This is a genomic window from Micromonospora sp. DT68 (assembly GCF_049847245.1).
Lineage (GTDB): Bacteria > Actinomycetota > Actinomycetes > Mycobacteriales > Micromonosporaceae > Micromonospora > Micromonospora profundi.
In genome coordinates, this window is record NZ_JBNCNZ010000003.1 from 113401 (window position 1) to 169869 (window position 56469).

The following is a 56469-nucleotide window of genomic DNA, read 5'->3' on the forward strand; positions in this document are numbered from 1 at the left end:
CGTCTGTCGATGGGCCTATCCTCGCAGGAGGACTGGGGAGGAACCGTAATGGACGAGAACGCCGACCGGGATCAGGTGCCCGGCCAGCAGCCGGTGCCGGAGCGGGACATCGAACCACTCTGGCCCCCGGATCCCGCCGGCCGGGGCACGGATGTGGTGCCACCGTGGGCGGCGGTCGCCGAGAAGCGAGGCGAGCCGTCGACCGCGCCGCCGTCGGCTGTCACACCGCCGGTGGCCGCGCCACCGATCGGCCGCCCACCGGTCCCGGGGCAGCCCGGGGCCACACCTCTGCCGCCGCCGTCGCCGTCGGACTACCCGTCGCTGAGTGGTGCGGTGCCGCCGCCGACCGGCTGGGGAGCCGCCGGTCCGTCCGGTGCGGGGTCGGGCTGGGCGCCGGCGCAGCCGAGTTGGCCACCGGCGGAGCCGCCGACGCCACCGGTGTCGTCGACGCCGTCGTCGGGTTCACCGACGTCCGCCGACACGCCGGTGGGACCCGCGGCCACACATGTCGGCCCGCCGAACGGGACGGCAGCCAACCCGACCGAAGCCGGCACCGCCACGCCGGGTGCGACCGACGCGGCGGGCACCACGTTCGGGGCGACGCAGCCTGGCGGCAGGGCCTCCGTTCCCGCCCCGCCGGTCACGCCGGGCGGCGTCGACCTGGACCAGCCGTTCTCCCTGGACCGTCCCCCGGTGGCCCCCACCGTTGCACCGGAAGCAACGACCGGACCCGCCGTCGCCGGGCCGACAACACCCGCGACAGGCGAACCAGCAGCGAACGGTTCGGCACCTGACGGCGAGCCGGCACCGCAAGTCGGATCAGCATCCGGGAGCGGCGGTGGTGGGAACGGCACCGCCGTCGGGACGGCGCGGCCGGCCACCGAGTCGCCGTGGGCGTACCCGCCGCAGCGGCCTGCCAACTCGACCCCGTCGGCGCACGACGAGGCCACCACCGCGATACCTCCGATTCCTGCCCCGCCCGTCCCGCAGACACCACAGGCCGGTGGTCCGGCCGCCGGAGCTGGGCAGACGTACGCCGGTCAGACCTACTCCGGTCAGGCGTACCCGATTCCCGGCCAGGTCGGCCCGGCACCGGTCCCGCCGCCACCCGACCCGCAGCAGGCGGGCGCTGCGGCTGCTCCTCCGGGCCCGTTCCCGCCGTCACCGGGCTGGTATCCGCCGCCCTGGCAGCAGGGCACGGCCGCGGCTCCACCGCCACCGCAGGCGTACCAGGAGACCGATCCGGTGGCCCGGGTCCCGGCCGCCGGCTACCAGGACGCCACCTGGACGCCGGAGACCACGGCGGCACCGACCGCCGAGGATTTCGCCAGGCGGCGGCAGGTCCGGCCCGCCGACCCGGTGGCCACAATGGGTGTACGAGCGGTGGTCAACAAGATCGGTCTGGTCCGGCTCTCGCCGGGGCGGCACGAGCAGGAGCTCAAGCGGGACATCGAGATGGTGCGCCGCAACTTCGGCGGGTTGCGGCAGGTGACAGTCGTCAACCCGAAGGGCGGCGCCGGTAAGACGGTGGCCATCCTGCTGCTCGCCATGACGTTCGGTCAGAAGCGCGGCGGGTACGTGCTGGCCTGGGACAACAACGAGACCCAAGGCACCCTCGGGATGCGGGCCCAGCAGGATTTCCACTCCCGCACGGTGCGCGACATGCTGCGCGATCTCGGGCAGTTCCAGGGCGCGCACGGGCGGGTTGGTGACCTGTCGCAGTACGTCCGTTCGCAGGGCGAGGGGATGTTCGACGTGCTCGCGTCGGACGAGTCGGCGACCGGTGGCGAGATGCTCACGGCGGCGGCGTTCGCCGAGATCCGCGAGGTGGTCAGCCGGTTCTACAAGTTGATCTTCGTGGACACCGGAAACAACGTCCGGGCGCAGAACTGGCAGGCCTCGATGGATGCCACCGACCAACTCGTGGTCACCATGTCCGCCCGTAACGACTCGGCCGAGACCGCCGCCCGGATGCTCGACCACCTGGAGCAGAGCGGCCGGCAGCGGCTGGTTCGGCAGGCGGTGACTGTCGTGTCGATGCCGCCGTCGCGCAAGGAGATCGACCTGCCGGCCATCCAGGAGCACTTCGCGGCGCGGACCCGGGCGGTGCTGCTCGCCCCGTACGAGCGGCTCATCGACAGCGGTGAGCCGATCCGGTACGGCGGGTTGTCCTCGGCCACCCGGGACGCCTGGCTGAAGATCGCCGCCGCGGTCGCCGAAGGGCTGTAGCCACCGGAGGCCGGCCCGGTGTCGGGCCGGCCTCCGGACCTGTCAGTGGCTTGCCAGCGCGTCGGCTGCCGCCGGGTCACAGTCGCGCAGGAACTGGGCACAGCGGGCCGCCTCGTCGGCCTCGCCGATCTCGTTGGCGGCCCGGGACAGCACGTACAGGCAACGGAGGAAGCCCCGGTTGGGCTCGTGCGACCACGGCACGGGGCCGTGACCCTTCCAGCCGCTGCGGCGCAGTTGGTCCAGGCCCCGGTGGTAGCCGGTGCGGGCGTACGCGTACGCCGTCACCACCTGGCCGGTCGCGAACGCCCGCGCACCCAGCTCGGCCCAGGCCGCGCTGTAGGTCGGGAATCGGGCTGCCACCTGGGCGAACGCCTCGTCGGTGCCGGCCTCCTCGGCGCCGGCCAGGGCGGCGTCGGCCTCGCCGTCCGCAGGTAGGAGGGTGGCCGGTGGCTCTGGCAAAAGGTTCTGCATCGCCCCATTCAACCCGCTGGACAGGGCGACACGCGAGCGGGTCGGCCCACGTGTTCCGCTGAACGGCTGAGGAGTTGGTCACGCCTGAGGCCCATGCCGAAGACGGATATTTTCCGCTACAACTATTAGTCCGGAGCCTCCCCAGGAACCGGTTACGCAGGAGCCCGGTGGCCACCACCACCGGGCTCCTGTCGATTCCACCCCGCCCGAGGTTTGGCCCGCACCTGGCTGAGGGCAGGATGGCCCGGTGCCGACTCCACCTCCAGCGGACGTCATCGAGCCGCACCTGCACGCCAACGAGATCCAGACCCGGGACGAGTTCGACAGGCAACTGAGCACCGGCCGCCTCGGCGGGTTCACAGTGCAGGGGCTGCGCCTCGACCTCGCCCCGGCACCCGACCTGACCGGCGTCGAGGTCACCGGCGCCCTCTTCGTGGGTTGCCGGTTCGCGTCAAGGGACGTCGGCGCCGACCTGGTCCGGCGTGGCGCGAACGTGGTCCCGCCGTTCTCCGGGTTGCCGTATCCGACCCAACCGACGCACCTGTACACGCCGGAGGAGCTGGCCGCCGGGTTCGCCGAGGCCGGCTTCGCCGGGATGTACGACACCCGGGTGTACGAGCACTACCGGGCACACGGCGGCGCGCTGCCGGACGTGAAGGAGGCGCTCGGTCAGCGGCTGCACGACCACGGCGTCGACAACGCGCTCGCCGACGCCACCCGGGCCTGGCTGGCAGGGCACGGGCCGCAGTCGGTGGTCGGCATCATGGGCGGGCACGCGGTGCGGCGCGGCAGTCCCGCGTACCGGATGGCGGCCGTGCTGGGTTGGGAGCTGGCCCGGGCCGACCGGCTGGTGGTGACCGGCGGCGGTCCCGGCGTGATGGAGGCGGCGAACCTCGGCGCCTACCTGGCGGACCGGCCGGCGACGGACCTGACGGCGGCCATCGACCTGCTGGCGACCGCCCCGGACTTCACCGACCACCAGCGGTACACGGCGGTGGCGTTGACGGTGCGGCAGCGGTACGCGTGCCTGCCACGGCAGCGTGCCGACGGCACCGACGACGCCGGCTGGGCGCGGGCCGGCGGGCTGGCGATCCCCACCTGGTTGTACGGGCACGAGCCGGCGAACCTGTTCGCCGGACGGATCGCCAAGTACTTCTCCAACGCGATCCGGGAGGACACCATCCTGCGGCTCGCCCGAGGCGGCATCGTCTTCGCCCCGGGGCGGGCCGGCACTGTGCAGGAGGTGTTCCAGGCGGCCACCAAGACCTACTACGGCACCGACGGGGCCAGTGGCGCCTACGTCTTCCTGGACCGCGACTACTGGACCCGCGAGCTGCCCGTGGAGGCGTTGTTGCGTCCGCTGCTGGCCGCGTCCCCGTTCGGCGACCTGTCGTCGACGATCCACCTCACCGACGACGTACGTGAGGCCGTACGGCTGCTGACCACCTGACGGCGACGGCCGGCTCCCCGAGGGAGAGCCGGCCGTCGGTCGGTACGTCGTTACTTGGCCATCGTGGTGCCGGTGGAGCGCAGGTGCTCGCACGCCTCGACGACACGGGCCGCCAGGCCGGCCTCGGCGGCCTTGCCCCAGGTACGCGGGTCGTACTGCTTCTTGTTGCCGACCTCGCCGTCGATCTTCAGTACGCCGTCGTAGTTGCGGAGCATGTGGTCCGCGACGGGCCGGGTGAAGGCGTACTGGGTGTCGGTGTCGATGTTCATCTTCACCACGCCGTAGTCGAGCGCCTCACGGATCTCGCTCAGCAGGGAGCCGGAGCCGCCGTGGAAGACCAGGCTGAGCGGCTTGTCCTTGCCGTACTTGGCGCCGACCGCCTCCTGGATCTGGTTGAGGATCTCCGGGCGGAGCTTGACGTTGCCCGGCTTGTAGACGCCGTGCACGTTGCCGAAGGTCAGCGCCGCCATGTAGCGGCCCTTCTCGCCGAGGCCGAGCGCCTCGACCATGGCCAGACCGTCCTCGACAGTGGTGTAGAGCTTGTCGTTGATGGCGTTCTCGACGCCGTCCTCCTCGCCACCGACGACGCCGACCTCGATCTCGAGGACGATCTTGCCCTTGGCTGCCTCGTCGAGGAGCTGGGAGGCGATCTGCAGGTTCTCGGCGACCGGCACTGCCGAGCCGTCCCACATGTGCGACTGGAACAGCGGCTCCTCGCCGCGCTTCACCCGCTCCTGCGAGATGCCCATCAGCGGCCGGACGAACCCGTCCAGCTTGTCCTTCGGGCAGTGGTCGGTGTGCAGCGCGATGTTCACCGGGTACTTCTTCGCCACCTCGTGCGCGTACGCGGCAAACGCCACCGCGCCGGTGACCATGTCCTTGATCGAGGGGCCGGAGAGGTATTCGGCGCCACCGGTGGAGACCTGGATGATGCCGTCGCTCTCCGCGTCGGCGAAGCCCTTGAGCGCCGCGTTCAGCGTCTGGGAGGAGGTCACGTTGATCGCGGGGTACGCGTACCGGCCAGCCTTGGCGCGGTCCAGCATGTCCGCGTAAGCCTCGGGGGAAGCGATGGGCATGTGATGTGCTCCTTACTTACCACTCTCGGCCGTGCTGGCCGCTGTTGTTCACGTGTGCGCCGGACCGCGCTGTCCTCCACCCGGAAGTATCCCGTAGGCGGGGTGCGCAGGGCCAATCGACCCGGTTCCAGCCGTTCACCGCTCACCAAGACTGTCCGGAACGACGACGCTGATCAGCCAGGTCACCACTGTCATCACGATCGCTCCCCAGAACGCCGCCCAGAAACCGTCCACGTGGAACGGCAGGTCGAGCCCTCGGGCGATCCGGTCGGTGAGCAGGAAGAGCAGGGCGTTGACCACAAGCGCGAACAGGCCCAGGGTCAGCAGGTAGAACACGCAGCCGACGACCTTGATCACCGGCTTGAGCACCGCGTTGATCACACCGAAGATGAGCGCCACCACGATCAGTGTCAGCGCCGTGTTGCTTCCCGAGCGGCCATGCACGTCGACCCCGGGCACGATGAGCGTCGTCACCCACAGCGCGACAGCGGTGATCACCAGCCGGATGAGGAAGCCCACGGCCCCATCCTGGCATCGGGGCGCACCTCGACGGGTTGATTCCGCCGACTCGGCTTCCGCGCGCGGTGCCGGCGCAGCCCGTACGGTGGTGGGAACCGTGCCCCGAGAACCTGGGAGGGACCAGCATGGGTCAGCCCGACGAGGACTTCGTCCCCGGCGACCACCTCGCAGCCGACGAACGCGACATTGAGGCCGAGCCGGCCGACGCCGTCGAGCAGGCGGCAGTGGTCGGCCCCACCGACGTCGACGCCGAGCCGCACCGCGGCATGGAGGTCGGCGACTGGGACGCCATGGAGCAGGCCCGGGTGGTCACCGGCGACGAGGACGACTACCGCTGATTTCGCCCGCCAGCCGGTTGCCCGTTGCGGCAGAGGTGCTCAACCGTTCGGTTCGATAGACGAAGAACGATCACGCAGGGCCACCGTGGGGGCCGGTCGTCTAACTAGGTTGGACGGGCGCCACCTGTATCCCCCACGGGAGGACCCCCAATGCTCAAGCAATCGACCCGCTGGCTGGCCGCTGTCGGCGCCGCGGGCGCGTTGGTCGCCGCGGCCGCCACCCCGGCCGTCGGCGCGGCGGCCGCGATCGAGCCCTACTTCCAGGACGCCACAGTGGCCGTCGGCGCGACGGAGACCACCCGCAACCTGTTCCTGTACGCCGACGAGCCGACGGTCCTCACCGACGTCTCTGTGCGGTACGACTACCGCTCGCTCGCTGGCAAGATCACCATTTTGCCGGCCAACGGCCAGAAGTGCACGACCCCGGAGGCGGGCGTTCTCGTCTGCGCGGAGGCGCAGGATGTCTCCCTGTACGAGCTGCCGCCCATTGGCAGTGGGCTCTACCGCGGCGTGGCCAAGCGCGTGCGCATCACCACCACCGACGATGCGAAGGTCGGCGACTCCGGCGACGTGGCTGTCAGCTTCCAGGCCGCCGGCGGTCGGCAGGGCAGCTACACCTCGCGCGTCCGCGTCGGGGAAGGCGTCGACCTGGCCGGCGGGCCGTTCACCGAGCACTCCTCCAAGCCAGGGGGCAAGTTCACGGTGCCGCTGGCCGTGGCCAACGTCGGCGACACTGTCGTCAAGGGGTTCGCGGCGGTCTTCGATCTCGCCTACTCGATCCGCACCAAGGACCGGTTCAGCAACTGCCTCTACTCCGGCGACCACCTGCTGTCCTGCCAGTTCGACGAGGAGATCCCCGTCGGCGAGGGCCTTGCCACCACGCTCGACTTCGAGCTGGCGAAGGACACCTACGCCCCGTCCAACCAATCCGGCTATGCCCAGTTCATGACCACTGCCGACTTCGAGGACCTGACCCGCGTCCGGGAAGCCGCTGGCGCACGGGCGGCCACGAGCGGCGGCGGCCCGAAGCTGACACTGGCCGAGGCGCCCAGCAGAATGCGGCAGGCCGACCAGACCGACGTCGGCCCGGGCTACGACTACACCGGGTGGATCATCAAGACCACCGGAAAGAACGGCATCGACCTCGCGGCGATCGGCGCCACGCTCAAGGGCAGAGCCGGCGACATCGTCACGGCAACCGTCGGCTTCCGGAACAACGGGCCGGCCACGCTCGACGCGGTGAACGGGGACTTCGAGGCCCCCACCCACATGGCCGTCGAGCTGCCGCCCGGCACCAGCGCCGTCGAAGTCCCCGCTACCTGCGAACTGCAGCGGGGCACCCGGACGTACGTGTGCCCCTCGGAGATGCTGCTGGTGGCCGGCAAGACGTACACGATGGAGTTCCGGCTGCGCATTGACAAGGTCATCGCCAACGCCCGCGGTGCGGTGCAGGTGAACGCGCCCTGCGAGTGCCCGAGCGGCGGCATCTTCACCGGCGACACCAAGCCGGCGAACGACAAGGCCCCGATCGTGGTCAACGCGGGCCCGGGCGGCGGCGCAGGTGGCGGTGAGGATGACGGGGGCGCGCTGCCCATCACCGGCTCTCCTGTCGGCCTGCTGGCCGGCCTCGGCGGCCTGCTGCTCGTCGCCGGCGCGGGCGGCTACCTGCTCGCCCGACGCCGCAGCACCCGTTTCGTCGCCTGATCCATCCCGCCTCACGTGGCCCCACCGTCGCAAGGACGGTGGGGCCACGTCGTGAACAGACCGAACGTTGCGATGACGCTGATCAACCGTTCGGTTGGTCTTGGCGGCTGGGCAGCGATCAGGACAGCGGCGAACTTAATCACTTCTTAAGATCCACCCACCGTATCGACCCCCCTGTTGGAGGAATCCCCTTCATGCCCACCCACTCCACCCGGCGTTGGCTCGCCGGCCTGGGCGTAGTAGGCGCGTTCGTCGCCGCCTCCGCCAGCCCGGCCGTCGCCGCTCCTGCGACCGAGTTCGACCTCTACTTCGAGGACGTCACCGTCGCTGCCGATTCGCCTGGCGTCGTTCGGTCACCGGCGCTGTACAGCAGCGAGTCCACGGTGCTCAACAAGGTCTCGGTTCGCTACGACTACCGCAGCCTCACCGGCAAGATCACGCTGGCTGGCGGGCTCGGCAACGACTGCGCCGCCGACGGCGAAGGCGTACTGCTCTGCAATGAGTCCTTCCCGGTCAGCGTCGACGAGTTGTACGGCGGCTTCTTCAGCGAGGTCGTCATCGCGCCGACCGACAAGGCGGCAACCGGCGACGCTGGCGAGCTGAAGATCAGCCTCAAGACCGCGGGCAAGGAGATCGCCAGCTACGCCTCCCGGATCCGGGTCGGCGAGGGCGTCGACCTGCAGGGCGGCCCGGATACCACTGCGACGGCGGCGCCCGGGGGCAAGTTCCAGGCTCCCTTGACGGTGATCAACGCCGGCCAGACCGAGGTCGATGGTGTCGTGGCACTGTTCGACACCGACTACGGCATCCGGACCAAGGAGCGGTTCGACAACTGTCTCTACTTCGATGACTTCCTCTTCGCCTGTGTGTTCGACGAGAAGATCCCGGTCGCCGGGCGTGCGACGGCGACCCTCAACTACGAGTTGGCCACCGACACCTACGCGCCGGGCCGCGAGTACAGCTACATCCGGTTCATGACCCCGGCCGACCTGGAGGATCTCCTCGGTATCCGCGAAGAGGTCGGTGCCGAGAAGGCCCGTCGCGGCACCGGTAAGACGCTGTCGCTGAAGACGGTCTCCGCCGCCCGTGCGGCCCGTGCCGTGCAGACCGACACCGACCCCAGCAACAACTTCAGTGGGCTGACGGTAGATGTCACCGGCAAGAACGGGGCCGACCTTGAGGCCATCGGCGCCACGCTCACCGGCAAGAAGGGTGCAGTGCTGAGCACCCCCCTCGGGTTCCGCAACAACGGGCCGGCAACGCTTGACTACATCCGCAGCGACTCCGACGTGACGTTCGTCGACGTGACGGTCCCGACCGGCACCACCGCCGTTGAGGTGCCGATGGAGTGTGCGCCGCGTACCGGCGACAAGGCCGCGTGGGACAAGGCTGGCACCCCGGGTGCCGCCGCGTACCGGTGCTACCCGGGCCCGTTCGCGCCAGCCGGCGAGGAGCTGACCGGCGAGTTCACGTTCCGGATCGACAAGGTCATCGCCAACGCCACGGGCACGGTGAAGGTCAATGTGCCGTGCGAGTGCGAGGGCGGCTTCTACGAGGACCTGAAGCCGGCAAACGACAGCGCCAAGATCCTGGTGAACGCGGCCAGCGGTCAGGGCGGCGGCGAGGGTGACGATGGCGGGCTGCCGGTCACCGGTCAGTCCACCGGCCTGATCGCGGGCCTCGGTGCCCTGCTGCTCGCCGTGGGCGTCGGTGGCTACCTGGTGGCGAAGCGCCGCCGGACCCGCTTCGTCGCCTGATCCATCCCGCACCACCCGGTGCCCCGCCGACTGCTTCCGGTCGGCGGGGCACCGGCCGTTTCGGCACCGCCGAAAAGATTCCGCTTGCGGGTCACGAGGACTCGGTCCGGCGCAATGAAAGACGCGGACTTCGGTACCCTTTGTGGCCGTGGACACAGCCGAAAAGACCCGCGCTCTCACGGAGAGCGTCGCCCTGAACCCGCTCGACCCGAAGGATCTGCTGCAGACCTTCGGGCTTGTCGGTGTCTGGGTGATCCTCTTCGCCGAGACCGGGTTGCTTGTGGGCTTCTTCTTTCCCGGCGACTCGTTGCTGTTCCTCGCCGGGGTGGCCGCCTCGCCGGTGGCGGACGCCATCTTCGGTGGCGGCACGCGGCTCGCCCTGGCCGGTCTGCTGATCGGCGGGCCGATCTGCGCGATCGTCGGCGCGCAGCTGGGTCACTGGCTGGGTGCGCGGTACGGCCGCCGGATGTTCGAGCGGCCCAACTCCCGGCTGTTCAAGAGGGAGTACGTCGAGAAGGCCGAGCACTACTTCAAGAAGTTCGGCCCGTCGAAGGCCGTGGTGCTGGCACGCTTCATCCCGATCGTGCGGACCTTCCTCAACCCGGTCGCCGGTGCGCTCGGCATGCCGGCTCGGCAGTTCCTGCTGTGGAACGTGGTCGGCGCGGTGCTCTGGGTGGACGGCATCCTGTTGATCGGCTACCTGCTGGCCGATCGGATCTACAAGGCCATCGGCGACAAGATCGACCACTACATCCTGCCCGTGGTCGCCCTGATCATCGTGATCTCGGTGCTGCCGATCTTCTTCGAGTTCCTCCGTGACCGGCGGGCCCGCAAGCGCGGCGAAGCGGTAGCGGTGGTCGCGGCGGCAAGCGCTGCCGGGGCCGTGGAAGCGATGCACGAGACGTTCGACCACCACGAGCACCCGCGCACCGGACGGGAGCACGGCCAGGAGCGCTGAATCGGAGGTACGGCGACGGCCGGCCCCTGGTGAGGGCCGGCCGTCGACATGTCATGCCCCGCCTCCGGCGGTGCGCGACCGGGGACGAGCAGGTATCACACCGGTGGCGCCACCCCTGGCTCGCCACCGGACATCGTCCCGGCGCGGGACGATGCGCAGTGCCTAATTCAGCGGGCCTTCTTGGTGGCCCGCTTACGCGGCGGAGTCAGCAGGTCGGCGATCGTCGCGATCGCACTCGGGACCAGCCGGTAGTACGCCCAGACACCGCGCTTCTCCCGCTCCAGCAAGCCGGCCTCGGTGAGGATACGCAGGTGGTGACTGACCGTCGGCTGAGAGAGGCCGAGCGGTGCGGTCAGGTCACAGACGCACGCCTCGCCCTCGGGGGCCGACTGGATCAGGCTGAGCAGCCGCAACCGGGCGGGATCGGCAAGGGCCTTGAGGACCCCTGCGAGACGCTCGGCATCGGCACGTTCGATTGGCTCACCGGCAAGCGGCGAGATCTGAGGCATAGTCATTTCGGCCAACGCAGTTCCCACGTATTCCATCCTTCCACCAGCAGCATCGATCCGCCTGCATATCAGCAGATCCGAATCGGCAAACTTTTACGCCACAAGGCCGAGGTCAGCCAACGTATAGGCCGCCTTGTACGGCAATCCGGCGGCTCGCACCGCGTCGCCGGCGCCTCGATCAACAATAACCGCCACGCCCACGACCTCGGCTCCGGCCTCGCGAAGCGCCTCGACAGCGGTCAACACACTTCCGCCCGTTGTGGACGTGTCCTCCACCGCCAACACCCGACGGCCGGCCACCTCCGGTCCCTCGATCCGCCGCTGTAGACCGTGCGCCTTGCCCGCCTTGCGCACCACGAAGGCGTCCAGGGCGCGGCCGGTCGGAGCGGCGGCGTGCAGCATCGAGAGCGCGACAGGGTCCGCGCCCAGGGTGAGCCCACCGACTGCCTCGTACTCCCAGTCAGCGGTGAGGTCGAGCATCACCCGGCCGACCAACGGAGCGGCCTGGTGATGGAGCGTGACACGACGCAGATCGACGTACCAGTCTGCCTCGCGCCCAGAGGAGAGCACGACCCGGCCGTGGACAACGGCCAGGTCGGAAATGAATTTACGCAGGTCGTCGTGGTCCCCCATGGCGATAGAGGTTACTGCGCAAGTCTGAGCGCCGTGTTCGGGGTCCACCCTGATCAGGCCCCTGAGGAACCGATGACTGGCGATGTTCGACTACGCTCAGCAACTGGCCCGCGGTCGGCGTGCCGACGTCCGCCGATGGGACGGACGGCGCGGCCGGGTCCCGGTGGGTCAGCGCTCGTCGCGACCGATCCGGCCCCGGGTGTCTCGGGCGACGGCCTCCAGGAGCCGACGCGGCGCGTGGCGCAGGCCGGCGACGGCCACCTTGTATTTCCACGCCGGAACGCTTACCAACTTGCCTTTTCGCAGGTCACGCAGGGCTTCGTCGACAACATCCTCGGCGCGCAGCCACATCCACTCAGGCGTTTTCGACATGTCGATGCCGGCTCGTTCATGAAATTCGGTGCGGGTGTAGCCGGGGCAGAGGGCCATCACCCGGACGTCGAACGGGCGCGTCGACTGGCCGACGGACTCGCTGAAGTTTGTCACCCACGCCTTGCTGGCCGAGTATGTGGAGCCGGGCATCACTGCACCGAAGCCCGCCACGGAAGAGACATTTATCACTGCCCCGTCCCGCCTTTTGGTCATCGGGCCCAGCGCCGCCAGCGTCAACCGCATGACCGCGTGCACGTTGAGCCGCAGCAGACGGGCCTCGTCCTCCGCAGTGGAGCGCAGGAACGGCTTGTTCAGGCTGATGCCCGCGTTGTTGACAAGCAGGTGCACGGGGCTTCCGGTGGTCAGCCGCTGCTCGACGATGGCGCAGCCGTCGTCGGTGGACAGGTCCGCCGAGAGCGTCTCCACCGCGCGGCCGTGCGGGGACCCCAACTCCGCGGCCAACTCGGTCAGTCGACCCGCGTCGCGGGCGACAAGCACGAGGTGCCAACCGTCGGCTGCCAGGCGTCGAGCGAAGGCCGCGCCGATGCCAGCGGTGGCCCCGGTGACCAGGGCACGTCGCTCAACGGTCGTGGGATCGGGCGTCACTGGCGGTCCTCACCTGGGCGGTACGGGGGCGCGGACGGCGCCGCCGGGGGCTGGTACGGGGCGGGCGGGGAGCCCTGATGCACGGACGGCGCCGAGCGGCGGTGTCGACCGAACCAGGCGCTCGCCGCCGGCAGGACCAACAGCGTTGCCACGACAAGGTAACCGAGCCCCTGCCCGGCCGAAAGCCCTGCGTTCAGCGGGATCCACCAGGACGGGTACGCATCGCCGATCAGACCCAGCAACTCGGCTGTGGCGCGCTCGTCGGCGCCCAGCCGCAGCGGAGCCGAGCGCTCACCGACGAGGACCGCCACGCTGCAACAGCCGGCGAGCAGCCCGAGACCGCAGACCACCCAGGTGGCCACCCGGGCGCCGGGCCGACCGGTGAGCAGCCAGAGGGCCAGGCCCACGAGCACCAGGGCGGACAGCGCCGCGACCACCGCCGACAGCACCATCGACACGCGCAGCAGGGTCACCACGTCGTCGATCTGTTGCGTGGTGGCCGACGTGTCCCGGGCCGCCTGACGGAACGCGTCGACAGTTCCGCCCACCGTCCCCAGGCCGACAACGGCGTACGCGAGCGCGACGACCGCCATCACCAGCAGCACTGTCGCGGCCAGCAGGACCACGGCGGGCCGGCGGGCCGGTACCGATTCGGGGTACGACACGACGAATCCCTCCGGTAGGCGTCGGGTTGCAACCTACTCGGAGGGATCGTCGGCGTCGTGCTTATCGGTCGGTCAACTCGTCGGGGGCGTCCCGGGGCGGTCGGCCGGCGGGGTGTCGTCCGGACGGTCCGTGCCGGACGGTCCCGACGGCGGGGTGCCCGGCTGATCCGACCCGGGCGCCTGGCCCGGAGTCGACGGGTAGCCCGGCTCCCCACTCGACTGATGACCCGGCTGGCCCGGAGCCTGCGGGTAGCCCGGCTGACCGGACCCCTGCGGATAGCCAGGCTGGCCCGGAGCCTGCGGGTAGCCCGGCTGACCGGACGCCTGCGGGTAGCCCGGCTGACCGGACGCCTGCGGGTAGCCCGGGTAGCTGGCCCCCGGAGTCGGCGGCTCCCAGCCCGCGGCGGGCTTGCGGAAGAACTCGTTGGCCTTGGGCAGGGCCAGCAGGATCAGCGCCGCGAGCAGTGCGAGCAGGCTGACGACGCCGAGCAGGACGCTTACCGGCGTGATCCAGGACGGCAGCGCCTCGTCCAGGCGTCGCTGGATCTCCTCGCCGCTCGGCATGTCACCGCTGGTGTCGCCGGTGGTGGTGAAGTTGCCGGCCACGCCGGTGAGCAGCGTGCCACCGACGCAGCAGACCATGATGCCACCGACGATCCAGGTGGTGATCCGTGCGGCGTTGCGGCCCTGGTTGTTGAAGATGGCCAGGACGCCCAGCACTATCGCGAGCAGGAGCACGAGGATGCTGCTGCCGAGGCCGAAGGCGAAGAAGACGTCCGCCACCTGGTCCGCGCCCTCGGCGGAACTGCCCGCGTACGCGTCGCGGAGCACGTCGCGCGACTTGCCGAGAGTGGAGAGGCTGAGGATAAGACTGATCACCTGGCACGCCAGGAACAGGAAAAGCAGATAACTGGAAATCGTCACGACGGACGGCCGCTGGCGGGCCGGCGTGCTCTGGGAATCGACCACGATTCTCCTTCCCTTAAGATCGCGCCCACACCGTATCGACAACCAGCCACCATGGCATGCCGGGTGGGTCACGCCGCGCCCGTGGGATACGCCTCAGCGCTCCCCGCCTGCCGTTCGGATCGCCAGGTCAGCGGGGTCGAGCAGGTCGCCCCGGGCGACCCGCCAGCCCTCTTCGCCGTACGCCTCGAAGGAGAGCCTGGAGTTCGAGCCGGACTGGTAGTCGTGGTAGCGCATCGTCCCGGCCGACGGCAGGCCGGTCTCCCCGACGGCGGTGTAGCGCGCCTGCCCGGTCTCGGACCAGGTGTACCGCCGCCCGCCGAGGTCGATGGTCGGGGCGCCGGGGGTGACTGTGGCGCCGGGCTCGGCGGTCCAGAGCACCAGTTCCAGGTCGGGGCCGCCGGCACCCTCCACGGAGAGCCGCCGCGCGGGGCCCGAGTTGTCGTCGAGGAGGTACTGCACCCAACTCCAGTCCCCCTCGACGAGGCGGATGGTGCCGTTAACGACGTACTCCCGCTCGCCGATCCGCACGCGGTCGCCCACGGCCAGCCGGTGCCGGCCGCCACGCGGTGCGTCCGTGGCCCCGCCGCGCGCCGGCCGACCGTCCGGCGACGCGCCGCCGGGCCGGGTCGCGGCCCGCACGACGACCACCAGCACGACCACGACGAGTACGGCCACCACCGCTACCAGGTACGCAAGCGCCCCGTCCACGCGACCACCTCCCCAGGTACGTCGGCGCAGACGGTAACAACCGTCGGCACCCAAACGAGTCGCGTCGTGACCGAAAGCTCAGCTACCTTCGGCATCCGCGGTGTCGCCGGGAGTGGCGGGCCGCACTGTGGACGGCGTGGTGGGTGGTTCATCCGGCGTCCCGGGTGGCGTCGGGGTCAGGTGCGCGGCCGGGTCCGGGCAGATCAGGTATCCGGCCGGGACGTACTGGCCCGGTGGAAGGAAACCGGGCATGCCGGGCGCCTGCGCCACGATCGGCAGCGGCGGGTACGCGTAGCCGGCCGGAATGAACGGGGCGACTGCGTAACCGGAGGGCGGTGCCGCGTCGGCGGGCGCGGGTCGCGGCACGAACCACCCGGCGGCCGGCGGCAGCGCCAGCAGCAGGACGACGGCACCGATGAGGGCGAAGACGGCGAGCACGCTCAGGCCCGTCATCGGGAAGAGCAGCTCGTCCAACGGGTCGGTGCCGGAGTAGAGCGTGTCGAGGAATTTCGACGTCTCCCACTCGTCGTCGAAGTCCGCCGACGACGGGGCCTCGATTTCCGGGGCGACCAGCATGGACACGAGGAACCCGGAGCAGCACTGGCCGAAGCAGACCAGCAGCTGAGCGCCGCTGGCGGCGAAGACGAGGATCCGCGCGATGTTCGAACCCCGGCGGAGCGGCCCGGCGGTGGCGGCGAGCCACCCCGCCAGCAGCACGGCCGGTACGCCGACGACCAGGGCCATCAGGACGTTGCCCTGGCGCTCGCTGGCCACCTCGGCCGGGTCGGCGTCGGGCACCAGCCGTGCGGCACGGGTGATCTGGCCATCGAAGTGCACTGCCTGGGCGACTGCCAACGCGGCGAGGCCGAGCAGGATCAGCGCGACGGCGAGTTGCAGCCAGAACGCGATGGTGACGGTGCCGGGGCGGGGCGGACGCGGCGCGGAGGCTGGCGAACTCATGGCTGGCAACGTACGGCGGAAGGCCGGGAATGGGCAGCACCGATCGGGCAGGCTCGATCGGCGAATGGATCATGCTGCGGTGAGTCGCTGGGTGGCGTAGTCGCCGACGGTGGAGCGCCCCATGACACAGCCGACGAACGTGGTGAACTCGGTGGGGTCGTCCCGCAGCGACGTCCAGGCCGATCGGGCCGCCGCCGGGTCGATCCGCTCCAACAGCGTGGCGCCGTACGCCCGGCCGGCAGGCGACCCCTTGGCCAGCAGCCGGTCGATCTGCTGGCGTACCTCGTCGGGGTGCTCGCCGTGGGCGGCCTCGACCCGGAGGTACGCCTTGGTCACCGGCAGCAGCGTGCCGGCGAAGCCGGTGCCGCCGAAGGCGAGCGTGTCAGCCTTCATCAACTCGTCGATGGCCGCGTCGAGGTCCCGCTGCCAAGCCTTGCGCATCCCGAACATGCCCCATCCTTTCCCCGCCCGACCCCACTCCACCCTGTTGATCAAGAGGTTTGCGTCATCAGCGGACACTGCCCCACGCGGAGGTCAGTAGCCGCGCCACTCCGCGCGGGCGTAGTCGAGGACCCTGGGGTGCAGCAACGTGGAGGCGGGCACGTCCAGGCGGGGACGATCGGCGGGGAAGGTTGCCGCCGACCGCAGCACCCCCGGGTCGAGGAAACGTAGCCGGGGCGCGTCGGCGGGCAGTTCCAGGGCCGGCGGGACGGTGCCCGGCGCGGCGAGCAGGAACCCCCAGTCGCCGAAGGACGGAACGTCCACGTGGTAGGGCACCGTGGCGAAGCCGGCCTCCCGCAGCGACGCCTCGATCGACCAGTACGACCGGGGAGCGAAGTACGGCGAGCCGGACTGCACCACCAGCCGCCCCTGGTCGGCGAGCACCGACCGGATCAGCGTGTAGAACTCGACTGTGTAGAGCTTGGCTGTCGCCGTCTCGTCCGGGTCGGGCAGGTCGGCGATCACCACGTCGAAACGATCGGCGGCGGTACGCAGCCAGCCGAAGGCGTCGGTGTTCAACACCCGCACCCGGGGGTCGTCGAGCGCGCCGCCGTTGAGCGCCCGCAACTGCGGCTCGGTGCGGGCCAACGCCACCACCGCCGGGTCGAGGTCGACAACTGTCACCCGGCGCACGTCCGGGTAGCGCAGGATCTCGCGGACCGCGAGGCCGTCACCGGCACCGAGGACCAGCACCTCACCGCGCGAACCGTTGAGCGCCGGATGCACGAGCGCCTCGTGGTAGCGGTACTCGTCGATCGAACTGAACTGGAGGTCGCCGTTGAGGAACAGACGCAGGTCGGTTTGGGCGTGGCCGACCTCGCGCACCGACCGGGTGAGCACGATCTCCTGGTAGCGGGAGCGCTCGGCGTGCACCACCGGATCCCGGTAGAGCTGCTGCCGGCTGGTCACCTCGAAGTCGGCGGCCGTCACCCACGCGTACCCCAGGCAGAGCGCGACCGCGACGGAGCCGGCGCCGATCACGAGCCGCGCCCGCCGGCTCAGCTCCGCCCGGAACACCGTGCAGACCAGGGCGACACCGGCCACCGCGTTCACCGCGCCGACCAGCAGGGCACCCTTGAGCTGGCCGAAGACCGGGATCAGCAGGAACGGGAAGGCGAGCCCGCCGAGCAGCGCGCCCACGTAGTCGGCCGCGAACAGGTCGGCCACCGCGCTGCCGGCGGCCTGCTCGCGGATGCGCTGCAACATCACCATGAGCAGCGGGATCTCCGCGCCGATCAGCAGGCCCAGCACGAAGGCGGTGCCGACGAGCGCGGGGCCGTACAGGTCGAGCCAGGCGAACGCGGCGTAGAGGCCGAGCACGGACAGGCCACCGAGCAGGGCGAGGGTCAACTCGATCACCGCGAACGCGGGGGCGGCCCGGGACTGCAACGGCTTGGCCGCCAGCGCCCCGACCCCCATCGCGAAGACCATCACGCCGAGCACGATCGACGCCTGCCCGACGGTGTCGCCGATCAGGTAGCTGCCGAGGGCGACCAGGGCCAGCTCGTAGACCAGCCCGCAGGCGGCACAGACGAAGACCGCGAGCAGCACCGACGCTCGGGCCAACCGCCAGCGGGGCCGCGCCCCGGAACCGGCGTCGACGGCCGCCGGCGCCTCGGTGCTCACGCCTTCCCTGGGTACGTCCGGCGGGCACCGCCCGGTTGTGTTGCCACGCTCATCAGATGATGGCGGCGGCGATGATCGCGCCGGTGGCCAGGTGCACCGCGGCCGACACCCACACGGCGGGGTGCGGCTCCGGGTCGACGAGCAGCTCACCCAACCGGCCCGGGGTCACGGCGTCGAGCAGCAGGAACGCGGCGGCCATGATGACCAGGCCGACGATCCCGTACGCCGCCGCGCCGATCAGGCCGAGGGTGAAGTCGTTGTCGCTCGCCACGATCGCCGCGACCACGATGATGCCGACGCCCAGCAGGTTCGAGGTGAGCAGCAGCGCCGCGTTGCGGTTGCGCTCGGCCCAGATCAGTTCGTGAAGCTTGCCGGGGGTGGCCAGATCCACCAGCCCGTAGCCGACGCCCATCAGGACGACGCCGACCACCCCGAAGGCGAGGGTGACCAGCAGGTCGGTGACGAGATTCTGCATAGGAGAGCTCCAGGGTGAGGGGGTCGGTCGTCAGGCTTACTTGCCGCTGCCGGGGCCGCCGCCCCGGACGCTGCTGCCGCGTCCCAAGCCCCAGTACGACCCGACGGTCGAGTGGTAGCGGGGGTTGGCGGTTTTCATGTCTTCGAGCAGGATCACCGAGCCGGTGGCGAGCGGCAGGATCACCACCGAGTCGTCGTCGTAGCGCAGGTACACGCCGCTGCTGTCGGTGTAGCGGTCGCTCGGCCGCCACTTGTCGGTCAGTTCCTTGGCGACCCGGTCCGGCGACTTCGACGAGGTGTATGCGATCGCTTCCCTGCCGATGTCCCGACTGGCCGCCCTCGTGTACTTGTCCTTCACGTAGCCGCGGGGCGAGAAGGTGCCGTTGACGATCGCGAAGCCGGCGACCAGCACGCCGACCACGGCGACCGCCATGCCCACCACGATCCAGCGTCGGTACGTCATCGCAGTGCCACCACCGTCTCGGTCAGGACCAGTTCGTTGGTCTGGGGGTACGCGTGCCAGGTACGCCAGCCGACCGACCCGTCCGGTGGGTCGGTGCGTACGGCAAGCGCGGTGACCGCGTCCGGGTCCCCGGGAAAGACCCCGACCAGGGCGTACGGGTCGACGGCGAGGTCGGCGCGGAGCGCGGCGATACGGGCGTGCAGCTCACCGGCGGCGGGACGCAGCACGGTGGCGGTGAACCGGTAGCCGCCCGCCTCGTCGTGCAGGGCGCCGGGCAGGTGCGGTGGGCGACCGGGCAGGCACGCCACCGTCTCGGTGAGCCCGTCCCCACCTGCGGAGTCGGTGAGCACGACCTGGTGGGACGCGCCGAGCAGACGCAGGCGCAGCCGCACGTCGCCGGGCAGTGTGAGGTCGCGGACGTGCAGCGCGGGACGCTCCGGGCCGCCGAGTGCCAGGCTCAGGTCCGCCGCGCAGGTGTCCACGTACGGGGTGTCGAGGCTGACCAGCACGTCAGACCGCTCCCGGTCCGGCCTGCGGGTACACCATCACGTCGGAGCGGTGCAGCTGCTCGCCCCGGGCAACCTCCCAGCCGGCCTGCCCGTACGCCTCGAAGGAGAGCCGCTCGCCGCTCGAGGTCCGGTAGTCGTGGTAGCGGACGGTGCCGTTCGGGTCGAGGCCGGTGCTGCCGACGGCCGTGTACCGGGCCTGGCCGGACTCCTCGGCGGTGTAGCGCCGGCCGGCGAAGTCGAGGGTGTGCGCACCCGGGGTGATCGTCGCGGCCGGTTCGGCCGTCCAGAGCACCAACTCCAGGTCCGGGTCCTCCTCAACGGAGAGCCACCGCTTGTCACCGTCGACGGTGTCCAGCAGGTGCTCGGCCCAGCTCCAGCTGCCCTCGGCGAAGTACACCGAACCGCGGACCGCGTACGACACGCGGCGGATCTCGACGATGTCGCCGGGCTTGAGCCTGCGCGGGTCGCCGCGCAGCGCGTCGCTGTCGGTGTCGCGGAACGGGTCCACGGGTGCCGCCGGCCGGGCCTGCTTGCGACTCTTGCGCAGGGCCACCAACGCCACCACGATCCCGGCGACTCCGACCAGACACCCGAGCGTCGTCACCACGTACGCCACGGAACCGTTCACGCCGACCACCTCCCCAAGTGCGTCGGCGCAGACGGTAACAACCCCGCGCACCTGGGGAAACTCAAGCGCAGCGCGGTAATCGCCCAACTACCGAACGTCCCGACGGGGTGTCCCTGATTCAGGGGACAGCAAGAGCCGACCCCGCCCCGCCGGCGGGGCGGGGTCGGCTCTTGGTGGGACGGCTCAGCCGGCGCTTACGGCCAGCCCTTCCTTGCTGTCGGCGAGGTCGACCTTGACCGTGTCGCCGTCGCGGATGGTGCCGGAGAGCAGGGCCTTGGCGAGCTGGTCTCCGATCGCGGTCTGGACCAGCCGGCGCAGCGGGCGAGCGCCGTAGATCGGGTCGTAGCCGTGCTCGGCGAGCCACTGACGCGCGGGCTCGGTGATGTCCAGCCCCAACCGGCGGTCGGCGAGACGGTTCCGCATCCGTTCGAGCTGGATGTCCACGATGGAACGCAGATCCTCACCGCGCAGCGCGGCGAAGACCACGATGTCGTCGAGACGGTTGAGGAACTCCGGCTTGAAGTGCGAGCGGACCACCGCGAGAACGCCCTCGCGGCGCTGCTCCTCGGCAAGCATCAGGTCGCTGATCACCGACGACCCGAGGTTGGAGGTGAGGATCAGGATCGCGTTGCGGAAGTCCACGGTGCGGCCCTGACCGTCGGTGAGCCGACCGTCGTCGAGCACCTGGAGCAGCACGTCGAAGACGTCCGGGTGGGCCTTCTCCACCTCGTCCAGCAGGATCACCGAGTACGGCCGGCGACGTACCGCCTCGGTGAGCTGCCCGCCCTCCTCGTAGCCGACGTAGCCGGGCGGGGCACCGACCAGGCGGGCGACGGAGTGCTTCTCGCCGTACTCGCTCATGTCGATGCGGACCATGGCCCGCTCGTCGTCGAAGAGGAACTCGGCGAGCGCCTTGGCCAGCTCGGTCTTACCGACGCCGGTCGGCCCGAGGAAGAGGAAGCTGCCGGTGGGGCGGTCGGGGTCGGCGACGCCCGCGCGTGCCCGGCGTACCGCGTCGGAGACCGCTCCGACCGCCTCGGCCTGGCCGACCACCCGGCTGCCCAGCGACTCCTCCATCCGGAGCAACTTGGCTGTCTCACCTTCCAGCAGCCGGCCTGCGGGGATGCCGGTCCAGGAGGCGACCACGGCCGCGATGTCGTCCGCGCCGACCTCCTCCTTGAGCATCGCCCCGTCGGCCTGGAGCTGGGCGAGTTCCTCCTCGGCCTGCTTCAGCTCGACCTTGAGGGCGGGGATCCGGCCGTAGCGCAGCTCGGCGGCACGCTCCAACTCGCCGTCCCGCTCGGCCCGCTCGGCTTCGCCGCCCAGGCGCTCCAGCTCCTCCTTGGCGGTGGAGAGCTTCGTGATGTGACTCTTCTCGGTCTGCCAGCGCTCGGAGAGCACTGTGAGCTGCTCACGCTTGTCGGCCAACTCCTGACGCAGCCGCGCCAGCCGCTCGGCGGAAGCGGCGTCCGGCTCCTTGGCCAGTGCCATCTCCTCGATCTCCAGCCGGCGGACCGCCCGCTCGATCTCGTCCACCTCGACCGGCCGGGAGTCGATCTCCATGCGGAGCCGGGACGCCGACTCGTCGACAAGGTCGATCGCCTTGTCCGGCAGGAACCGGTCGGTGATGTACCTGTCGGACAGCGACGCGGCGGCGACCAGCGCGGCATCGGTGATCCGGACGCCGTGGTGCACCTCGTAGCGCTCCTTGAGGCCACGCAGGATGCCGATGGTGTCCTCGATCGTCGGCTCGCCGACCAGCACCGGCTGGAAGCGGCGCTCCAACGCCGGGTCCTTCTCGATGTGCTCGCGGTACTCGTCAAGCGTTGTCGCACCGACCATCCGCAACTCGCCGCGGGCCAGCATGGGCTTGAGCATGTTGCCGGCGTCCATCGAGCCCTCGCCCTTGCCGGCGCCGACGACCGTGTGCAGCTCGTCGAGGAACGTGATGACCTGCCCGTTGGAGTTCTTGATCTCCTCCAGGACGGACTTGAGCCGCTCCTCGAACTGGCCGCGGTACTGGGCGCCGGCGACCATTGCGCCGAGATCCAGCGATACCAACTTCTTGTCGCGCAGCGACTCGGGGACGTCGCCGGCCACGATCCGCTGGGCCAGGCCCTCGACGATCGCGGTCTTGCCGACACCGGGCTCACCGATCAGCACCGGGTTGTTCTTGGTACGCCGGGAGAGCACCTGGATGACCCGGCGGATCTCCGAGTCGCGGCCGATGACCGGGTCGATCTTGCCGTCCCGTGCGCTGGCGGTCAGGTCGACGCCGTACTTGGCGAGGGCCTGGTAGGTCTGCTCGGGGTCGGCGGTGGTGACCCGCCGGTCGCCGCCCCGAACGGTCGGGAACGCGGCGACAAGGGTCTCCTCGGTGACGCCCGCCGACTTCAGCGCGCTGGCCACCGCGCCGCCGACCCGGGCGAGGCCGGCGAGCAGGTGCTCGGTGGAGGTGTACTCGTCACCCAGCGGGCGGGCGATCTGCTCGGCGGCACCGATGGCGTTCACGAACTCCCGGGCCAGTGTGGGCTCGGCGATGCTGGAGCCGCGGGCGGCCGGCAGGCCGTCCACAGCGCGCTGGGCCGCCCGACGCAACTCGGCGGGGTCGGCCCCGACGGCGCGCAGCAGGCCGGTGGCTGTCGAACCGTCGGTGTCGAGCAGCGACAGCAGCAGGTGCCAGGGCTCGACGGTGGCGTGGCCGCGCTGGTTCGCGAGTGCGACGGCGCCGGTGATGGTCTCGCGGCTCTTGGTGGTGAGGCGTTCGGCGTTCATGGGCTCCCCCGGATCGGCGTTGTCCATTGGTTTGGACACAACCAGAGTTGAGCGTATTCCACTCAACCTTACCGCTGTGACACCCATCACTCGCGGGGACGCCACCGCCAGTCAGGGCCGTCGATTGCCGAGGGCCACTCATCTCCGGATCTGCCGCCCGCCCCGGAAGCTGTAGCCTTGCCCGGTGCGAGTACGTGTCGAGCAAACCGCCCTGCCGGGCATCGGCGTACGTCATGATCTGGTGACGGAGTCTGGACGCCGCCTGGGAGTCGTTTCCCACCGGAACGGCCGCCGCGATCTTGTCCTCTACGACCCGGACGACCCCGATTCCTGCCAGTCGGACATCCCGCTCACCGACGACGAGGCGGAGGCGTTGGCCGACATCCTCGGCGCGTCGCTGATGCTCGGCCAACTGTCCGGGCTGCGCGAGCAGGCCGCCGGTCTGCTCACCGAGCAGATCGCCATCCCGGCCGGCTCGCGGTACGTCAACCGGATGCTCGGTGACACGAAGGCACGCACCCGCACCAGCGCCTCCATAGTGGCGGTGCTGCGCGACGGCGAAGTCAACGTCTCACCGCTTCCCACCTTCCGCTTCGCAGCCGGCGACGTGGTGGTCGTTGTCGGGACCCGCAAGGGGCTCGACGGCGTGTCCGCCATCCTCGCCGACAGTGACCCGGACGGCTGAGGCGGATGCACGATTCCACAACTCTTCTCGTCGAAGTCGGCGCGCTACTTCTCCTCCTCGGGATCCTCGGGCGGCTCAGCCGCAGGGTAGGCCTGTCACCCATCCCGCTCTACCTGCTCGCCGGGCTCGCCTTCGGCCACGGCGGGTTGCTACCGCTGGACGCCAGCGAGGAGTTCTTCGCGGTCGGCGCCGAGATCGGCGTCATCCTGCTGCTGGTCATGCTCGGGCTGGAATACTCGGCGAACGAACTGGTCGGCAACCTCCGCTCGGCTGCTCCGGCCGGCCTCATCGACGGCGTACTCAACGCGTTGCCCGGCGCGGCCTTCGCCCTGCTGCTCGGCTGGGACTGGGTCGCCGCCCTGGTGCTCGGCGGCATCACCTGGGTCTCCTCCTCCGGCGTGATCGCCAAGGTCCTCGGCGACCTGGGCCGGCTCGGTAACCGGGAAACCCCGGTGATCCTCTCGGTGCTCGTCATCGAGGACCTGGCGATGGCGCTCTACCTGCCGCTGGTCACCGCCGTCCTCGCCGGCACCGGCCTGATCGGCGGCGGCATCGCCCTCGCCGTCGCGGTGGGCACCGTCCTGCTGGTGCTGGTCGTCGCCATCCGGTACGGCCACCTGATCTCGGCCGCACTGTCGGCGAGGGATCCGGAGGCTCTGCTGCTCGGCGTCCTCGGCCTGACCCTGCTGATCGCGGGAGTCGCCGCGAAACTCCAGGTGTCGGCGGCGGTCGGCGCATTCCTGGTCGGCATCGCGCTCTCCGGGCCGGTGGCGCACCACGCCACCGAGATGCTGTCCCCGCTGCGGGACCTGTTCGCGGCGGTGTTCTTCGTCTTCTTCGGCCTGGTCACCGACCCACGGGACATCCCGCCGGTGCTGCTGCCGGCGCTCGCGCTGGCCGTGATCACCATGGCGACGAAGACGCTCACCGGGTACCTCGCTGCCCGCCGGGTCGGCATCGGCGAGCCCGGTCGCTGGCGGGCCGGCCTGGCACTCGTACCCCGCGGGGAGTTCTCCATCGTCATCGCCGGACTGGCGGTGGCGGCCGGCAGCGTCGAGCCGCGGCTGGCCGCGCTGGCCACGGCCTACGTCCTGATCACCGTGGTGACCGGTCCGATGCTGGCCCGGCTGCCGGACTTCCAGTGGTTCAAACGGTGGCTACGCGCCCGCGCGCTGATCCAACGAAGCGCGCCGATACCCATCCCCGACTGACCTCGCCGCCGCCGCTGTCGTGCCGTTGACCAGCACGACAGCGGCGGCGATGGTCAGCGGCTCGTCCGTTCACACAAGCACAGCCAACGGTTGCCGAATTGCGCCCCTGCGGGTACTACCGCAGCAACCGGCGGGCAGGTTACCGTTTCGCCCCAGCAGCCACGGTCCGCGGGCCAGTGCCAACGCGGGCGAGAGCGGAAGGTTGGCCGGTGAGCGTGCAGGAGTCGACGTTCCACGGCTTTGCCAACCCCGTCGATCCGACTCCGGCGGAGTTGCGAGCCTGGGCATTCCAGCCCGATTCGGTGCCGCTTGCTTCCATGCCACCCGACTGGGATCTCCTCGTCTCCGGCGACCGGCTGGTGCTGACGCTCTTCGACCTGGCCATGGACCCGACCTGCCCGGCTCGACGCTTCGCGCTGCACTGCCTCTACATCTACGCCGCCGACGGCATCCGGACGAAATTCCGCGCCCACCCCAAGCGGCGCTTCCGCAAGCTGGTCGAGCAGGCCGAACGCGACGGCGACGAGCTGATGAGGATCTGGGCGCACAACGGCCGGGTACTCCTCGCCCGACCGGACCTGTTCGTCTACCGGGACTGGTGCGAAGGCGGCCTGGTTCGCGAGAACCGCCGCCTCGGCTGACACGCACCCGGCTGCCGAGGCGGCGATGAGCGACGGGCCGGGACCCCCCGTGGGTCCCGGCCCGCACATCGTTACCGGTCAGTCCTGCTTCCGACCGGATTCTGGCCGAGCGCTGTCGCCCTGGTCAGCACGGCCACCGTGGTCGGCGTGCTCGCCGTGGTCGGCCTCGTCGGCGCGGTCACCGTGGTCGGCGAACCGCCCTTCGACGATCCGGTCCCGGAAGCTTCCCTCGGTCACCTTGTCGAACTTCTCGCGGACGGTGTCGGCCAACCGTTCCAGCCGCTCCTCCGTCTGCTCCGCCAAGTTCTTCGCCGGCCCCGCCATCGTTCCCCCTCATCGCGCCGATAGGCCCGAATTAAGGCGGTAGGACCCGTATTGACAGGCTAACGGAAACGGTCCGGCCCGCGCCGGAAAACCGACACGGGCCGGGGGCCAGGAACGGCGAAAGTGAGCTGCGGGTCAGCGGTCCGGCGTGCGGCGGGGACGCCACACCACAAGCGCCGTGGACGTGCGGTTGGTCGGCACCAGGTCGCGGCCCGGGAAGCGGGCCAGCGACTCCAGCTCGGCCACCCGGCGGTACGCGGCGTCCAACTCCGCCTCCAGCCGGGCCACCCGCTGCTGCGCCTGCTCCAGCAGCCGTTCCAGCCCGATGATCCGCTTGACGCCGGCCAGGTTGATCCCGTCGTCCTGACTGAGCCGTTGCACCTCGCGCAGCAGCACCACGTCCCGAACGCTGTACCGGCGTCCGCCGCCAGCGGCCCGGCCCGGCTGCACCAGCCCCAGCCGGTCGTACTGGCGCAGGGTTTGTGGGTGCATCCCCGCCATCCGTGCCGCGACCGAGATCATGAGCACCTTGGCCTCGTAGGCCGGGTCACCCGAACCGAGGAACTCGCCCGACATCCCGCTCACCTCCGCGTCCACCCCACCGGACTAACTGACCCGACGCACCCGGGCGTCGAGATGTTCCCGCGCCGCCGCCGGACTCTGCTCGGCGAACGCCTCAAGTGCCGTGCGCGCCTCGTCAGACAGTCGGGCCGGCACCACCACCTCCAGCGTGACAAGCAGGTCGCCGGCCTGCCCGTCGCGGCGGACCACACCCTTGCCCCGGGCCCGCAGCACCCGCCCGCTGGGCGTGCCCGGCGGAACCCGCAGGGTTACCGCACCGTCGAGCGTGGGCACCCGCAGGTCCGTGCCGAGCACGGCCTCCGCGAAGGTGACCGGCACGGTCAGTGTCAGGTCGTCTCCGGTACGCCCGAACAGCTCGTCCGGTCGAACCTTGACGTGCACGAAAAGGTCGCCGGCCGGCCCGCCGCGCTCACCTGGCTCGCCGCGCCCGGCAAGCCGGATCCGCTGGCCGTCTGCCACTCCGGCCGGGAAGCGCACGTTGAGCGTGCGGGTCTTTGTGACACCGCCGCTGCCGTGGCACTCCGGGCACTTCTCCTCCACGACCGTGCCGACACCCTGACAGTTGCGGCACGGCTCGGAGAAGCTGAACGACCCCTGGTCCCGGGTCGTCACCCCGGCGCCGTGGCACACCGGGCAGGTGCGCGGCTGGGTGCCGGGCTTGGCACCGTTGCCGTGGCAGGTGTCGCAGACGCCCGGAGCACGCAGCGTCAGCGGCAGGGTCACCCCGCGGACCGCGTCGCCGAAGTCCAGCGCCACCTCGGCCTCCACGTCCCGGCCCCGGGCCGGACCACGCGCAGTTGCCTGCCCGCCGGCCTGCCCGCCGGAGAAGATCGAGCTGAACAGGTCCTGGAAACCGGCGCCGCCGAAGCGACGGTCACCGCCACCGCCCGCGCCGCCGTTGAACAGGTCGGACACGTCGAACGGCATGCCGCCCGGCTGGCCGGAGCCGCGGGCGTTGCGCCGGAACGCGCCCGAGCCGAACAGCGAACGCATCTCGTCGTACTCCCGGCGACGGCCGGCGTCCGACAACACGTTGTACGCCTCGGACACGGCCTTGAACCGCTCCTCGGCCTTCGGGTCGCCCGGGTTGTGATCCGGATGCGATTCCCGGGCCAGCTTGCGGTACGTCTTTTTGATGTCATCAGCGGAGGCGGCCTTGTCCACGCCGAGCACGGCGTAGAAGTCCTTCTCGAGCCAGTCCTTCGAACTCACCGGTCCACCTCCTTTCGACCGTCGTGGCCCGGCCGCCCCGCCCACCGCTGCGCGGGGGACGGGACGGCCCGGTCACTGTCTCGCACTATTCCGGATCCGCGACCGCGACCAGCGCGGGGCGCAGCAGCCGCTCACCGAGCTGGTAGCCGCGGCGCATGACCTGCACGCAGGTCGGCTCGCTGACGTCGGCCGAGGTCTGGTGCGCGACCGCCTCGTGCCGGGTCGGGTCGAACGGGTCGCCCTGCTCGCCGAAGGCGGCCAGGCCGAACTTGCCAAGCGCGGCGGTGAGCTGTTCCGCCACCGATCCGAACGGCCCGACCAGGTCGCCGTGTTCCCTGGCCCGGTCCAGGTCGTCAAGGATCGGCAGCAGCGCGGCCAGCACCGAGCCGGTCGCCTGCTCCTGCACCAGGCTGCGGTCCCGGTCGACCCGCTTGCGGTAGTTGGCGTACTCCGCCGACACCCGCTGCACGTCCCTGGTCCGCTCCTCCAACTCGGCCCGGAGCGCCTCAAGCTCGGCACCGAGTGACGTCCCGGTGCCGCCGCCGTCGACGGGCTGCGCCGGGGCGTCCACCACCGGCGGACCGGACGGCGTCGACCCGTCCACAGAGGTCGCCTCGATCTCGATCTCGTCGACCACTACCTCGGCATCCTCGACGAGGCCCTCGGCCGAGACGTCGCTCCCCGCGTCGGTGGCGGTGCCCTCCGGCTCCGTCGTGTCGGTGAGCTTGCGGTTGTTGCGGATGACCACCCGCTCCTCGTCGCCGGTGGCTGGCTCCGTGGGCGCGGAGCCACCCGGCGTCGACCCGGCGTCGTCCGGGTCGGCGGCTCGTGACTTCTGCGTCATGCGGCTACCTCATCCCTTCGCCGTGGATACGTCCCGGAGGCCGATCGTCACTTCTTGCCGTCCTCGTCCACGATCTCCGCGTCGACGACGTCGTCGGGACCGCCGGCAGCACCCGCCTGCGGACCGGTCGCACCGGCCGCACCGGGGCCTGCCGCACCCGGGCCGGCCTCGCCGCCGGGCTGCTGGCCCTGCTCGGACTGAGACGCGTAGAGCAGCGAGCCGGCCTGCTGGGAGACCTGCGCCAGCCGCTCGTGCGCCGACTTGATCTTCTCGATGTCCTGACCGCCGAGGGCACCACGCAGCTCGCCGAGCGCCTCGTTGAGCTGCTCCCGGTTCTCGCTGGGCAGCTTGTCGCCGCTCTCGGCGAGGAACTTCTCGGTCTGCCACTGGAGCGCCTCGGCCACGTTGCGGGTCTCGGCGTCGTCGCGGCGGCGCTTGTCCTCCTCCGCGTGCTCCTCGGCGTCCCGGCGCATCCGCTCGATGTCGTCCTTCGGCAGCGAGGAGCCGCCGGTGATCGTCATCTTCTGTTCCTTGCCGGTGCCCAGGTCCTTGGCGTGCACGTTGACGATGCCGTTGGCGTCGATGTCGAAGGCGACCTCGATCTGCGGCACGCCGCGCGGCGCCGGCGGAAGGCCGGTGAGCTCGAAGGTGCCGAGCTTCTTGTTGTAGGACGCGATCTCCCGCTCACCCTGGAACACCTGGATGAGCACCGACGGCTGGTTGTCGTCCGCCGTGGTGAAGACCTCGGAGCGCTTGGTCGGGATCGTGGTGTTGCGCTCGATCAGCTTGGTGAAGATGCCGCCCTTGGTCTCGATGCCCAGGCTCAGCGGGGTCACGTCGAGCAGCAGGACGTCCTTGACCTCGCCCTTGAGCACGCCAGCCTGGAGGGCGGCGCCGACGGCGACGACCTCGTCCGGGTTGACGCCCTTGTTGGGGTCGCGACCGGTGAGCTGCTTGACCAGGTCGGTGACGGCCGGCATCCGGGTGGAGCCGCCGACCAGGATCACGTGCTCGACGTCGGAGATCTTGATCCCGGCGTCCTTCACGGCCTGCTCGAACGGGCCCTTGCAGCGGTCCAGCAGGTCCTGCGTCATCCGCTGGAACTCGGCCCGGCTGAGCGTCACGTCGAGGTGCAGCGGGCCGGCCGCGCCAGCGGTGATGTACGGCAGGTTGATGTTGGTGGTGGTGGCGGCGGACAGCTCGATCTTGGCCTTCTCGGCGGCCTCACGGAGCCGCTGGAGCGCCATCTTGTCCTGGCTCAGGTCGATGCCGTGCTCGCCGCGGAACGTCTTGACCAGGTGGTCGATGATCCGCTGGTCCCAGTCGTCACCACCGAGCTGGTTGTCACCGCTTGTGGACTTGACCTCGACAACGCCCTCGGCCAGCTCGAGCAGCGACACGTCGAAGGTGCCGCCGCCGAGGTCGAAGACCAGGACGGTCTGCTCCTTGGAGCCCTTGTCCAGCCCGTACGCCAGGGCGGCAGCGGTCGGCTCGTTAACGATCCGCAGCACGTTGAAGCCGGCGATCTCACCGGCCTCCTTCGTCGACTGGCGCTGGCCGTCGTTGAAGTAGGCGGGAACGGTGATCACCGCGTCGGTGATCTGCTCACCCAGGTACGCCTCGGCGTCCCGCTTGAGCTTCATGAGGGTCCGGGCCGAGATCTCCTGCGGGGTGTACTTCTTGCCGTCGATGTCGACGGACCAGTTGGTGCCGATCTCCCGCTTGACCGAGCGGATCGTCCGGTCCGGGTTGGTCACCGCCTGGCGCTTCGCGACCTCACCGACGAGCACCTCGCCGTTACGGGCGAACGCGACGATCGACGGGGTCGTCCGCGAGCCCTCAGCGTTGGCGATGACGGTGGGCTCACCGCCCTCGAGAACGCTGACGCAGGAGTTCGTCGTGCCGAGGTCGATACCGACCGCACGTGCCATCTTCGCTTCCTCGCTTCGTAAGGTTGTGCAGGTGGCGGGTGTTGCCCGCGACTGCCTGGCGGGCACCGCCCGCAGCGGGCCCCACCACAAGTTGAGTGAACTTGACTCAATAGTGCCACGCGTTGGCGAATCGTCAAGTCGAGTTGAGCCGACCCCACGCAACCCAGACGTTATTACCGTCCGGTTGTCTTCCCTTGCATCGGTCGGGCACGCTTTAGCGGTGACGACGCACGGCGATTCCGCCACCCGTTCCGGCGCGCCCGCCGTCGCAGCCCGCACCGGCCCGCCGGACGCCGCGGAGGAGCCGCCCGCCACCACCGGGGACGACAGCCTCCCCGGCGCGCTGTCGGGTCTCCGGGCCGCGATCGGTGCCACCCGGTATCCCCTCGCGCTGCCCTCCGCCCACTCCGCCCGGCACACCGCCACGGCCCTCACCGACCAGCTCGACGACTACCTGCTGCCCCGGCTCGCCCGCCTGGACGCCCCCCTGCTCGTGGTGGTCGGCGGCTCCACCGGCGCGGGCAAGTCGACACTTGTCAACAGCCTGGTCAAGGCCCGCGTCAGCGCCGCCGGTGTGCTCCGGCCCACCACCCGCTCGCCGGTGCTGGTGTGCAACCCGGCCGACGCCACCTGGTTCCGGCAGGGTGACCTGCTGCCCGGGCTGACCCGCACCACGGAGCCCAGCGAAGACCCCCGAGCCCTGCACCTGGTCACCGCGCCGGCCCTGCCTCCCGGGCTGGCCTTCCTCGACGCGCCCGACATCGACTCGGTCGTCGACGCCAACCGGGCGCTCGCGAGCCAACTGCTCGCCGCCGCCGACCTCTGGCTCTTCGTCACCACCGCCGCCCGGTACGCCGACGCGGTGCCCTGGGAACTGCTGCGCAGCGCGCGGGCCCGGGGCGCGGTGATCGCCATGGTGCTGGACCGGGTGCCCGCCGAGGCCAGCGACGAGATCGCCGCGCACCTGACCGAGATGCTCGCCGAGCAGGACCTGGGCCGGGCACCCCTCTTCGTGCTCCCGGAGACCTGGGTCGACGGGCAGGGGCTGCTCCCGGAGGGCGTCACCGCGGCGCTCGCCGACTGGTTCGCCCGGCTGGCCGCCGACGCCGACGCCCGCGCCGCAGTGGTCCGGCAGACCCTGGACGGCGCGCTGGCCGCCCTGCACCCCGCCGTGGAGGAGTTGGCCGACGCCGCCGACGAGCAGGTCGCCGCCGCCGACGGGCTGGACGAGCGCGTCCGGGGCGCCTACCGGGGAGCCGAGCGGACGGTCGAGCAGGGCCTGCGGGACGGCCGGCTGCTCCGCGGCGAGGTGCTGGCCCGCTGGCAGGAGTTCGTCGGCACCGGCGAGTTCTTCCGCACCCTGGAGGCACGGATCGGTCGACTGCGGGACCGGCTGGTGGCCACCGTCACCGGTCGGCCAGCACCCGCCGCCGAGCTGCGCAACGCCATCGAGTCGCAGCTCGTCACACTGCTGCGCGGGGTGGCGTCCGAGGCCGCCGAGGCCGCGTACACCGGCTGGAAGGCGCATCCGGCGGGCGCCGACCTGCTTGAGCCGGGGCTCGCCCACCCCAGCGACGACCTGCCCGAACGCGCCGAGCGGATGGTCCGGGACTGGCAGCGCGGCGTGCTGGAACTCGTCCGGGTCGAGGGCGGCGACAAGCGGTTCGTGGCACGCACCGCCGCGTACGCAGTCAACGCCACAGGGCTGGCCGTGATGATCGCCGTGTTCGCCTCCACGGCGTTCATTCCCACCGGGTTGGAGGTGGCCGCCGGGGCCGGCACGACCGTCGCCGCCCAGGCCGTACTCCAGGCGATCTTCGGCGACCAGGCGGTGCGTACCCTCGCCGCGAAGGCCCGGACCGACCTGCTGGTCCGGGTACGGGCGCTGCTGGACACGGAGGCCGACCGCTTCCTGGCCCGCACCGCCGAAGCCCGGCCCGCAGCGGCGGCCGGCGACGAACTGCGCCGCGCCGCCGGCCTGGTCGAGCTGGCCCGGCACCGCAGCGGCCTGGCCACAGGCAGCGGCCTGCCGGCGGGCGGCGACGAGGAGGACTCCCGGTGACAAACATCGTCGGCCGGGTACGCGAGGCGTTCCGCGGCGACCAGCGCATCGACCCGGATGCGTTGATCACCCGCCTCGACGCGGTACGCCGGTTCCTGACCGCAGTCGACGGCCTGCTGCCCGACGCCGATCTGGTGCCCGCGCACACCCTCGTCGAGCGGGCCGGCACCCGGCTCGCGCTGTCCCGCGACCACACCGTCGTCGCCCTCGCAGGCGCCACCGGCAGCGGCAAGTCCAGCCTCTTCAACGCCCTGGCCCAACTGGAGCTCTCGCCGGTCGGGGTCCGCCGACCGACCACCGGCGTCACCCACGCCTGCGTGTGGGGGCCGCTGGAGGGCGCCAACCGGCTGCTCGACTGGATCGGTGTGCTGCCCCGGCACCGCTTCGTTCGGGAGAGCGCCCTCGACGGGGACGACGAGACGGCCCTGCACGGCCTGATCCTGCTCGACCTGCCCGACTTCGACTCGGTGCAGCGGTCGCACCGGCTGGAGGTGGACCGGCTGCTCGGCCTTGTCGACCAGGTGGTCTGGGTGGTCGACCCGCAGAAGTACGCCGACCGGGTGATCCACGACAGCTACCTGCGCGAGTTCCACAGGCACCGCGACGTCACCCTCGTCGTGCTCAACCAGGCCGACCGGTTGCCCCAGGCCGAGCTGCCCCGGGTCCTGGACGACCTGCGCCGGCTGCTCGACAGCGACGGGCTTACCGGAGTTCCACTGCTCGCCACCACCGCCATCGACCCGGCCGGGATGGTCGGGCTGCGCAACGCCCTGGAGCGGACGGTCGCCGAGCGGCAGGCCGCCCTGCGCCGGCTGGCCGGCGACGTCGACTCGGTGGTCGCCGGGCTGGACGAACTGGTCGGTTCGGCACGACGCCCGGCCGGACCGGACGACGCGGCCGTCGCCGGACTGAACCGGGCGCTGGCCGGGGCGGCCGGTGTGCCTGCGGTGGCCGAGGCGGTGGAGCAGGCGTACCGGCACCGGGCCGGCGCGGCCACCGGCTGGCCTGTGGTACGAGGCTGGCGTCGGCTCCGGCCCGACCCGCTGCGGCGGCTGCACCTGCCCGGCCCGACCGGCGACCAGGCCGACCCGGCGGAGAGCCTTGTCGCGGCGACCTCGGTACCGGACCCGACCGCCGCCCAGCGCTCGGCGCTCGGCCTGGCGATCCGCGCGGTGGCCGACCGGGCCGCCGCCCACCTGCCCGCCGCCTGGCCGCCCGTTGTCACAGCAGCCGCCCGGTCCCGCCTGAACGACCTGCCCGACGCGCTGGACCGCGCGATCGCCGGCGCCGATCTCGGCCTGGACCGGCGACCGCTCTGGTGGCGGGTCGTCGGCGCTGTGCAGTGGCTTGTCACCCTCGCCGCCGTGGTCGGGCTGGGCTGGCTGGCGCTCGGGTACGCGCTGCGGGTGCTCGGCCTGCCGGCGTTGGACAACCCGATGGTCGGCCAGGTGCCGCTGCCCACCCTGCTGCTGCTCGGCGGGCTGCTGGCCGGGCTGCTGATGGCGGCCCTGACCCGCCCGGTGATCCGCTGGGCGGCCCGGCGGGCACGCGGCCGGGCACAGCAGCGGCTGACGGCGAAGGTGGCCGACGTGGGGCACGAGTACGTGCTCGTTCCGGTGCGGACCGTGCTCGCCTCGTACGAGCAGGCACGGGAGGCGCTGGGGGACGCCGCCCACCGCTGACGCATCGCTACCGCTCTGCACAGCCCCTCCGGCGGCGTAGGGTCGGAGCATGGCCACGCCTCAGACCCCCTACGACGCGGTGCTGCACGCCGCACGCGACGTGACCAAGCTGGAGTCCGCCCTCGACGCCGAGATGCTCGGCAGCGCCCTGCTGGGCAGTGTCTACGCGATCGCGGAGACCGACCGCGACACCGCCGTACGGGAATTCGTGACCGGGTTCCTCGCCGCCACCGCCCGCCGCCGGATCGCGGCGGCGACCACCATCCGGCAGGTCTTCGCCACCCTCGTTCCGAATGCCGAAGGCGCCGAGCGGGTCCGTCCCGGCAGCCAGGCGCCCGCCTGGTCAGGCCAACTCGGCCGGGTTCACCTCACCGGCAGCTGGGCGTACGGCGACGTGTACGGCGACCAGACCTCCTACCTCGCCACCTTCGCGTACGACGACGCGGCGGGCGGCCCGGAGCACGCGCTTGTGGCCCTCGTCGACCACAACATCGGGATCACCAAGGACATCTTCGTCGGCGGGCCGGCGGAGCGGATCCTGGACCAGGTCCGGCAGATGTGCGCCGAGGACGAGCTGACCTGGTTCCGCACCGAGGACCCGTCCCGGCTGCGGGGCGAGGTGGCCCGCCATCTCTCGGTCACCGACGACCTGAGCGAGCTGCCCGGTGAGGGTTCGCTTGCCACCGACCGCGCGCTGGTGGGCGCCCGACTGGCGGCGCTGCCCACTGCCGCCGCCCCGACCGGCCCGGCGGAGGTCGAACCGCTGTCCGCCGCCGAGCGCACCGACCTGGTCCGGCGGTTCCTTGCCGCGCCCGAGGCCGCCCGGTTCGGCCTCGACACCGTCGACGGCCCGGAGCTCGCCTCGCTGCACTTCTGCCTGAGCCTGCTGCTGGACCACTCGGCGACCTTCCCGGACGCCGACCCGATGCGCTGGAGCCCGGCGGTGTCCGGGCTCTTCCTGCTCGACTGGGTGCACCGCCGTGCCGTGCTCGACATGGACGACGCGGCCATGCTGCCCCGGGTGCTCCGCGCCTGGGCCCGGTACGCGTCACGTCAGCGCGGGCTGCCCGAGGCCGCCGCGACACGCACCGACGAGGCGATCGAGGAGATGGTGCCGGAGTTCGCACGGCTCTACTCGACCGGCGAGCGGCGCAGCCCGGCAACGGCTGCGGTGGCCCAACTGATGGCCGACGGCGTGGACCCGGACGACCCGGCCGCGCTTGACGCCTGGATCGAGGCGAACCGCCACCGCCTGGCCGACGACGGCGCCTGACGGCATCGGGGCCGGCACGGGGCTTGACGGCTCCGGGCCGGCCGACGCGGTTCCGCCGACCCTGCATCGCACGGCTCGATCCACGCAGAAGCAGGTTCGCTCAGCGCAGCAGGCCGAAGGCGAGAGCGGCGATCAGCGCGCCGACCACGCCTCCGGCAAGCACCTGCGGCACTGTGTGGTCGCGCAGTCGCACGCGGGACCAGCCGACCACCGCAAGCAGCGGCGCGGCGACGAGGAAGCCGCGTCCGAAGGTCATCGCCAGGATGACCAGCGTCCCGGCCGCCACCGCCGAGTGGATCGACATCTTCCACCAGTGGCTCACGGACACGGCGACCACCAAGCCCACCAGCCCGGCCACCGCCAGCGCCAGCAGCGGCCGGGGCGCACCGAGCACTGCGAGCAGGGCGAGCCCTGCGGTGACCGAGCCGAGGCCGACAAGCAGCGGTACCCGCCGCTGCTCCCGGCGGCCGATGTGGTGGTCGGTGAACCGGCCCCGGCGCACCCCGCCGAGGATGTAGGCGAACGGGATGCCGGTGACGAAGAGCGTGGCGAGCAGGCCCCACGCCAGGCCACGGCCGCCGCCCGGGGAGCTGTGCCAGCTCACCGCGATCATCAGCAGCGACACCAGCACGGCCGGCGCGGTCAGCTCGGTGACCAGTCGGGCGATCCGCAGCCCCGGGCCGGGCCGGACGGCGACCGGGCGGGGCTCCGCACCGCCGCCCACGCCACCCCCTCCGGTACGTGCCTACCGTGGACCGTCGCCGCCGTGTCGGTGGCGCCTGACCGTCACCGTACCGCTGCTGGAACTGTGGGATGCCTCGGTCCGGCCGGCTAGGGACCGACCGTGGACGACGGCGGCGCGGTCCGGCTGAGCCGGGCGACCGGCGTTGTGGAGGCCCGGGAAGTCGGCGCTGTGGAGGCGGCGGTCCACGGAGCCGAGGCGGTGGGACTGGCGGTCCGGGAAGCCGGCACCGTGGGAGTGGCGGTCCGGGTGGGTGGCCCGGCGGGAGGTGTGCACGGCGGTGTGCCGGCCGGCACGCTGTAGGTGCTCGTCGGGACGGCCGTCGGTGTGACCGGGTCCGTGGCCGTGGGTGTCACCGGGTCGGTCGCGGTGGGTGTCACCGGGTCGGTCGGCGTCGGGCTCGGCGTGGCTGTCGGGGTCGGGTCGGGATCCGGTGGCCCGGTGGGCGACGGCACCGGCGACGGGCTGGGCGGACGCGCGGGCGGCGGGGTACTCCGGGTTGCTCGCGGCACCGGCAGGGCGGGGGCCGGCCGGTGCGCGGGCAGCCTGTCGTCGGCAGTAGGCCCGGACCAGGACTCGTCCGCAGCAGGTCGGGGAGCGGCGGGCAGCCAGCCGGGGGGCGTCGTCGGATCAGCGCCGGGCGTGCCTGGTGGGCGGAGCGCCGGCTGGGCGGTCATCGGCATCGGGATGACCACCGGCCCGACCGACGGCGTCGGGATGAACGGTGTGCCACTGTCCGGTAGGGCGGTGCTGCCCTGGGTGGCAGAGCCCGCGCTGATCGCGGCGAGGATGGGCATCGACGCGGTGCCGACGAGTAGCGCGACGGTGAGCAGGTAGCCCCGGGAAGGGCCGCCGATGCCGGGCGCGCGGTGCGCCCCGACCACCCTGCGGTATCCACCAGCGGCTCGGTGTCGGCCGAGCAGCGGCGCACCGGGACCGTCACCTGGCTCGTCCACCGCGCCCCCTTGTCGTTCGCTGTCGTTCGTCGCTGTCGTTCGTCGCTGTCGTTCGTCGCTGCGGGAGAACAGGCGTCGCCGACCGGAAGCCGGCAAACCACCCGATCAATGCGATCCTGTGGCAATCAGCCTGACTCAGTTACCGTCCGTCAGCCAGTCCCCACCGCGTGTCGACACGCAGCACTGACCGAACGGTGACGAATCGTCGCCGGATCGCCCGGTGGACGCGCTACGGCACGATGAAGACAAACGGCAGCAAACCCTAGACGTTCGGAATGCGAGGCAGGCGTACTGTGGGCGCGCTCACCTGCTCTGCGAATATGGAGCACGACGGCAACGCAGCCGTGACCGCCGCGCACCCTCGCGGCAGGCGCGGCCCGGCGCCGGCGCTCCCGAACCGGGTTCAGCCAAGAATCCGGCTCACGCCGCGCGGCAACCCCCACCGGGGCTAGGCGCGGCCGCCAGGAACCGGCCCGGCAGCAGCCGGGCAGGCGCACGAGTTGCGCGGCCGGGTGACCCCCCGGTGCCGCCGCAGACACGACAGGGAGACACCGATGGCAAAGGGCGACCCCGGGGGTACCCCCACCCGCGGCAGGCGGGCTGCACCCCGCTCCAAGAAGCGCGCGGCCGGCGATCCGGACCTGGTACAACTGCTCACCCCCGAAGGCGAACGGATCGACAGCGTCATCGGGCCGGACGGCATCGAGTACCGCGTCGACTTCACCGACGAGGAGTACCGCGGGCTCTATCGCGACCTGGTGCTGGTCCGCAAGCTGGACGCCGAGGCCACCGCGTTGCAGCGGCAGGGTGAGCTGGGCATCTGGGCCAGCCTGCTCGGCCAGGAGGCGGCCCAGGTCGGCTCCGGGCGGGCTCTGCGTACGCAGGACATGGCCTTCCCGACCTACCGGGAGCACGGCGTCCTCTACTGCCGGGGCATCGACCCGATCATGCCGCTCGGCCTGTTCCGCGGCGTCGACCAGGGCGGCTGGGACCCGAACGAGTTCAAGTTCAACATGTACACGATCGTGATCGGGGCGCAGACCCTGCACGCCACCGGTTACGCCATGGGCATCACCATGGACGGCAAGACCGGCACCGAGGACGGCGAAGCCGTGATCGCCTACTTCGGCGACGGGGCCACCAGCCAGGGTGACGTCAACGAGGCGTTCGTCTGGGCCGGCGTGTTCAACGCGCCGATGGTCTTCTTCTGCCAGAACAACCAGTACGCGATCTCCGAGCCGCTGGAGCGGCAGACCCGCATCCCCCTCTACCAGCGGGCCGCCGGCTTCGGCTTCCCCGGCATCCGGGTGGACGGCAACGACGTGCTTGCCACCTACGCGGTCACCCGCACGGCGCTGGACAACGCCCGGCACGGGCAGGGTCCGAGCCTGATCGAGGCGTACACCTACCGGATGGGCGCGCACACCACCTCCGACGACCCGACGCGTTACCGGATCGCCAGCGAGGTCGAGGCGTGGCAGGCCAAGGACCCGATCGCCCGGGTACGGGCGTTCCTGGAGAAGCAGCAGATCGCCGACGCGGACTTCTTCGCCGAGATCGACGAGCAGGCCCGCCGCGAGTCGGTGCACCTGCGCGAGCGTGTGCTGGCCATGCCCAACCCGGAGCCGGTGACGATGTTCGACCACGTCTACCCCAACGGGTCTCCGCTGCTGGACGAGCAGCGCGCGCAGTTCAGCCGCTACATGGAGTCGTTCGAGGGGAGCGCACACTGATGGCCACGGAGACGCTCACCCTCGGAAAGGCCCTCAACACCGGTCTGCGCCGCGCCCTGGAGAACGACCCCAAGGTCATCATCATGGGTGAGGACGTCGGCAAGCTCGGCGGCGTCTTCCGGATCACCGACGGGCTCCAGAAGGACTTCGGCGACCAGCGGGTGATCGACACCCCGCTTGCCGAGTCGGGCATCATCGGCACCGCCGTCGGCCTGGCCATCCGTGGCTACCGGCCGATCTGCGAGATCCAGTTCGACGGCTTCGTCTATCCCGCGTACGACCAGATCGTGTCGCAGGTGGCAAAGATGCACTACCGCTCGCGCGGCAAGCTCAGCATCCCCATGGTCATCCGGATTCCGTTCGGCGGCGGCATCGGCGCGGTCGAGCACCACTCCGAGTCGCCGGAGGCGTACTTCGCGCACACCGCCGGCCTGAAGGTGGTGTCCTGCGCCAACCCGCAGGACGCGTACGTGATGATCCAGCAGGCTGTCGCCTCGGACGACCCGATCGTCTTCCTGGAGCCCAAGCGGCGCTACTGGGAGAAGGGCCAGGTCGACCTGGACGCGCCGCTGTCCGAGGCGTACCCCCTGCACTCGGCCCGCGTGGTGCGGCCCGGCAGCGACGTGACAGTGCTGGCCTACGGGCCGATGGTGCGGACGTGCCTGGAGGCGGCGACCGTCGCCGCCGAGGACGGCCGGGAGCTTGAGGTAATCGACCTGCGGTCACTGTCCCCGCTGGACCTGACGGCCGCCTACGAGTCGGTGAAGCGCACCGGCCGCGCGGTGGTGGTGCACGAGGCGCCGTCGAACATCGGCCTCGGTGCCGAGTTGGCAGCCCGGATCACCGAGGAGTGCTTCTACTCCCTGGAGTCGCCGGTGCTGCGGGTCACGGGCTTCGACATCCCCTACCCGGCGGCCCGGGTGGAGGAGGAGTTCCTGCCCGACCTGGACCGGGTGCTCGACGCCGTCGACCGCACGTTCGGTTGGTGAGCGCCATGTCCCGGATCAAGGAATTCAACCTGCCCGACCTGGGTGAGGGGTTGACCGAGGGCGAGATCCTGACCTGGCTCGTCAAGGTCGGCGACACAATCGAGCTGAACCAGCCGATCGTCGAGGTCGAGACAGCCAAGGCTGCGGTGGAGATCCCGGCGAAGTGGGCCGGGCAGGTGCAGGCGATCTTCCACCCGGAGGGCACCACTGTCGAGGTCGGCAGCCCGATCATCGCGATCGACACCGACCCGGGCGCCGGCCCGCTGGAGGCGCCGTCGACCACGGCGACCCCCACGGGCGACCTGCCCACCCCGTCGGCGGCCTCGCTGGCAGCGGTCGAGGTGGCACCGGCCGAGGGCATGGTCGAACCCGGCCTGATCGGCGGCCCGGCCCCGGGCGGACGCACAGCGGTCCTGGTCGGCTACGGCCCCCGAACGACAACAGCAAAACGCCGCCCCCGCAAAAACGCCGCCCCTGCCCCTGCCCCCGTCGATCATGGAGTTGTGGTGGGTGACAAACCCGCTGCCACCCCTGCAATTCCGGCACCACAGGTCCATGATCGACGCGATGTGGTGAGTGGCGGCCGCGATGGGGTTGTGCTTGCCAAGCCTCCGGTGCGCAAGCTCGCCAAGGACCTTGGCGTCGACCTGCGCGCGCTTACCGGTTCGGGGCCGCTGGGCTCGATCACCCGGGAGGACGTACAGCAGGCGGCGAACGGGGCCACCACGGTCGCCGAGCCGGTCGCTGTGACGCCGGTGGCGACGAGCGCCGCGAGCTTCGGTGCCGACCGCGAGCAGCGCATCCCGGTCAAGGGGGTACGCAAGCTCACCGCCGAGAACATGTCCCGGTCGGCGTTCACGGCCCCCCACGTGACGGAGTTCCTGACCGTCGACGTGACCCGGGCCATGAAGGCGCTGGACCGGCTGCGTGGCCGGCGGGAGTGGCGCGACGTACGGGTCTCGCCGTTGTTGCTTGTGGCGAAGGCCGTGCTGCTGGCCGTGCAGCGACACCCGATGGTCAACTCGACCTGGGCCGGCGACGAGATCGTGGTCAAGGAGTACGTCAACCTCGGCATCGCGGCGGCCACCGAGCGCGGCCTGATCGTGCCGAACGTGAAGGACGCCGGCCGGCTCTCGCTCCGCGAGTTGGCGGACGCGCTCAACGACCTGGTGCAGACGGCGAAGTCCGGCCGCACCTCACCGGCGGCCATGTCCGGCGGCACTCTGACGATTACCAACGTCGGTGTGTTCGGGGTGGACACCGGTACGCCGATCCTGCCGCCGGGGGAGTCGGCGATCCTGGCCTTCGGCGCCGTACGGGAGATGCCCTGGGTGCACAAGGGCAAGGTCAAGGCACGTCAGGTCACCACGCTGGGTCTGAGCTTCGACCACCGGATCATCGACGGTGAGTTGGGCTCGAAGTTCCTGCGCGACATCGGCGATTTCCTCGCCGACCCCGAGGCGGCGCTGCTCGCCTGGACCTGACGGGTCCGAACGCAAGGCCACGGCCGGTGTGCGACGGGTTAACGCCCGGCACACCGGCCGTGTCCGTTGAGCGACGGAACAGTCGGTCAGGAGCCATCCCCACCTTCGATCGTTAGGCGGGTGTCCCAGCTCACCTAACAATCGATGGCATTCCACGGGCTGCTGCGGTTAAATAGACACATCAGGGGCCGACAATCGAATAGCCAGGGGGACCCACCAATGAGCATGATTGAGCGAATCCGCAACCACCGCGTCGCCACCCGCCGCGCCCGTGCCATCGAGCACGCGCTGCGTTCGGCCAACTCGCCGTCGGTTCGTGACGAACTCCTCGTCATCGCCCAGCGTCACATGAGCTGACGCTCCACGACATTCCGCACCCTCCTCCAGATCGATGGCCCACCCGGTTCCGGGTGGGCCATCGGCGTTCCGCCACCACCTGGACCGGGATTCCGCCCTGCCGCAGCGCCCGGTACCGTGGGCTTCGGTCGCCGCCGGCCGGCACTGCCGACGCCGGTCCGATAGAAGCTGCTCGACACCGACCGGCAACGCGGAGTGACGACAGGTGCTCCTTGGACACCTCGTGCGGGCACCGGATACCGTGCGGGGAGCCGGCACGGCGGTACGCCGGTGACGCCGGCTGCCATGCCGAGGAGACCGATCGGTGCCGGCGGCCGACATGTGATGGAGGAGGCGCACCCATGACGTCCGAGGGCCCGCACCGCCCCGGCCAGGAGCCGGACGAGGTGTCACCGGGCGCCGGACCGGCGCCGTACGGCGACCGCCCGGCGCAGCCGGACAACGGCTACAACGCCGCCGGCCCCGACCTGGGCTGGGCGCCGCCGCCGCCAGCGCGGCCCAACCCGCCGGCCCCCGCGTGGGCGACCCAGTCCCCCGAGCAGCAGGCGAACCCCGCCTGGGGTGCCGCCGCCGCTCCACAGTCCAGCGACCCCGGACAGCCCGCCTGGGCCACCGGCGGTGGCGCCCCCGAGCAGGGGCAGCCCGCCCAGTGGACGGCTCCGCAGCAGGGCTGGACACCACCCGAGCAGGCCGCACCCGCCGGCGCGCCCGAGCAGCCCGAGTGGGCGCCGGCCCAGCCTGCCGCGCGAGGTGCCGCGCAGGTGCCGGCCACGACCGCCTGGCCAGCTCAGGAAGACCCGGCCCGCTCTGGCGGTTGGGGCACCGAGACCCCGCCGGACGACGCGCCCGGCTCCGGCGGCTGGGGCGGTGCCGCGCAGTCCAGCCCGCCCGCCGACGACTGGCGCGGCGGCGCCCAGCCCGGGCAGCCCGCCGGTTGGCCCGGCAGCGCACAGCAGGACGACCAGTCCGGCTCTGGCGGCTGGGCCGTCGGTGCCGCCGCCGGCCGGGACGACCAGCCGGTGTGGACGCCGGCCGCGCAGGCGCCCCAGAGTTGGGGTCAGCCCACCGAGCAGGCCGAGCAGCCGGCGGCCCCCGCCTGGGGCCAGGCCGAGCCGGCAGGCGCCCGTGGCACGGCCCAACCGCCGACGGCCAACCGGCCTGGTCAGGACGACCCGTCCCGCTCCGGCGGATGGGCGGCACAGCAGCAACAGCAGGCGCAGCCGGGTGGCTGGGGCGACGGCGCCGACGTACGGCAGGACGAGCCGGCACAGCCGGCGGCCTGGGGTAACGCCGAGGGCCGCCCGCAACAGCCCGACTGGGTGCTCTCGGCCCAGGGCCAGCCGGCCGAGCGGCCGGAACCGGCGGGTTGGCAACAGGCAGAGCAGGCCAGCCCTCCGGCCGCCCGAGCCAGCGCCAGTGTGCCCGGCAACGACGCGACGCCCGGCTGGGCCGCAGCCGACCCGGGCAACGCCGCGCAGGGCGGTGCCGCTGTCCCGCAGGTCCAGCCGTGGGCGCCCGGCGAGGTGTGGGGGCGCGCCGAGGCGGAAGCCTCCGCGCAGTCCCGCGGCGGCCGGGGCGACGACGCACCGGTCTACCAGCCCGCCCCGGCACCGGGGATCTCACCGGCAAACGCGGTTCCCCTGCCGCCACAGGAACAGCGCGTGCCGGGCGCGAGCCTGGCCGCCGCCCCGCCGGCCGACTACGCGCCCCCGACCCAGTACCCGCCGATCCCCGAGCAGCCGGCGTACGCCGAGCGCGACACCCCGGAACCCGCCGCGCAGTACGAGGCGGAGCCCGCCGGTTGGGGTCGCGCCGAGGATGCTCCGGCCGCTGGTGCCATGGTTCCCGCTCCGCGTACCTCTCCCGAGTCGGGAGCGGGTCGTGCCGTCGTACCGGTGCCGGACGCCGGGTCGGCGGGTGGCGCGGCGGGCCGCGCCTCGGCGAGCGCCTCGGTGCCGCTGGCGAGTCGGGTGATGCCACCGGCGGACCAGGCCATGCGACCGGCAAGCACGTCCACGCCACAGCCCCGGGTGTACGGCCGCCCGGCCCAGGCCGAGCCGGAGAACGAGCCGGAGCAGTCGGCACCGGAGGCGTTCCAGGCCGACCCGGGCTCCGAGCGCCCGAGCACGCCCGACTGGCGCAACGACTCCGACCGGCCGAGCGCCCCGGACTGGCAGAACGGCCCGGACTGGCAGAGCGGCCCGGAGCGTCAGTCCCCACCGGACTGGCAGAACGGTGCCGACCGTCCGGGCCCACCGGACTGGCAGAACGGTGCGGAGCGGTCGGGTTTCCCCGGTTGGGGCGGCGAGTCGTCCTCCGAGCAGCGCTTCGACGACCGGGACCGCTCGTCGACGCCCGGCGGTTTCGGCGAGCCTCCGTCAGCCGCCGCCGCGCCACCGGCGTTCCCGCCGGGGGTTCCGTCCTTCGTCGACGCCCCCGGCACCAACCGGCCGGTGAACGGGGTCAAGCCGCAGTCCGGCACCGAGCGCCCGGGTGACCGTTTCGGTGCTCCGGGGGCCGCGGCAACCGGCAGCGCCGCGGTCAACGGCGCCCCCGGCTTCGGCGGGCAGGGTTTCGGCGGTGCGCCGACCACCGAGCCTGCGCCGGGTGCGCAGTTCCCTGCCTTCCCGGCGCCGCCGCAGCAGTCCGCGCCCGCCTGGGGCCAGGCGGACGGCGGATCGGACCAGGGTCGGTTCGACGCGTTCAAGCCGGACGCCGACGAGCCCAAACCGGAGCCGCCGACGCCGAAGGTCCGCAACGGGCGGGTGCTCGCGGCGGTGCTTGTCGCGGCGGTGCTCATCCTGGCGGTGCCGCTCGGCCTGCTGATGCTGCTCGGCAAGTTCGGCGGCAACGACAACTCGCCTGCCTTCGACCCGGCGGTCGGCACCTGCGTAAAGCAGGCCGGTCAGGCCGCGTCGGCGGTGGACTGCGGCGAGGCGGACGCCTTCACGATCGTGTCCAAGGTGGACTCGAAGGACAAGTGCGCCGACCCGGCCCAGCCCCACGTGGTGCTGCCCGGTGACGGTGCCAACCGGGTGCTCTGCCTCAAGCCGGCCACGAATTAGACCGACAGGCGGCGGGGTCGCGGGCAACCGTGGCCCCGCCGTCGTCGTCGGCTGGCCGATCGGCTCGCCGCCGGGCGCGGCGAAGTCCACCCTCCGAGCAGGAGACCAGGTAGAGGTCGGACAAACCGTTCGGGTTGGGCGCTCAGACGAGATCCCGGCCGAGGAAGACAGCCCCGGGGTACGCTTTCAGCGGTCCGAAGGCTTCCACCGGCTGGTAGCCCTCGCGGTGATAGAAACGGATCGCCTCGGGCTGACCGGGCCCGGTCGTCAGCACCAACGACTTGATACCTTGCTCCCTGGCCCGCTCCTCGAGTGCCCGCAGGATGGCGGTGGAGACGCCGGTTCCACGAGCGTTCGGCACTACGAACATGCGCTTGACTTCGGCCGTGCCGTCGCCCTGAAAACGCAAGGCACCGCACCCGAGCGCCTCGCCGTCGGGATCCCGGGCGATCAGGAACAGAGCGAAGTCATCCGCGTCCAGTGGCTCCGGATCGTCGGCCCGGGTGAAGCCGTAGCGCGCGCGGAGGTCGGCCGCCATCTCATCGATCAGCCGGGTGCCGTCGGCGCTGTCGTACCTGTCGTCGGTAATCGTCGGGGGCATCAGGTTTTCTCCGGTAACTGAAACGTGTCGAGTGGACGTTATCGTCCACTATGGTAGCTGTCGCCGCGCGCGATCACGGCGCGGCTAGTAGTGCTTTGTTAGGTTGTTCCGGTGTGTCGCTTATAGGGCTCTTTGGGTTGTGTTTGGCTCCCGTCCGTGGACGAGCGAGGACTCACACGGGTGCGGACGCGGTTGGAGGACTTCGCGGCGCAGCGCCTCGAGGTGGATCACCAGCAGTTGCAGCAGTTCCTGACCTCATCGACCCGGGATGTCGCCGGTGTGCGACAGCGGCTGGCGAAGACCGCTATTGACCTGGTGTGCCCGTCTGTATGGGTAGTGGACGACACGGAGTTCCCCCTAGGACGGCAATGCGTCGGCGTGCGTGGCCCGGCAGCACTCCGGCACCCTCGGTAAGGTCACGAACTGCCAGATCGCCGTGAGTGTCCACGCCGCGACTGACACCCGCCGCCGGATGGCGTTGCCGCGCGCGATACCGCTCGGGATCGAGTGCGGCGCGCTGACCGAGACCGCCGCCCGCACGGCCCGGACCCGGCAACCGACCCGAGCGCTGGGAGCCGTTGTGTGTGCCTCGACGCTTTCTGTCGTCCGGGTCACGACCACCGATACGCAAAGCCTCGCCGTGGCAGGCTGACAGGCATGGCAACGACAGCGCGTGTACGTGCGCCCGAACTACGGGGCCGGCAGTGGCTTAATACGGGTGGAAAAAACCTGACATTGCAGGATCTTCGAGGTCGTTGCGTCATCTTAGATTTCTGGACGTTCTGCTGCATCAACTGCCTGCATGTGCTCGATGAGCTGCGGCCGCTGGAGGAGAAGTACGGCGACGTACTCGTGGTGATCGGCGTGCACTCCCCGAAGTTCGAGCACGAGAAGGACGCCGACGCGCTTGCCGCCGCCGTGGAGCGGTACGGGGTGCACCACCCCGTCCTCGACGATCCCGAGCTGGACATGTGGCAGCAGTACGCGGCCCGTGCCTGGCCGACGCTGTCGGTGATCGACCCCGAGGGCTACGTGGTGGCCACCATGGCCGGCGAGGGACACGCCGAAGGGCTGGCCCGGTTGATCGACGAGCTGATCGCCACCCACGAGGCCAAGGGCACCCTGCACCGGGGTGACGGCCCGTACGTCCCGCCGCCGGCGCCGGAGACGACGCTGCGCTTCCCCGGCAAGGCGGTGCTGCTGGACGGCGGCAACCTGCTGGTCTCCGACTCGGCGCGGCACTCCCTGGTCGAGTTGGCCCCGGACGGCGAGACGCTTGTCCGCCGGATCGGCTCGGGCGACAGGGGCAGGGCCGACGGGCCGGCCGGTGCGGCGGCCTTCTCCGAGCCACAGGGGCTCTGCCTGCTGCCCCGGCACGTCGCCGAGGTGGCCGGCTACGACCTGGTGGTGGCCGACACTGTCAACCACCTGCTGCGCGGCGTACGGCTGGCGTCCGGTGAGGTGGTCACCGTGGCCGGCAGCGGCCGGCAGTGGCGTGCCTCGGTCGACGACCACGCGCACGACGCGCTCGCCGTGGATCTGTCGTCCCCGTGGGACCTGGCCTGGTACGACGACAAGTTGATCATCGCGATGGCGGGCATCCACCAGCTCTGGTGGTTCGACCCGATCAAGCGGACCGCCGGCATGTACGCGGGCACCACAGTCGAGGCGTTGCGCGACGGCCCGCTGACCGAGGCGTGGATGGCGCAGCCGTCCGGGCTTTCCGTGTCGGCCGACGGTGCCCGGTTGTGGATAGCCGACAGCGAGACGAGCGCGGTCCGGTACGTCGAGAACGGGGTGCTGGGCACCGCCGTCGGGCAGGGCCTGTTCGACTTCGGCCACGTGGACGGGCCGGCGGAGTCGGCGTTGCTCCAGCACCCGCTCGGGGTGTGCGCGCTGCCGGACGGCTCGGTGTTGATCGCCGACACGTACAACGGTGCCGTGCGCCGCTTCGACCCGGCCACGTCCCAGGTGTCAACGGTCGCCGATGGGCTGGCCGAACCGAGCGATCTCGTGCTCACCCCGGCCGGTGAGGTGCTTGTGGTGGAGTCCGCCGGGCACCGGCTGACCCGGTTGGCCCCGGGGGCGCTGTCGGCGGCCGGCGCGAGCACCGTCGACGGGCCCCGGCACCGCACCGAACGTAAGCCGACCGACGTGGCGGCGGGAGCGGTCATCCTCGACATCGTCTTCACTCCCGCGCCGGGGCAGAAGCTCGACGAGACGTTCGGGCCGTCGACCCGGCTGGTGGTTTCCGCGTCCCCGCCGGAACTGCTGTTGGACGGTGGCGGCACGGGCACCGAGTTGTCCCGCCGACTGGTGCTCAACGGCGAGGTCACCGCCGGGGTGTTGCAGGTGACCGCGCAGGCGGCGACGTGCGACGCGGACGTCGAGCACGCGGCCTGCCACCTGACCCGGCAGGACTGGGGCGTACCGGTCCGGGTGGTCGAGGGTGCCGCGACCCGACTTCCCCTGGTGCTGCGCGGCCTCGACGCCTAGCTGTCTCGACGCCCAGCTGTTAGGAAGGGCCCCTTGTTATACAAAATCCGATAACAAGGGGCCCTTCCTTTCAGGCGAACGGGGCGAGGGGGATTCCCGCGTCGATCAGGGCAGCGCGGACTAGTTCGGTGGCGGAGACCGCGCCCGGCGTGTCGCCGTGTACGCAGATCGACTCCATCGCGCAGGGGATGGCAGTGCCGTCGACAGCCACGACGGTCCGTTCGGTGGCCATCCGTACGACCCGGGCGGCCACCTCCTCCGGGTCGTTGATCACCGCGCCGGGGGTGCCGCGTGGCACCAACGATCCGTTGGGCAGGTAGCCGCGGTCGGCGAACGCTTCGGCGACCACCGGTAGGCCCGCGCCGACGGCGAGCTGGGCGAGCACCGAGCCGGGCATGCAGAGGACTGGCAGTTCGGGGTCGTAGCCGCAGATCGCGGCGACCACGGCTGCGGCCTGGGACTCGTCGGTGGCCGCCGCGTGGTAGAGCGCGCCGTGCGGCTTGAGGTAGCGGACGCGGGTGCGGAAGATCCTGCAGAACGCGTCGAGCGCCCCCAGCTGATAGGTCACCTCGTCGCGCAGTTCCGCGAAGTCGTACGCGATGCGCCGCCGGCCGAAGCCGGCCAGGTCCCGGTAGCCGACCTGCGCGCCCACGGCGACGCCGTTCCGTGCCGCGACCTCGCAAACCCGTCGCATTGTGGACGGGTCGCCGCCGTGGAAGCCGCAGGCGACGTTGGCGGAGGTTACGAGGCCCAGCAGGGCATCGTCGTCGCCGAGTCGCCAGATGCCGAATCCTTCGCCCAGGTCAGCGTTGAGGTCCATGGAATCTGACGGTAGTACCTGGCCGGGCCTGCGCGAGCGGGGTCACGTCGGTGACCACCCCGATGACCGGGTATCCGCCGGTGGTCGGATGGTCGGCGAGGAAGACCAGAGGTTGGCCGTCGGCCGGCACCTGCACCGCGCCGAGCACGATGCCCTCGCTGGGCAGTTCGCCGGCGACCGCGCGGGGCAGCGGTGCGCCGGCCAGTCGCGCGCCCACCCGGTTGCTGACCGGGCTCACTGTGTACGCGGTTCCGAACAGCCGGTCGACCGCACCGGGCGTGAACCAGTCGTCACGTGGGCCGAGGCGCACTGTCAGGTGCAGCTCCGGCGCGGGTGCCGGGCCGACGGTCACGTCCACGGGTGCGGGCTCCCCGAGCGGCACGCCGACGGGCAGCCGGTCGCCGTCGCGCAGCGGGGCGGGACCGAGCCCGGAGAGGGTGTCGGTGGCCCGGCTGCCCAGCACCGCCGGCACGTCGATCCCGCCCGCCACGGCCAGCCAGCTCCGTACGCCCCGACGGGCCGGCCCGATCGTCAGCACCGTTCCCGCCGGCAGAGTGAGAGGGCGTCCGGTGTCGCCGGGGCGCTCTCCGGCGCGGACGGCAACCTCGGCACCGGTGATCGCCACGGTGGTGGCCCGGGTCAGCCGCACCGCGCAGCCGGTCAGGGTGATCTCCAGGCCGGCAGCCTCCTCGGGGTTGCCGACCAGCCGGTTGGCGAGCCGCAGGGCGGTCGGGTCGAGAGCGCCGGAGCGGGGTACGCCGAGGTGCGCCCAGCCCGGCCGACCCAGGTCCTGCACGGTGGTGAGTGCGCCGGCCCGGAGCACCTCGATCTCGGTGATGTGGGTCATGCCGCCGCCAGCCGGACCAGGGTGCCCGGGCTGAGCCGGGCCGGCGGGTCGTCGTGCACGTCGAAGAGGGTCAGGTCGGTCCGGCCGACGAGCAGCCAACCGCCGGGGGACGCGCTCGGGTAGATACCGGCGTACGGGCCGGCGAGAGCCACGGAGCCGGCCGGAACCCGGGGGCGGGGGGTGGACAGCCGCGGCAGCGCCAATTCGGCGGGGAGCCCGGTCAGATAGGGGAACCCGGGAGCGAAGCCGCAGAAGGCCACCCGGAACCGGGTGCCGGTCAGGCGACGCAGCACTGCTGGTACGTCGACCGACCAGTGTTCGGCGACGACTGTCAGGTCCGGCCCGTCGAACTCGACCGGAACGACAACCTCGACACCACCGGACCGGTCGCCGCCGGGCCGGCCGTCAACGGTCCGACCGCCACCGGACTGATCGCCACCGGGCCGGTCCGTGGCGGTGCTGACTGTGGCAGTGCCGGCGGTGGCGGCCGTGGTGGTGCCGGCCGTGGTGGTGACGGCCGTGGTGGTGACGGCCGTGGTGGTGACGGCCGTGGTGGTGACGGCCGTGGTGGTGACGGCCGTGGCGATGGCGGCGACCGTTGGTGCCCAACTGGTCAGCAGTGCGGCCGTGGCGGCGGGGTCGCGCAGGCCGTCGAGCAGGAGAGTGCTGGCCGCCGGCACGATCTCGACGGCATGCAGGTCTCCGTGCTCGCGGCGACGCCACAACTCGGCCCGCCATGCCTCCACGAGAGCGGCCTCCGGGACGGCTTCGGACGCGGAGGCGGGAGCGGGAGCGGTGAGGTCGAGCAGCAGGGCTTGTTCCCCGACGGGTCGGATCCGCATCGGCCCATCCTCGCCGACGCCGTGCTGGCGAGGAATTCACCGGGACGGTGCCTGGCGTCACTCAGCGTGCCTACTTGCAGGTAACCTACGGTGGCGTAACCTGATCTGGTGACCACCTCCGCACCGCTTCGCCTGAAGCCGGTCGACATCGGCAAACCCCGGATGCGCGGCTGGCTGCACACGTACGCCTTTTTCGTCGCCCTTGCCAGCGGCATCGTGCTCTGCTCGATCGCCGCCACCCGACCAGGGTGGGCGCCACTGGTGAGCTGCGTCATCTACAGCCTCACGGTCTGCGGCCTCTTCGGCACCAGCGCGCTCTACCACCGTCGCGTGTGGTCGGAGCGCGGCTACCAGCTGATGCGCCGGATGGACCACTCGATGATCTTCGTGTTCATCGCGGGGACGTACACACCGCTCTGCGTCATGCTGCTCGAACCGCGACAGGCCACCGTGATGCTGTCCCTGGTCTGGGGTGGCGCGCTGGCCGGCGTGGCGGTCAAGATGGCCTGGCCGCACGCACCGCGCTGGGTCTCCGCGCCGCTCTACCTGGCGCTCGGCTGGGTGTCGGTGGCCATGCTTCCCGAGATCCTGCGCGGCGGCGGCGTCACCGCGCTGGTGCTGCTGATCGTCGGCGGCGTCATGTACAGCGTCGGCGCTGTCTTCTACGCGCTGCGTCGCCCCAACCCGTGGCCCAGCGTCTTCGGTCACCACGAGTTCTTCCACGCCTGCACGCTGCTCGCGGCGCTGTGCCACCACATCGCGATCTACTTCGCGTTGTTCGCCTGACCCACGAGCGCGCCGGCGTGAGGCGCAGCCTGGTCACGATCGACTCGGGTTCCTTGAAATCGGGGTATCCGACTCGGTGGGACACCGCGATTTGCAGGAAGGCGAGTCGATCACCTGCGCAGACGCGAGCCGGGGCCCCGCGACGCTGCGGGACCCCGGAGTTCGCGGACGAGGATCAGACCGGGCGACCCGGCCGACGCACCTCGCGGTACTCCTCGACGACCCGGTCGTCCTGCACCGGCACCACCCGGTCGGCAACCACGCGCTCCTCGCGGACGGGCGCGGCGGCCACCGGGCGACGGCGGCTGTTCCAGAAGTAGAGGGTGACGAGCAGGCCGGCGACGCCGGCCAGCATGAGCACCCAGCCGACGACGGCCAGGTTCAGCCAGCCCAGGTCGGCCTCCACTGCGAATGCGAAGATCGCGCCCAACGCGATCAGGAAGATGCTGCCACCAATGCCCATGTCTCGCTCCTCGGCTCTAACCTGGCGTACGGCCCGTCGCGGCCGTTGGTAGGGGTCGCGGCGTCCATCGACTTACCCCGGCGGAGAGATCGCCAATCGGGCAAGCTGGTGGCATGACGGACACCCGAGTCGAGACGCGGACGCTTGTGCTGCTCCGGCACGCGAAGGCCGAGCCGGGCGCCGAGGGTACTGACGACAACGATCGTCCACTCAGCGCACGCGGGGAGGCCGACGCGGCGGCGGCCGGCGCCTGGCTGGCCCGGCACGATCTGCTGCCCGACGTGGTGATCTGTTCGACGGCCCGGCGTACCCGGCAGACCTGGCATCAGGTGGCGATGGGGATGACCGGTGCGCCGCCGGAGGGTGGGCCGACCGGTCCGCGGCCGACAGTCCGTTACGAGCCCGGCGCGTACGACGCCCACCCCGAGGAGCTGTTGGCGCTGGTCCGTACCGCCGATCCGGCGGCCCGGAGCGTGCTGCTGGTCGCCCACAACCCGGGCGTCTCGTTGTTGTCGGCGTTCCTCGACCCGGACGGGGCGGTCGACGAGGGCCTGCGGACGGCCGAGTTGGTGGTGCACCGCGGCACGCGCGCCTGGCCGGACCTGGGCCGCGCCGGAGCGCCGATCGTCGAGCGGCACACCGCACGCGACTGAACCACCCGCCGACTGTCGACGGGTGGTTCAGGGCGTACGCGGGTCAGGAGGGTGGCGCGGTCGGCGGCGGCGGGTCGGGCGGCGGCGGCATCATCGCCGTCGGATGAGACAGCCGGTTCTCCTCCACGATGAGGGTCCGGGCCCGCTTGCGCCGGTCCTGCCAGAACCAGAGCGTGGTGAGCAGCACGGCCAGCCCGGCCAGGATGAACACCCAGCCGACCGCGCGTAGGTCGATCCACCAGACATTGGCTCTGATCGCGAAGGTCATGATCGCGCCGAGCGCGATGAGAAAAATGCCGCTTCCTACACCCATGTGCGCTGCACTCCCCCGTGCGGTGGCTCTGGGCGTTCCCTTTCCTGGTCACGCGCCGGTTACCCGCCAGGGGGCCGGCCTACCCGGCGCGGCTCGATCAATCGACGTACCTCGGCGGTCGGCACCGGCTGGTCCGACATTCGCCGCTGTGGTGCATCGGGGGACGACAACGGCCGGCAGGGCAGTTGCCCCGCCGGCCGTCGTGGTCGGTTCCGGGTGGTGCGGCCCGGAACCGTCAGCCGTGCCGTGGCACGGTCAGAAGGCCTCCTCCGGGAGGTCCATGATGTCGAGGTCGGTGCCCTCGATGATCCGCCGGTCGGCGCCGATGCGCGGCAGCACCTCGCGGGCGAAGAACCGGGCGGCGGCGACCTTTCCGGTGTAGAACGCCTTGTCACTGGCGGAGATGTCGCCGGCAAGCGCCTTGAGCGCGACGTCGGCCTGCTTCTGGAGCAGCCAGCCGACCACCAGGTCGCCGATCGCGAGCAGGAACCGCCGGCTGCTCAGCCCGACCTTGTAGAGCGAGCGGGTCTCGCCGCCCTGCGCCTCGCCCAGCCAGCCGGTCATCACACCGAGGATGTTCTGGACCTCGCCGAGCGCCTTGCCGAGCGCCTGCCGCTCCTCCTTGAGCTGGCCGTTGCCCGCCTCGGAGGAGATGAACTCCTGGATCTCGGCGGCGACCGCCATGAGGGCCTTGCCGTTGTCCCGCACGATCTTGCGGAAGATCAGGTCGAGGCTCTGGATTGCGGTGGTGCCCTCGTACAAGGTGTCGATCTTGGCGTCCCGGACGTACTGCTCCAGCGGGTAGTCCTGGAGGAAGCCCGATCCACCGAAGGTCTGCAGGGCCTCGTGCCCGAGCAGCTCGTACGCCCGCTCCGAGCCGACGCCCTTGACAAGCGGCAGCAGCAGGTCGTTCACCCGCTTGGCCAGCTTGGTGGCCTTCTCGTCGCCGGCCGCCTCGGCAATGGCGACCTTGTCCTGCCAGGTGGCGGTGTAGAGAACAAGAGCGCGCAGACCCTCGGCGTACGACTTCTGGAGCAGCAGCGAGCGCCGGACGTCCGGGTGGTGGGTGATGGTGACCCGGGGAGCGGTCTTGTCGGCCTGCTGGACCAGGTCAGCGCCCTGCACCCGGTTCTTCGCGTACTCCAGGGCGTTGAGGTAGCCGGTGGAGAGGGTGGCGATGGCCTTGGTGCCGACGAGCATCCGGGCGTACTCAATGATCATGAACATCTGGCGGATGCCGTCGTGCTTGTCGCCAAGCAGCCAGCCCTTGGCGGGTACGCCGTGCTCGCCGAAGGTCAGCTCGCAGGTGTTGGAGACCTTCAGGCCCATCTTGTGCTCGACGTTCGTGGCGTAGACGCCGTTGCGCTCGCCCAACTCGCCGGTGGTCTCGTCGAAGTGGAACTTCGGCACCACGAAGAGCGACAGACCCTTGGTGCCGGGGCCGCCGTGGCCCTCGACGCCCACCGGGCGGGCGAGCACGTAGTGCACGATGTTGTCGCTCAGGTCGTGCTCACCCGAGGTGATGAAGCGCTTGACGCCCTCGATGTGCCACGAGCCGTCCGGCTGCTGGATGGCGCGGGCGCGGCCGGCGCCGACGTCCGAGCCGGCGTCCGGCTCGGTGAGCACCATCGTGGAGCCCCACTGCTTGTCGATGAAGAGCTTGGCCCACCGCTTCTGCTGCTCGGTGCCCTCGACCTCCAGGACGTGCGCGAAGGACGGGCCGGAGGCGTACATCCAGATGGGGGCGTTCGAGCCGAGCACCAGCTCGGCGAGGGCCCACCAGAGGGCGCGCGGCGCGGTGGTGCCACCCAGGTGCGGCGGCAGGTCCAGGCGCCAGAACTCGGAGTCCATGAATGCCTGGTAGGACTTCTTGAACGACGCCGGCAGCGGCGCGGTGTGCGTGGCCGGGTCGAACACCGGCGGGTTGCGGTCGCTGTCCGTGTAGCTGGCAGCCAGGTCCTCCCGAGCGAGCCGGTCGAGCTCCGCGAGGAAGGTGCGGGCGGTGTCGGCGTCGAGTTCCGAGTACGGTGCCTGGCCGAACGCCTGGTCCGCCCCGAAGACCTCGAAGAGGTTGAACTCAAGGTCCCGCAGGTTGCTCTTGTAGTGGGTCATGCTCACTGGCCCCGCTTCCGGACAGGTGTTACCGATCAGTAACCCACACTGTATTACTCACGGGTAGGCAGCGACAAGCCGATCTCCGAAGTGACAGCGATTACACACTTGCCTGTGGCACCGGCCGGGCTCAGCTCTCGGCGGCGCCAACCTCCCAGCTCGGCACGGCCGACGCCACACCCGTGGGCGTCCCCGCGTACTCCATGAGCACCAGAGCGATGTCGTCGTCCAGCCGGCCATGCACCCACTCGACGAGGGCCGTCTCCAGCGAGGCGAGCCCGTCCGCGACCGTGCCGTGGCCGAGCAGCCGCCACGCCCGGTCGGCGGTGGGGAAGAACTCGCCGTCCCGCCGGGCCTCGCCGAGGCCGTCGGTGAACAGCAACAGCCGGTCACCGGGCTCCAGGCGCTCCACGCGCGGACGGACCACAGGCATGAACCCCAGCGGGGGCGCCGGTGCCGGCGGCTCCAGAGGGATCACCGCGCCCCTGCGCAGCAGCAGCGGCGGCGGGTGGCCGCAGTTGACGATGGTGAGCGTGCCACCCCGCTCCTCCACCAGAGCGGCGGTCACGAAGTCCTCGTCGCCGACGTTGCGGGCCACCGCGCGGTCCAGGTCGGCGACGACGGCGCGCAGGTCGGCCCGCTCGTACGCCACGTGCCGGTAGGAGCCGAGGACGATGCTTGCCAGCCGGACCGCGTCGAGCCCCTTGCCGCGTACGTCGCCGATGATCATGCGTACGCCGTAGGGCGTGTCGATCGCCTCGTACAGGTCGCCGCCGATCTCGGCCGTGGCGGTGGAGGAGATGTAGCGGCCGGCCACCGAGAGCGTGCCCACCTGCGGGCCGAGCGGACGCAGCACAGCCTGCTGGGCCACCGAGGCGAGCTTGGTCAACTCGCCGATCTGCTCAGCCTGCCGCTGCCGTACGGACGCCACCGCCACCGCCAGCCCGGTCGCGAGCGCCACCCCGACAACGTTGACCGAGGTGACAAGCAACATCTTCGGGTCGACGAGCGCGAAGCCCACCCCGGTCAGTGTCGCCACGGCGCCGACGCCGAGCACCACCCGCCAGGACGCCAGAGCGGCAGCCAGCAGCGGAACCGTCATCAGGATCGCGATGTAGTGCGCCCCCCGGCCGTCGGCCAACTCCACAGCCGAGACGATCACGAGCAGGGTAAGGGCCGCGCCGAGGCCGGCGCGGGATCCGGGGCTCAGCGGGCGGTGGCCCGACTGGAGGAGTCGCGTGCGTACGAGGGACAGCATGCCTGATCCACGTGAACCCGTGTATGAACCTGGCCCGTCGTCTGAGGAGGTTCTGTCCGGCCGGCGCGGGTGTCCGACCGGATCGGCCTCGTCAACTCCACTCAGCCGAGCACCTCGTACCGCACCGTGAACGCGCCGACGTCAAGCGAGGCGATGGTGGCGAAGGCCGCGCGGGACAGGTCGAGGCAACGGCCGTCGATGAACGGGCCACGGTCGTTGATCCGTACCACCACCGACTTGCCGCTGCTCGGGTTGGTCACGCGGACCTTCGTGTTGAACGGCAGCGTCTTGTGCGCCGCCGTCAGCTCGCTCGGGTTGAACGACTCGCCGTTGGCCGTGAGCTGCCCGTCGGAGTAGAAGGACGCGCCGCATGAACCGCTCTGGAGCACCTTGGCGGCCGGCGTGGTCTTCTTCGCGGTCGCGCTCGGCTTCGGCGTACTCGTGCGGGCCTTGGCACGGGAGGCAGCCTGCGGCGAGCGGCTCGCCGACGGACTCGCCGACGCGCTCGGCGAGGCGCTGGCGCTCGCGCTCGGGGAGACGCTCGGCGAACTCGCGGCCGGGCTGCTGGGAACGGCGGTCGGCGTGAGGTCGAGAGCCACCTGCTC

At 71.3% G+C, this 56469-nt stretch carries 54 protein-coding genes and 1 pseudogene (1 of these 55 only partly in view); 23 read left to right on the forward strand and 32 right to left on the reverse strand.

The window, feature by feature from the left end:
- The first annotated feature begins 48 nt into the window (after positions 1 to 48).
- Positions 49 to 2229 (forward strand): chromosome partitioning protein, encoded by a 2181-nt coding sequence (locus tag ACPXB1_RS06680; RefSeq protein ID WP_425734950.1) that lies wholly within the window; start codon positions 49 to 51, stop codon positions 2227 to 2229.
- 42 nt (positions 2230 to 2271) lie between these two features.
- Here ACPXB1_RS06680 and ACPXB1_RS06685 read toward each other — a convergent pair whose 3' ends face one another.
- Positions 2272 to 2700, reverse strand: a complete 429-nt coding sequence (locus ACPXB1_RS06685) for a DUF3151 domain-containing protein (RefSeq protein ID WP_425734951.1) — start codon at positions 2698 to 2700, stop codon at positions 2272 to 2274.
- A 247-nt stretch (positions 2701 to 2947) separates the two neighbouring features.
- Here ACPXB1_RS06685 and ACPXB1_RS06690 point away from each other — a divergent pair, with 247 nt between their 5' ends.
- Entirely contained in the window at positions 2948 to 4150 is a 1203-nt protein-coding gene (locus tag ACPXB1_RS06690; protein WP_425734952.1) for an LOG family protein, read from the forward strand.
- A 50-nt stretch (positions 4151 to 4200) separates the two neighbouring features.
- On the opposite strand, the gene fbaA is transcribed toward ACPXB1_RS06690, so the two are convergent.
- Positions 4201 to 5226, reverse strand: coding sequence for a class II fructose-bisphosphate aldolase (fbaA, locus tag ACPXB1_RS06695; protein WP_425734953.1), 1026 nt, complete (start codon positions 5224 to 5226; stop codon positions 4201 to 4203).
- Between the two features lie 135 nt (positions 5227 to 5361).
- Entirely contained in the window at positions 5362 to 5745 is a 384-nt protein-coding gene (locus ACPXB1_RS06700) for a phage holin family protein (protein WP_425734954.1), read from the reverse strand.
- Between the two features lie 125 nt (positions 5746 to 5870).
- Between ACPXB1_RS06700 and ACPXB1_RS06705 the strand changes: the two genes are divergently transcribed.
- From ACPXB1_RS06705 to ACPXB1_RS06720, 4 genes are all read left to right on the forward strand, one after another.
- The gene (locus ACPXB1_RS06705; RefSeq protein WP_425734955.1) at positions 5871 to 6083 is read left to right on the forward strand and encodes a hypothetical protein; all 213 of its coding nucleotides are present in this window, start codon (positions 5871 to 5873) and stop codon (positions 6081 to 6083) included.
- A gap of 150 nt (positions 6084 to 6233) precedes the next feature.
- Positions 6234 to 7787, forward strand: a complete 1554-nt coding sequence (locus ACPXB1_RS06710) for an LPXTG cell wall anchor domain-containing protein (protein WP_425734956.1) — start codon at positions 6234 to 6236, stop codon at positions 7785 to 7787.
- A gap of 194 nt (positions 7788 to 7981) precedes the next feature.
- Positions 7982 to 9544: an LPXTG cell wall anchor domain-containing protein gene (locus tag ACPXB1_RS06715; RefSeq protein ID WP_425734957.1), complete on the forward strand. Its 1563-nt coding sequence runs from the start codon at positions 7982 to 7984 to the stop codon at positions 9542 to 9544.
- Positions 9545 to 9686: 142 nt separating this feature from the next.
- On the forward strand, positions 9687 to 10502 hold the full coding sequence (locus tag ACPXB1_RS06720; protein ID WP_425734958.1) for a DedA family protein: 816 nt from the start codon (positions 9687 to 9689) through the stop codon (positions 10500 to 10502).
- A gap of 167 nt (positions 10503 to 10669) precedes the next feature.
- Here the strand turns inward: ACPXB1_RS06720 and ACPXB1_RS06725 are convergent, their stop codons facing one another.
- The 14 genes from ACPXB1_RS06725 to clpB all read right to left on the reverse strand — a co-directional run bounded on the left by ACPXB1_RS06725 (position 10670) and on the right by clpB (position 22900).
- Positions 10670 to 11047 (reverse strand): ArsR/SmtB family transcription factor, encoded by a 378-nt coding sequence (locus ACPXB1_RS06725; protein WP_007454255.1) that lies wholly within the window; start codon positions 11045 to 11047, stop codon positions 10670 to 10672.
- Between the two features lie 57 nt (positions 11048 to 11104).
- The gene (gene pyrE / locus ACPXB1_RS06730) at positions 11105 to 11644 is read right to left on the reverse strand and encodes an orotate phosphoribosyltransferase (RefSeq protein ID WP_053651927.1); all 540 of its coding nucleotides are present in this window, start codon (positions 11642 to 11644) and stop codon (positions 11105 to 11107) included.
- Positions 11645 to 11812: 168 nt separating this feature from the next.
- Entirely contained in the window at positions 11813 to 12622 is an 810-nt protein-coding gene (locus tag ACPXB1_RS06735) for an SDR family NAD(P)-dependent oxidoreductase (RefSeq protein WP_425734959.1), read from the reverse strand.
- Positions 12619 to 13287, reverse strand: a complete 669-nt coding sequence (locus ACPXB1_RS06740) for a hypothetical protein (RefSeq protein ID WP_425734960.1) — start codon at positions 13285 to 13287, stop codon at positions 12619 to 12621. The genes ACPXB1_RS06735 and ACPXB1_RS06740 overlap by 4 nt, the downstream gene beginning before the upstream one ends.
- A gap of 72 nt (positions 13288 to 13359) precedes the next feature.
- The gene (locus tag ACPXB1_RS06745) at positions 13360 to 14256 is read right to left on the reverse strand and encodes a hypothetical protein (RefSeq protein WP_425734961.1); all 897 of its coding nucleotides are present in this window, start codon (positions 14254 to 14256) and stop codon (positions 13360 to 13362) included.
- 93 nt (positions 14257 to 14349) lie between these two features.
- On the reverse strand, positions 14350 to 14964 hold the full coding sequence (locus tag ACPXB1_RS06750) for a DUF4178 domain-containing protein (protein WP_425734962.1): 615 nt from the start codon (positions 14962 to 14964) through the stop codon (positions 14350 to 14352).
- A 78-nt stretch (positions 14965 to 15042) separates the two neighbouring features.
- On the reverse strand, positions 15043 to 15924 hold the full coding sequence (locus ACPXB1_RS06755) for a hypothetical protein (protein ID WP_355587758.1): 882 nt from the start codon (positions 15922 to 15924) through the stop codon (positions 15043 to 15045).
- Between the two features lie 69 nt (positions 15925 to 15993).
- Complete coding sequence (locus ACPXB1_RS06760; RefSeq protein WP_355587756.1) at positions 15994 to 16374, reverse strand: hypothetical protein; 381 nt, start codon at positions 16372 to 16374, stop codon at positions 15994 to 15996.
- An 84-nt stretch (positions 16375 to 16458) separates the two neighbouring features.
- Positions 16459 to 18051: a polyamine aminopropyltransferase gene (locus ACPXB1_RS06765; RefSeq protein ID WP_355630324.1), complete on the reverse strand. Its 1593-nt coding sequence runs from the start codon at positions 18049 to 18051 to the stop codon at positions 16459 to 16461.
- Positions 18052 to 18103: 52 nt separating this feature from the next.
- Positions 18104 to 18526, reverse strand: a complete 423-nt coding sequence (locus tag ACPXB1_RS06770) for a DUF350 domain-containing protein (RefSeq protein WP_053651913.1) — start codon at positions 18524 to 18526, stop codon at positions 18104 to 18106.
- 36 nt (positions 18527 to 18562) lie between these two features.
- Positions 18563 to 18988: a DUF4247 domain-containing protein gene (locus tag ACPXB1_RS06775; RefSeq protein ID WP_355587752.1), complete on the reverse strand. Its 426-nt coding sequence runs from the start codon at positions 18986 to 18988 to the stop codon at positions 18563 to 18565.
- Positions 18985 to 19497: a DUF2617 family protein gene (locus ACPXB1_RS06780; RefSeq protein ID WP_355587750.1), complete on the reverse strand. Its 513-nt coding sequence runs from the start codon at positions 19495 to 19497 to the stop codon at positions 18985 to 18987. Before ACPXB1_RS06780 ends, ACPXB1_RS06775 begins: the two co-directional genes overlap by 4 nt.
- Position 19498: 1 nt before the next feature.
- A complete protein-coding gene (locus tag ACPXB1_RS06785) occupies positions 19499 to 20125 on the reverse strand; it encodes a DUF4178 domain-containing protein (RefSeq protein WP_355587748.1) in 627 nt (208 codons plus the stop codon).
- A 183-nt stretch (positions 20126 to 20308) separates the two neighbouring features.
- Positions 20309 to 22900 (reverse strand): ATP-dependent chaperone ClpB, encoded by a 2592-nt coding sequence (gene clpB / locus ACPXB1_RS06790; RefSeq protein ID WP_355588467.1) that lies wholly within the window; start codon positions 22898 to 22900, stop codon positions 20309 to 20311.
- 184 nt (positions 22901 to 23084) lie between these two features.
- On the opposite strand from clpB, the gene ACPXB1_RS06795 reads away from it, so the two are divergent.
- From ACPXB1_RS06795 to ACPXB1_RS06805, 3 genes are all read left to right on the forward strand, one after another.
- The gene (locus ACPXB1_RS06795) at positions 23085 to 23585 is read left to right on the forward strand and encodes a cation:proton antiporter regulatory subunit (RefSeq protein WP_053651907.1); all 501 of its coding nucleotides are present in this window, start codon (positions 23085 to 23087) and stop codon (positions 23583 to 23585) included.
- 5 nt (positions 23586 to 23590) lie between these two features.
- Positions 23591 to 24796 (forward strand): cation:proton antiporter, encoded by a 1206-nt coding sequence (locus ACPXB1_RS06800; RefSeq protein ID WP_355587745.1) that lies wholly within the window; start codon positions 23591 to 23593, stop codon positions 24794 to 24796.
- 209 nt (positions 24797 to 25005) lie between these two features.
- The gene (locus ACPXB1_RS06805) at positions 25006 to 25437 is read left to right on the forward strand and encodes a hypothetical protein (RefSeq protein WP_053651904.1); all 432 of its coding nucleotides are present in this window, start codon (positions 25006 to 25008) and stop codon (positions 25435 to 25437) included.
- 78 nt (positions 25438 to 25515) lie between these two features.
- On the opposite strand, the gene ACPXB1_RS06810 is transcribed toward ACPXB1_RS06805, so the two are convergent.
- The 5 genes from ACPXB1_RS06810 to dnaK all read right to left on the reverse strand — a co-directional run bounded on the left by ACPXB1_RS06810 (position 25516) and on the right by dnaK (position 30330).
- Positions 25516 to 25761: a hypothetical protein gene (locus ACPXB1_RS06810; protein WP_355587743.1), complete on the reverse strand. Its 246-nt coding sequence runs from the start codon at positions 25759 to 25761 to the stop codon at positions 25516 to 25518.
- A 135-nt stretch (positions 25762 to 25896) separates the two neighbouring features.
- Positions 25897 to 26337, reverse strand: coding sequence for a heat shock protein transcriptional repressor HspR (locus ACPXB1_RS06815; protein WP_030332087.1), 441 nt, complete (start codon positions 26335 to 26337; stop codon positions 25897 to 25899).
- Positions 26338 to 26367: 30 nt separating this feature from the next.
- The gene (gene dnaJ / locus ACPXB1_RS06820; protein ID WP_355587741.1) at positions 26368 to 27555 is read right to left on the reverse strand and encodes a molecular chaperone DnaJ; all 1188 of its coding nucleotides are present in this window, start codon (positions 27553 to 27555) and stop codon (positions 26368 to 26370) included.
- 85 nt (positions 27556 to 27640) lie between these two features.
- Positions 27641 to 28399 (reverse strand): nucleotide exchange factor GrpE, encoded by a 759-nt coding sequence (gene grpE / locus ACPXB1_RS06825; RefSeq protein ID WP_355587739.1) that lies wholly within the window; start codon positions 28397 to 28399, stop codon positions 27641 to 27643.
- Between the two features lie 47 nt (positions 28400 to 28446).
- A complete protein-coding gene (gene dnaK, locus ACPXB1_RS06830) occupies positions 28447 to 30330 on the reverse strand; it encodes a molecular chaperone DnaK (RefSeq protein ID WP_355587737.1) in 1884 nt (627 codons plus the stop codon).
- Positions 30331 to 30550: 220 nt separating this feature from the next.
- Between dnaK and ACPXB1_RS06835 the strand changes: the two genes are divergently transcribed.
- Genes ACPXB1_RS06835 through ACPXB1_RS06845 form a run of 3 tightly spaced genes read left to right on the forward strand, consistent with a single transcriptional unit; the run spans position 30551 to position 35347 of the window.
- Complete coding sequence (locus tag ACPXB1_RS06835; protein ID WP_425734963.1) at positions 30551 to 32392, forward strand: ABC transporter; 1842 nt, start codon at positions 30551 to 30553, stop codon at positions 32390 to 32392.
- Positions 32389 to 34074, forward strand: coding sequence for a GTPase (locus ACPXB1_RS06840; RefSeq protein WP_355587733.1), 1686 nt, complete (start codon positions 32389 to 32391; stop codon positions 34072 to 34074). Before ACPXB1_RS06835 ends, ACPXB1_RS06840 begins: the two co-directional genes overlap by 4 nt.
- A 49-nt stretch (positions 34075 to 34123) precedes the next feature.
- Positions 34124 to 35347: a hypothetical protein gene (locus ACPXB1_RS06845; protein WP_355587731.1), complete on the forward strand. Its 1224-nt coding sequence runs from the start codon at positions 34124 to 34126 to the stop codon at positions 35345 to 35347.
- Positions 35348 to 35447: 100 nt separating this feature from the next.
- Here ACPXB1_RS06845 and ACPXB1_RS06850 read toward each other — a convergent pair whose 3' ends face one another.
- The gene (locus ACPXB1_RS06850) at positions 35448 to 36071 is read right to left on the reverse strand and encodes a phosphoesterase PA-phosphatase (RefSeq protein ID WP_425734964.1); all 624 of its coding nucleotides are present in this window, start codon (positions 36069 to 36071) and stop codon (positions 35448 to 35450) included.
- Between the two features lie 120 nt (positions 36072 to 36191).
- Between ACPXB1_RS06850 and ACPXB1_RS06855 the strand changes: the two genes are divergently transcribed.
- The 7 genes from ACPXB1_RS06855 (at position 36192) to ACPXB1_RS06885 (ending at position 44673) form a co-directional block, all read left to right on the forward strand.
- Positions 36192 to 36392: a hypothetical protein gene (locus tag ACPXB1_RS06855; RefSeq protein WP_425734965.1), complete on the forward strand. Its 201-nt coding sequence runs from the start codon at positions 36192 to 36194 to the stop codon at positions 36390 to 36392.
- 24 nt (positions 36393 to 36416) lie between these two features.
- On the forward strand, positions 36417 to 36926 hold the full coding sequence (locus ACPXB1_RS06860) for a hypothetical protein (protein ID WP_355587725.1): 510 nt from the start codon (positions 36417 to 36419) through the stop codon (positions 36924 to 36926).
- Positions 36927 to 37599: 673 nt separating this feature from the next.
- Entirely contained in the window at positions 37600 to 38778 is a 1179-nt protein-coding gene (pdhA, locus tag ACPXB1_RS06865) for a pyruvate dehydrogenase (acetyl-transferring) E1 component subunit alpha (RefSeq protein WP_355587723.1), read from the forward strand.
- Entirely contained in the window at positions 38778 to 39767 is a 990-nt protein-coding gene (locus ACPXB1_RS06870; RefSeq protein WP_355587722.1) for an alpha-ketoacid dehydrogenase subunit beta, read from the forward strand. The genes pdhA and ACPXB1_RS06870 overlap by 1 nt, the downstream gene beginning before the upstream one ends.
- A gap of 5 nt (positions 39768 to 39772) precedes the next feature.
- A complete protein-coding gene (locus ACPXB1_RS06875) occupies positions 39773 to 41251 on the forward strand; it encodes a dihydrolipoamide acetyltransferase family protein (protein ID WP_355588465.1) in 1479 nt (492 codons plus the stop codon).
- A 219-nt stretch (positions 41252 to 41470) separates the two neighbouring features.
- Positions 41471 to 41608, forward strand: coding sequence for a hypothetical protein (locus ACPXB1_RS06880; RefSeq protein WP_355587720.1), 138 nt, complete (start codon positions 41471 to 41473; stop codon positions 41606 to 41608).
- A 341-nt stretch (positions 41609 to 41949) separates the two neighbouring features.
- Positions 41950 to 44673 (forward strand): LppU/SCO3897 family protein, encoded by a 2724-nt coding sequence (locus ACPXB1_RS06885; RefSeq protein WP_425734966.1) that lies wholly within the window; start codon positions 41950 to 41952, stop codon positions 44671 to 44673.
- 142 nt (positions 44674 to 44815) lie between these two features.
- Here ACPXB1_RS06885 and ACPXB1_RS06890 read toward each other — a convergent pair whose 3' ends face one another.
- Positions 44816 to 45274, reverse strand: coding sequence for a GNAT family N-acetyltransferase (locus ACPXB1_RS06890; RefSeq protein WP_355630338.1), 459 nt, complete (start codon positions 45272 to 45274; stop codon positions 44816 to 44818).
- 156 nt (positions 45275 to 45430) lie between these two features.
- Between ACPXB1_RS06890 and ACPXB1_RS06895 the strand changes: the two are divergent.
- Both ACPXB1_RS06895 and ACPXB1_RS06900 read left to right on the forward strand, forming a co-directional pair.
- A pseudogene (locus tag ACPXB1_RS06895) lies at positions 45431 to 45737 on the forward strand (transposase); the annotation flags it as partial.
- A gap of 194 nt (positions 45738 to 45931) precedes the next feature.
- Positions 45932 to 47770 carry an NHL domain-containing thioredoxin family protein gene (locus ACPXB1_RS06900; RefSeq protein WP_355630341.1) on the forward strand — a complete coding sequence of 613 codons (1839 nt, stop codon included), beginning with the start codon at positions 45932 to 45934 and terminating at the stop codon, positions 47768 to 47770.
- 70 nt (positions 47771 to 47840) lie between these two features.
- On the opposite strand, the gene ACPXB1_RS06905 is transcribed toward ACPXB1_RS06900, so the two are convergent.
- From ACPXB1_RS06905 to ACPXB1_RS06915, 3 genes are read right to left on the reverse strand one after another with little or no spacing between them, the layout of a single operon-like run.
- Entirely contained in the window at positions 47841 to 48590 is a 750-nt protein-coding gene (locus tag ACPXB1_RS06905; protein WP_355587715.1) for a LamB/YcsF family protein, read from the reverse strand.
- Complete coding sequence (locus tag ACPXB1_RS06910) at positions 48574 to 49437, reverse strand: biotin-dependent carboxyltransferase family protein (protein WP_355630343.1); 864 nt, start codon at positions 49435 to 49437, stop codon at positions 48574 to 48576. Before ACPXB1_RS06910 ends, ACPXB1_RS06905 begins: the two co-directional genes overlap by 17 nt.
- Positions 49434 to 50279 carry a 5-oxoprolinase subunit B family protein gene (locus ACPXB1_RS06915; RefSeq protein WP_355630346.1) on the reverse strand — a complete coding sequence of 282 codons (846 nt, stop codon included), beginning with the start codon at positions 50277 to 50279 and terminating at the stop codon, positions 49434 to 49436. Before ACPXB1_RS06915 ends, ACPXB1_RS06910 begins: the two co-directional genes overlap by 4 nt.
- A 108-nt stretch (positions 50280 to 50387) precedes the next feature.
- On the opposite strand from ACPXB1_RS06915, the gene trhA reads away from it, so the two are divergent.
- Positions 50388 to 51065 carry a PAQR family membrane homeostasis protein TrhA gene (gene trhA, locus ACPXB1_RS06920; protein WP_355587709.1) on the forward strand — a complete coding sequence of 226 codons (678 nt, stop codon included), beginning with the start codon at positions 50388 to 50390 and terminating at the stop codon, positions 51063 to 51065.
- 175 nt (positions 51066 to 51240) lie between these two features.
- Here trhA and ACPXB1_RS06925 read toward each other — a convergent pair whose 3' ends face one another.
- Complete coding sequence (locus ACPXB1_RS06925) at positions 51241 to 51528, reverse strand: DUF6458 family protein (protein WP_355587707.1); 288 nt, start codon at positions 51526 to 51528, stop codon at positions 51241 to 51243.
- A 113-nt stretch (positions 51529 to 51641) separates the two neighbouring features.
- Between ACPXB1_RS06925 and ACPXB1_RS06930 the strand changes: the two genes are divergently transcribed.
- Complete coding sequence (locus ACPXB1_RS06930; protein ID WP_355587705.1) at positions 51642 to 52181, forward strand: SixA phosphatase family protein; 540 nt, start codon at positions 51642 to 51644, stop codon at positions 52179 to 52181.
- A gap of 43 nt (positions 52182 to 52224) precedes the next feature.
- Here ACPXB1_RS06930 and ACPXB1_RS06935 read toward each other — a convergent pair whose 3' ends face one another.
- From ACPXB1_RS06935 to ACPXB1_RS06950, 4 genes are all read right to left on the reverse strand, one after another.
- Positions 52225 to 52494 (reverse strand): DUF6458 family protein, encoded by a 270-nt coding sequence (locus ACPXB1_RS06935; RefSeq protein ID WP_007454197.1) that lies wholly within the window; start codon positions 52492 to 52494, stop codon positions 52225 to 52227.
- A gap of 255 nt (positions 52495 to 52749) precedes the next feature.
- Positions 52750 to 54606, reverse strand: a complete 1857-nt coding sequence (locus tag ACPXB1_RS06940; RefSeq protein ID WP_355588460.1) for an acyl-CoA dehydrogenase — start codon at positions 54604 to 54606, stop codon at positions 52750 to 52752.
- Positions 54607 to 54736: 130 nt separating this feature from the next.
- On the reverse strand, positions 54737 to 55864 hold the full coding sequence (locus tag ACPXB1_RS06945) for a PP2C family protein-serine/threonine phosphatase (RefSeq protein WP_355587704.1): 1128 nt from the start codon (positions 55862 to 55864) through the stop codon (positions 54737 to 54739).
- 101 nt (positions 55865 to 55965) lie between these two features.
- A protein-coding gene (locus ACPXB1_RS06950) for a septal ring lytic transglycosylase RlpA family protein (RefSeq protein WP_355587702.1) crosses the window boundary here: on the reverse strand, positions 55966 to 56469 show its 3' portion. The gene runs 135 nt beyond the window's last position; only the last 504 of its 639 coding nucleotides appear in the window; its start codon lies beyond the right edge, outside the window; it ends in the stop codon at positions 55966 to 55968.

Bases quoted from the DNA above. Each gene is read 5' to 3' on its own strand.
- ACPXB1_RS06905 (WP_355587715.1), bottom strand. From the start codon at position 48,590: ATGGACCTCAACGCTGACCTGGGCGAAGGATTCGGCATCTGGCGACTC.
- ACPXB1_RS06845 (WP_355587731.1), top strand. From the start codon at position 34,124: ATGGCCACGCCTCAGACCCCCTACGACGCGGTGCTGCACGCCGCACGC.
- ACPXB1_RS06685 (WP_425734951.1), bottom strand. From the start codon at position 2,700: ATGCAGAACCTTTTGCCAGAGCCACCGGCCACCCTCCTACCTGCGGAC.
- pyrE (WP_053651927.1), bottom strand. From the start codon at position 11,644: ATGGGGGACCACGACGACCTGCGTAAATTCATTTCCGACCTGGCCGTT.
- ACPXB1_RS06945 (WP_355587704.1), bottom strand. From the start codon at position 55,864: ATGCTGTCCCTCGTACGCACGCGACTCCTCCAGTCGGGCCACCGCCCG.
- dnaK (WP_355587737.1), bottom strand. From the start codon at position 30,330: ATGGCACGTGCGGTCGGTATCGACCTCGGCACGACGAACTCCTGCGTC.
- ACPXB1_RS06910 (WP_355630343.1), bottom strand. From the start codon at position 49,437: ATGACCCACATCACCGAGATCGAGGTGCTCCGGGCCGGCGCACTCACC.
- ACPXB1_RS06710 (WP_425734956.1), top strand. From the start codon at position 6,234: ATGCTCAAGCAATCGACCCGCTGGCTGGCCGCTGTCGGCGCCGCGGGC.
- ACPXB1_RS06775 (WP_355587752.1), bottom strand. From the start codon at position 18,988: ATGACGTACCGACGCTGGATCGTGGTGGGCATGGCGGTCGCCGTGGTC.
- ACPXB1_RS06900 (WP_355630341.1), top strand. From the start codon at position 45,932: ATGGCAACGACAGCGCGTGTACGTGCGCCCGAACTACGGGGCCGGCAG.
- ACPXB1_RS06815 (WP_030332087.1), bottom strand. From the start codon at position 26,337: ATGTCGGGCGAGTTCCTCGGTTCGGGTGACCCGGCCTACGAGGCCAAG.
- ACPXB1_RS06880 (WP_355587720.1), top strand. From the start codon at position 41,471: ATGAGCATGATTGAGCGAATCCGCAACCACCGCGTCGCCACCCGCCGC.
- ACPXB1_RS06810 (WP_355587743.1), bottom strand. From the start codon at position 25,761: ATGGCGGGGCCGGCGAAGAACTTGGCGGAGCAGACGGAGGAGCGGCTG.
- ACPXB1_RS06770 (WP_053651913.1), bottom strand. From the start codon at position 18,526: ATGCAGAATCTCGTCACCGACCTGCTGGTCACCCTCGCCTTCGGGGTG.
- ACPXB1_RS06885 (WP_425734966.1), top strand. From the start codon at position 41,950: ATGACGTCCGAGGGCCCGCACCGCCCCGGCCAGGAGCCGGACGAGGTG.
- fbaA (WP_425734953.1), bottom strand. From the start codon at position 5,226: ATGCCCATCGCTTCCCCCGAGGCTTACGCGGACATGCTGGACCGCGCC.
- ACPXB1_RS06930 (WP_355587705.1), top strand. From the start codon at position 51,642: ATGACGGACACCCGAGTCGAGACGCGGACGCTTGTGCTGCTCCGGCAC.
- ACPXB1_RS06680 (WP_425734950.1), top strand. From the start codon at position 49: ATGGACGAGAACGCCGACCGGGATCAGGTGCCCGGCCAGCAGCCGGTG.
- ACPXB1_RS06915 (WP_355630346.1), bottom strand. From the start codon at position 50,279: ATGCGGATCCGACCCGTCGGGGAACAAGCCCTGCTGCTCGACCTCACC.
- ACPXB1_RS06940 (WP_355588460.1), bottom strand. From the start codon at position 54,606: ATGACCCACTACAAGAGCAACCTGCGGGACCTTGAGTTCAACCTCTTC.
- ACPXB1_RS06755 (WP_355587758.1), bottom strand. From the start codon at position 15,924: ATGAGTTCGCCAGCCTCCGCGCCGCGTCCGCCCCGCCCCGGCACCGTC.
- pdhA (WP_355587723.1), top strand. From the start codon at position 37,600: ATGGCAAAGGGCGACCCCGGGGGTACCCCCACCCGCGGCAGGCGGGCT.
- ACPXB1_RS06870 (WP_355587722.1), top strand. From the start codon at position 38,778: ATGGCCACGGAGACGCTCACCCTCGGAAAGGCCCTCAACACCGGTCTG.
- ACPXB1_RS06760 (WP_355587756.1), bottom strand. From the start codon at position 16,374: ATGTTCGGGATGCGCAAGGCTTGGCAGCGGGACCTCGACGCGGCCATC.
- ACPXB1_RS06725 (WP_007454255.1), bottom strand. From the start codon at position 11,047: ATGGAATACGTGGGAACTGCGTTGGCCGAAATGACTATGCCTCAGATC.
- clpB (WP_355588467.1), bottom strand. From the start codon at position 22,900: ATGAACGCCGAACGCCTCACCACCAAGAGCCGCGAGACCATCACCGGC.
- grpE (WP_355587739.1), bottom strand. From the start codon at position 28,399: ATGACGCAGAAGTCACGAGCCGCCGACCCGGACGACGCCGGGTCGACG.
- ACPXB1_RS06925 (WP_355587707.1), bottom strand. From the start codon at position 51,528: ATGGGCATTGGTGGCAGCATCTTCCTGATCGCGTTGGGCGCGATCTTC.
- ACPXB1_RS06935 (WP_007454197.1), bottom strand. From the start codon at position 52,494: ATGGGTGTAGGAAGCGGCATTTTTCTCATCGCGCTCGGCGCGATCATG.
- ACPXB1_RS06875 (WP_355588465.1), top strand. From the start codon at position 39,773: ATGTCCCGGATCAAGGAATTCAACCTGCCCGACCTGGGTGAGGGGTTG.
- ACPXB1_RS06705 (WP_425734955.1), top strand. From the start codon at position 5,871: ATGGGTCAGCCCGACGAGGACTTCGTCCCCGGCGACCACCTCGCAGCC.
- ACPXB1_RS06715 (WP_425734957.1), top strand. From the start codon at position 7,982: ATGCCCACCCACTCCACCCGGCGTTGGCTCGCCGGCCTGGGCGTAGTA.
- ACPXB1_RS06890 (WP_355630338.1), bottom strand. From the start codon at position 45,274: ATGCCCCCGACGATTACCGACGACAGGTACGACAGCGCCGACGGCACC.
- ACPXB1_RS06800 (WP_355587745.1), top strand. From the start codon at position 23,591: ATGCACGATTCCACAACTCTTCTCGTCGAAGTCGGCGCGCTACTTCTC.